The 57,671-nt window shown below is 71.3% G+C and carries 48 protein-coding genes (2 of these 48 cut by a window edge); 20 read left to right on the top strand and 28 right to left on the bottom strand.

The genetic code is table 11. The features are described 5' to 3' along the window. The 7 genes in view from AC07DO_RS29540 to AC07DO_RS29510 are tightly spaced (at most 51 nt apart) and all read right to left on the bottom strand, a layout consistent with a single transcriptional unit that may run on beyond the window. Positions 1-1,575, bottom strand: the 5' portion of a protein-coding gene (locus tag AC07DO_RS29540; RefSeq protein WP_479064183.1) for a prolyl oligopeptidase family serine peptidase. Its footprint begins 411 nt before the window's first position; 1,575 of the gene's 1,986 nt are visible here — the first part of the coding sequence; the start codon lies at positions 1,573-1,575; its stop codon lies off the left edge, out of view. A gap of 26 nt (positions 1,576-1,601) precedes the next feature. After that, positions 1,602-2,963: a M20/M25/M40 family metallo-hydrolase gene (locus AC07DO_RS29535; RefSeq protein WP_479063771.1), complete on the bottom strand. Its 1,362-nt coding sequence runs from the start codon at positions 2,961-2,963 to the stop codon at positions 1,602-1,604. Beyond that, positions 2,956-3,789, bottom strand: a complete 834-nt coding sequence (locus AC07DO_RS29530) for a M55 family metallopeptidase (RefSeq protein WP_479063770.1) — start codon at positions 3,787-3,789, stop codon at positions 2,956-2,958. The genes AC07DO_RS29535 and AC07DO_RS29530 overlap by 8 nt, the downstream gene beginning before the upstream one ends. 51 nt (positions 3,790-3,840) lie before the next feature. Further along, positions 3,841-4,524: an SMI1/KNR4 family protein gene (locus AC07DO_RS29525; RefSeq protein ID WP_479063769.1), complete on the bottom strand. Its 684-nt coding sequence runs from the start codon at positions 4,522-4,524 to the stop codon at positions 3,841-3,843. Positions 4,525-4,572: 48 nt separating this feature from the next. Then, positions 4,573-5,103: a copper chaperone PCu(A)C gene (locus tag AC07DO_RS29520; RefSeq protein WP_479063768.1), complete on the bottom strand. Its 531-nt coding sequence runs from the start codon at positions 5,101-5,103 to the stop codon at positions 4,573-4,575. Beyond that, a complete protein-coding gene (locus AC07DO_RS29515; protein ID WP_479063767.1) occupies positions 5,100-7,478 on the bottom strand; it encodes a heavy metal translocating P-type ATPase in 2,379 nt (792 codons plus the stop codon). The genes AC07DO_RS29520 and AC07DO_RS29515 overlap by 4 nt, the downstream gene beginning before the upstream one ends. Beyond that, positions 7,478-7,723 (bottom strand): hypothetical protein, encoded by a 246-nt coding sequence (locus AC07DO_RS29510; protein ID WP_479063766.1) that lies wholly within the window; start codon positions 7,721-7,723, stop codon positions 7,478-7,480. The genes AC07DO_RS29515 and AC07DO_RS29510 overlap by 1 nt, the downstream gene beginning before the upstream one ends. 179 nt (positions 7,724-7,902) lie before the next feature. Between AC07DO_RS29510 and AC07DO_RS29505 the strand changes: the two genes are divergently transcribed. Beyond that, the gene (locus tag AC07DO_RS29505) at positions 7,903-8,667 is read left to right on the top strand and encodes an NAD(P)H-dependent oxidoreductase (RefSeq protein ID WP_479063765.1); all 765 of its coding nucleotides are present in this window, start codon (positions 7,903-7,905) and stop codon (positions 8,665-8,667) included. On the opposite strand, the gene AC07DO_RS29500 is transcribed toward AC07DO_RS29505, so the two are convergent. Both AC07DO_RS29500 and AC07DO_RS29495 read right to left on the bottom strand, forming a co-directional pair. Further along, positions 8,598-9,065, bottom strand: a complete 468-nt coding sequence (locus AC07DO_RS29500; protein ID WP_479063764.1) for a transcriptional repressor — start codon at positions 9,063-9,065, stop codon at positions 8,598-8,600. The two genes, AC07DO_RS29505 and AC07DO_RS29500, sit on opposite strands and share 70 nt — an antisense overlap. Continuing rightward, a complete protein-coding gene (locus tag AC07DO_RS29495) occupies positions 9,062-10,054 on the bottom strand; it encodes a GHMP family kinase ATP-binding protein (RefSeq protein WP_479064181.1) in 993 nt (330 codons plus the stop codon). Before AC07DO_RS29495 ends, AC07DO_RS29500 begins: the two co-directional genes overlap by 4 nt. A gap of 208 nt (positions 10,055-10,262) precedes the next feature. Between AC07DO_RS29495 and AC07DO_RS29490 the strand changes: the two genes are divergently transcribed. The 6 genes from AC07DO_RS29490 to AC07DO_RS29465 all read left to right on the top strand — a co-directional run bounded on the left by AC07DO_RS29490 (position 10,263) and on the right by AC07DO_RS29465 (position 16,405). Further along, positions 10,263-11,255, top strand: a complete 993-nt coding sequence (locus AC07DO_RS29490; RefSeq protein ID WP_479063763.1) for a pyridoxal-phosphate dependent enzyme — start codon at positions 10,263-10,265, stop codon at positions 11,253-11,255. 66 nt (positions 11,256-11,321) lie between these two features. Further along, positions 11,322-12,161, top strand: coding sequence for a Rossmann-like domain-containing protein (locus AC07DO_RS29485; RefSeq protein ID WP_479063762.1), 840 nt, complete (start codon positions 11,322-11,324; stop codon positions 12,159-12,161). Further along, the gene (locus tag AC07DO_RS29480; RefSeq protein ID WP_479063761.1) at positions 12,158-13,477 is read left to right on the top strand and encodes an MFS transporter; all 1,320 of its coding nucleotides are present in this window, start codon (positions 12,158-12,160) and stop codon (positions 13,475-13,477) included. The genes AC07DO_RS29485 and AC07DO_RS29480 overlap by 4 nt, the downstream gene beginning before the upstream one ends. Before the next feature lie 86 nt (positions 13,478-13,563). Further along, the gene (locus tag AC07DO_RS29475; protein WP_479064179.1) at positions 13,564-14,583 is read left to right on the top strand and encodes a FecCD family ABC transporter permease; all 1,020 of its coding nucleotides are present in this window, start codon (positions 13,564-13,566) and stop codon (positions 14,581-14,583) included. A 1-nt stretch (position 14,584) separates the two neighbouring features. Beyond that, on the top strand, positions 14,585-15,358 hold the full coding sequence (locus tag AC07DO_RS29470) for an ABC transporter ATP-binding protein (RefSeq protein WP_479063760.1): 774 nt from the start codon (positions 14,585-14,587) through the stop codon (positions 15,356-15,358). 39 nt (positions 15,359-15,397) lie between these two features. Further along, positions 15,398-16,405, top strand: a complete 1,008-nt coding sequence (locus AC07DO_RS29465; RefSeq protein WP_479063759.1) for an ABC transporter substrate-binding protein — start codon at positions 15,398-15,400, stop codon at positions 16,403-16,405. 2 nt (positions 16,406-16,407) lie between these two features. Here the strand turns inward: AC07DO_RS29465 and AC07DO_RS29460 are convergent, their stop codons facing one another. Further along, entirely contained in the window at positions 16,408-17,259 is an 852-nt protein-coding gene (locus AC07DO_RS29460; RefSeq protein ID WP_479063758.1) for an SMP-30/gluconolactonase/LRE family protein, read from the bottom strand. After that, positions 17,256-18,026 (bottom strand): IclR family transcriptional regulator, encoded by a 771-nt coding sequence (locus tag AC07DO_RS29455; protein ID WP_479063757.1) that lies wholly within the window; start codon positions 18,024-18,026, stop codon positions 17,256-17,258. Before AC07DO_RS29455 ends, AC07DO_RS29460 begins: the two co-directional genes overlap by 4 nt. Before the next feature lie 237 nt (positions 18,027-18,263). On the opposite strand from AC07DO_RS29455, the gene AC07DO_RS29450 reads away from it, so the two are divergent. The 7 genes from AC07DO_RS29450 (at position 18,264) to AC07DO_RS29420 (ending at position 26,701) form a co-directional block, all read left to right on the top strand. Then, complete coding sequence (locus AC07DO_RS29450; protein ID WP_479063756.1) at positions 18,264-19,430, top strand: mandelate racemase/muconate lactonizing enzyme family protein; 1,167 nt, start codon at positions 18,264-18,266, stop codon at positions 19,428-19,430. Then, a complete protein-coding gene (locus AC07DO_RS29445) occupies positions 19,427-20,440 on the top strand; it encodes a zinc-dependent alcohol dehydrogenase (protein WP_479063755.1) in 1,014 nt (337 codons plus the stop codon). Before AC07DO_RS29450 ends, AC07DO_RS29445 begins: the two co-directional genes overlap by 4 nt. Positions 20,441-20,630: 190 nt before the next feature. After that, the gene (locus tag AC07DO_RS29440; RefSeq protein WP_479063754.1) at positions 20,631-21,599 is read left to right on the top strand and encodes a hypothetical protein; all 969 of its coding nucleotides are present in this window, start codon (positions 20,631-20,633) and stop codon (positions 21,597-21,599) included. A 9-nt stretch (positions 21,600-21,608) separates the two neighbouring features. Next, a complete protein-coding gene (gene chvE / locus AC07DO_RS29435; protein WP_479064177.1) occupies positions 21,609-22,721 on the top strand; it encodes a multiple monosaccharide ABC transporter substrate-binding protein in 1,113 nt (370 codons plus the stop codon). Continuing rightward, positions 22,718-24,277 carry a multiple monosaccharide ABC transporter ATP-binding protein gene (gene mmsA, locus AC07DO_RS29430; RefSeq protein WP_479063753.1) on the top strand — a complete coding sequence of 520 codons (1,560 nt, stop codon included), beginning with the start codon at positions 22,718-22,720 and terminating at the stop codon, positions 24,275-24,277. The genes chvE and mmsA overlap by 4 nt, the downstream gene beginning before the upstream one ends. Positions 24,278-24,287: 10 nt before the next feature. Next, positions 24,288-25,517 (top strand): multiple monosaccharide ABC transporter permease, encoded by a 1,230-nt coding sequence (gene mmsB, locus AC07DO_RS29425; RefSeq protein WP_479063752.1) that lies wholly within the window; start codon positions 24,288-24,290, stop codon positions 25,515-25,517. A 32-nt stretch (positions 25,518-25,549) separates the two neighbouring features. After that, entirely contained in the window at positions 25,550-26,701 is a 1,152-nt protein-coding gene (locus AC07DO_RS29420) for an aldose epimerase family protein (RefSeq protein WP_479063751.1), read from the top strand. A gap of 5 nt (positions 26,702-26,706) precedes the next feature. Here AC07DO_RS29420 and AC07DO_RS29415 read toward each other — a convergent pair whose 3' ends face one another. The 7 genes from AC07DO_RS29415 to AC07DO_RS29385 form a co-directional block, all read right to left on the bottom strand. Next, on the bottom strand, positions 26,707-27,765 hold the full coding sequence (locus AC07DO_RS29415; protein WP_479063750.1) for a glycoside hydrolase family 43 protein: 1,059 nt from the start codon (positions 27,763-27,765) through the stop codon (positions 26,707-26,709). A gap of 30 nt (positions 27,766-27,795) precedes the next feature. Next, positions 27,796-30,300: an alpha-L-arabinofuranosidase C-terminal domain-containing protein gene (locus AC07DO_RS29410; protein WP_479063749.1), complete on the bottom strand. Its 2,505-nt coding sequence runs from the start codon at positions 30,298-30,300 to the stop codon at positions 27,796-27,798. Between the two features lie 121 nt (positions 30,301-30,421). Further along, positions 30,422-31,252 carry a pectate lyase gene (locus tag AC07DO_RS29405; RefSeq protein ID WP_479063748.1) on the bottom strand — a complete coding sequence of 277 codons (831 nt, stop codon included), beginning with the start codon at positions 31,250-31,252 and terminating at the stop codon, positions 30,422-30,424. Positions 31,253-31,380: 128 nt separating this feature from the next. Then, entirely contained in the window at positions 31,381-32,271 is an 891-nt protein-coding gene (locus tag AC07DO_RS29400; protein WP_479063747.1) for a hypothetical protein, read from the bottom strand. Next, positions 32,268-32,849, bottom strand: coding sequence for a SigE family RNA polymerase sigma factor (locus AC07DO_RS29395; protein ID WP_479063746.1), 582 nt, complete (start codon positions 32,847-32,849; stop codon positions 32,268-32,270). The genes AC07DO_RS29400 and AC07DO_RS29395 overlap by 4 nt, the downstream gene beginning before the upstream one ends. Continuing rightward, positions 32,821-35,130 carry an alpha-xylosidase gene (gene yicI, locus AC07DO_RS29390; protein WP_479063745.1) on the bottom strand — a complete coding sequence of 770 codons (2,310 nt, stop codon included), beginning with the start codon at positions 35,128-35,130 and terminating at the stop codon, positions 32,821-32,823. Before yicI ends, AC07DO_RS29395 begins: the two co-directional genes overlap by 29 nt. Next, positions 35,127-38,042 carry a glycoside hydrolase family 3 C-terminal domain-containing protein gene (locus AC07DO_RS29385; protein ID WP_479063744.1) on the bottom strand — a complete coding sequence of 972 codons (2,916 nt, stop codon included), beginning with the start codon at positions 38,040-38,042 and terminating at the stop codon, positions 35,127-35,129. Before AC07DO_RS29385 ends, yicI begins: the two co-directional genes overlap by 4 nt. 274 nt (positions 38,043-38,316) lie before the next feature. On the opposite strand from AC07DO_RS29385, the gene AC07DO_RS29380 reads away from it, so the two are divergent. From AC07DO_RS29380 to AC07DO_RS29355, 6 genes are all read left to right on the top strand, one after another. Then, a complete protein-coding gene (locus tag AC07DO_RS29380) occupies positions 38,317-39,993 on the top strand; it encodes an extracellular solute-binding protein (protein ID WP_479063743.1) in 1,677 nt (558 codons plus the stop codon). After that, the gene (locus AC07DO_RS29375; protein WP_479063742.1) at positions 39,980-41,059 is read left to right on the top strand and encodes an ABC transporter permease; all 1,080 of its coding nucleotides are present in this window, start codon (positions 39,980-39,982) and stop codon (positions 41,057-41,059) included. Before AC07DO_RS29380 ends, AC07DO_RS29375 begins: the two co-directional genes overlap by 14 nt. After that, positions 41,056-41,991 carry a carbohydrate ABC transporter permease gene (locus tag AC07DO_RS29370; protein WP_479063741.1) on the top strand — a complete coding sequence of 312 codons (936 nt, stop codon included), beginning with the start codon at positions 41,056-41,058 and terminating at the stop codon, positions 41,989-41,991. Before AC07DO_RS29375 ends, AC07DO_RS29370 begins: the two co-directional genes overlap by 4 nt. A gap of 8 nt (positions 41,992-41,999) precedes the next feature. Beyond that, on the top strand, positions 42,000-43,994 hold the full coding sequence (locus tag AC07DO_RS29365) for a beta-galactosidase (RefSeq protein ID WP_479063740.1): 1,995 nt from the start codon (positions 42,000-42,002) through the stop codon (positions 43,992-43,994). Positions 43,995-44,030: 36 nt separating this feature from the next. Continuing rightward, entirely contained in the window at positions 44,031-44,750 is a 720-nt protein-coding gene (locus AC07DO_RS29360) for a glycoside hydrolase family 12 protein (protein WP_479063739.1), read from the top strand. 81 nt (positions 44,751-44,831) lie between these two features. Beyond that, a complete protein-coding gene (locus AC07DO_RS29355; protein WP_479063738.1) occupies positions 44,832-46,580 on the top strand; it encodes a chitinase in 1,749 nt (582 codons plus the stop codon). 82 nt (positions 46,581-46,662) lie between these two features. Here AC07DO_RS29355 and AC07DO_RS29350 read toward each other — a convergent pair whose 3' ends face one another. The 10 genes from AC07DO_RS29350 to AC07DO_RS29305 all read right to left on the bottom strand — a co-directional run. After that, complete coding sequence (locus tag AC07DO_RS29350; protein WP_479063737.1) at positions 46,663-47,685, bottom strand: LacI family DNA-binding transcriptional regulator; 1,023 nt, start codon at positions 47,683-47,685, stop codon at positions 46,663-46,665. A gap of 369 nt (positions 47,686-48,054) precedes the next feature. Then, positions 48,055-49,386 carry an ABC transporter substrate-binding protein gene (locus AC07DO_RS29345; protein ID WP_479063736.1) on the bottom strand — a complete coding sequence of 444 codons (1,332 nt, stop codon included), beginning with the start codon at positions 49,384-49,386 and terminating at the stop codon, positions 48,055-48,057. After that, entirely contained in the window at positions 49,383-50,927 is a 1,545-nt protein-coding gene (locus AC07DO_RS29340; RefSeq protein ID WP_479063735.1) for a glycoside hydrolase family 43 protein, read from the bottom strand. Before AC07DO_RS29340 ends, AC07DO_RS29345 begins: the two co-directional genes overlap by 4 nt. Beyond that, on the bottom strand, positions 50,924-51,799 hold the full coding sequence (locus AC07DO_RS29335) for a DUF6807 domain-containing protein (protein ID WP_479063734.1): 876 nt from the start codon (positions 51,797-51,799) through the stop codon (positions 50,924-50,926). The genes AC07DO_RS29340 and AC07DO_RS29335 overlap by 4 nt, the downstream gene beginning before the upstream one ends. A 7-nt stretch (positions 51,800-51,806) precedes the next feature. Continuing rightward, positions 51,807-53,039: a Gfo/Idh/MocA family protein gene (locus AC07DO_RS29330; protein WP_479063733.1), complete on the bottom strand. Its 1,233-nt coding sequence runs from the start codon at positions 53,037-53,039 to the stop codon at positions 51,807-51,809. Further along, positions 53,036-53,854 (bottom strand): carbohydrate ABC transporter permease, encoded by an 819-nt coding sequence (locus AC07DO_RS29325; protein ID WP_479063732.1) that lies wholly within the window; start codon positions 53,852-53,854, stop codon positions 53,036-53,038. Before AC07DO_RS29325 ends, AC07DO_RS29330 begins: the two co-directional genes overlap by 4 nt. Next, entirely contained in the window at positions 53,851-54,816 is a 966-nt protein-coding gene (locus AC07DO_RS29320; RefSeq protein ID WP_479063731.1) for a carbohydrate ABC transporter permease, read from the bottom strand. Before AC07DO_RS29320 ends, AC07DO_RS29325 begins: the two co-directional genes overlap by 4 nt. Positions 54,817-54,936: 120 nt before the next feature. After that, a complete protein-coding gene (gene araD / locus AC07DO_RS29315; protein WP_479063730.1) occupies positions 54,937-56,670 on the bottom strand; it encodes an L-arabinonate dehydratase in 1,734 nt (577 codons plus the stop codon). Next, on the bottom strand, positions 56,667-57,587 hold the full coding sequence (locus tag AC07DO_RS29310; RefSeq protein ID WP_479063729.1) for a dihydrodipicolinate synthase family protein: 921 nt from the start codon (positions 57,585-57,587) through the stop codon (positions 56,667-56,669). Before AC07DO_RS29310 ends, araD begins: the two co-directional genes overlap by 4 nt. After that, positions 57,584-57,671, bottom strand: partial view of a GntR family transcriptional regulator gene (locus tag AC07DO_RS29305; RefSeq protein WP_479063728.1) — the end only. Its footprint extends 560 nt past the window's final position; the window shows 88 of its 648 coding nt (coding positions 561-648); its start codon lies off the right edge, out of view — the gene reads right to left on this strand; it ends in the stop codon at positions 57,584-57,586. The genes AC07DO_RS29310 and AC07DO_RS29305 overlap by 4 nt, the downstream gene beginning before the upstream one ends.

The following is a 57,671-nucleotide window of genomic DNA, read 5'->3' as shown; positions in this document are numbered from 1 at the left end:
GTAGACGTCCGTGCAGGTCAGGGAGGCGGCGGTGGTCCAGCCGCCCGCGCTGCCGCCGCGGACGGCGAGGCGGGCGCGGTCGGCGGTCCCCTCGTCGGCGAGGGCGAGGGCGACGGCGGCGCAGTCGTCGACGTCGGCGATGCCCCACTGTTCGCGCAGCCGGTTGCGGTAGGCGCGGCCGTATCCGGTGGAGCCGCTGTAGTTGACCTCGGCGACGCCGATGCCGCGCGAGGTGAAGTAGGCGATGGCCAGGTCGAGCACGAGGGGCGCGCGGCCGGTGGGCCCGCCGTGCGCCCACACCACGTACGGCGGGAGTTCGTCGTCGGGTGCGACGTGGCCGGGGTGGTGCGGCGGGTAGACGTGCGCGTGGATCTCGCGTCCGGCGGGTCCGTAGAAGGTGCGGATGTGCGGTTCCGGGTAGTACGCGGGGTCCACCGGGTCGTCGTGGGCGGCGCCGACGACGCGGGCGCGGCCGGTGCAGGTGTCCAGCTCCACGACCTCGTACGCGCTGCGGGGGCTCGCGGCGATGCCGGTGACGCGCGATCCGTGCGCGGCGACCGTCGAGGCCCACTCCGTCCAGGGTCCCGCGGCGTCGACGACCTCGCCCGTCTCGGGGTCGAGTATGCCGAGCGCGGTGGCGCCCTTGCCGTGCACGACGGCGATCAGTCCGCTCTCCAGCGGGGCGAACCAGTTCCAGCCGACCTGCCACAGGGGGCCCGCGAACTCCTCCTGGCGCGGACAGAGCGACTGGACGTCGGCGGTGTCGCGCGGGTCGGCCCGGTACAGGTTCCACCAGCCGGTGCGGTCGCTGGCGAACAGCAGCCGCCCGTCGTGGGCCCATTCGACCTGCGCGACCGACTCCTCGGGGCCGCCCGCGAACGTACGGGCCGTGCCGAACGTGCCGTCGTCGCGCACCTCGGCGAGCGTCAGCTCCGTGCCGTCCCACGGCATGCGCGGGTGGTCCCAGCCGATCCAGGCGGCGTGGGCGCCGTCGGGCGACAGGCGAGGGCCGGTGACGAACCGGTGCCTGCCGTCGGACAGTTCGCGCACGGCGCCGCGGTCCCCGGCCGCCGTTCCGTCGAGCGGTACCGCGGCGATGACGCGCCGCACGTCGGTCGGTGCCTCGCCGGTGAACTCCTCGAGGACGCACCAGACTTCGCCCCGGTCCAGGCGCAGGACGGGGTCGACCCAGCGCAGTCCGCCGCCGGTGCCGGAGACCGGGGTCAGGGGTCTCGGTCCGTCGCCGGGGGTGTCGGGCTCGTACGCGTACAGGCGCTGGTCGGCGAAGTCGACGAAGACCACGAGCGGACCCTCGGGGCGCTCGGCCCCGGCCCAGGGGCGGCCCCCGTACTCGACGACGCGGCTGCGCACGTTCCACGGCGCGGGCAGCACCGTGCGCTCCTCGCCGTCGGGCATGCGCCGCACGAGCGCGCGCCGGCCCGCCTCGGTGGGGCGGGGCTCGGTCCACCAGGTCTCGGCGCCCACGAAGCCCACGAACCCCGGGGCGCCGTCGTGGGTCGCGGCGAGCTCGGCGTCGATCGGCGACGGCCATGATCCGTACGCCAGGGTCTGCATCATGTCCTTCTCTTCCCCCATTTTTCCTAGGCCGTACGCAGAAAGCGGTCGAGGACACGGACGCCGAAGTGCAGCGCGTCGACCGGGACGCACTCGTCGACTCCGTGGAAGAGCGCCTGGTAGTCGAAGCCCTCCGGTGTCCTCAGCGGCGAGAAGCCGTAGCCGGTGATGCCCAGCCGCGAGAACTGCTTGGCGTCCGTACCGCCCGACATGCAGTACGGCACGACGTGGCCCTCCGGCGCGAACTCCTCGACGGCCGCCCTCATGCGCGCGTACGTCGGCGAGTCGACCGGCGCCTGCAGCGCCACCTCGCGGTGGTGGAACTCCCAGTCGACGTCAGGCCCCGTGAGTCGGTCAAGCGTTCGTTGGAACTCTTCCTCGCCGCCCGGCAGAAAGCGGCCGTCCACGTACGCCACTGCCTCCCCAGGGATCACATTGACCTTGTAACCCGACTGCAGCATCGTCGGATTCGCGCTGTTGCGGACGGTCGGCGCGACGAGGTCGGCGGTCGGGCCGAGCTTCTCCATGAAGGCGTCCACGTCGTAGCCCGGCGCGTCGGGGTCGGTCTCCAGGCCGTAGAGCGCGGCCAGTTCGACGAGCGAGGCGCGCACGGTCGGGGAGAGCCGGACCGGCCAGCGGTGCTCGCCGATGCGGGCGATGGCGCCGGCCAGCCTGCTGACCGCGTTGGCGCGGTTGACCTTCGAGCCGTGGCCCGCCTTGCCGCGCGCGGTGAGCTTGAGCCAACCCGTGCCGCGCTCCCCCGCCGCGATGGGGTAGATCTGGTTGCCGCGGCCGTCGTGGAAGGTGAAGGCACCCGACTCGCTGATGCCCTCCGTGCAGCCCTCGAAGAGCGCGGCGTGCCGGTCGGCGAGGAAGCCGGACCCGTCGGCGGCGCTGGCCTCCTCGTCGGCGGTGAAGGCGATCACGAGGTCGCGCCGGGGCCGCACCCCCGCGCGGGCCCACTGCCGGACCACGGACAGGATCATCGCGTCCATGTTCTTCATGTCGATGGCGCCGCGGCCCCAGACGACGCCGTCGCGGACCTCGCCGGAGAACGGGTCGACGCTCCAGTCGGCGGCCTCCGCGGGCACGACGTCCAGGTGCCCGTGGACGAGCAGGGCGTCGGCACCCGGGTCCGTGCCCTCGATGCGGGCGACGACGTTGGTGCGGCCCGGAGTGCGCTCCAGGAGGGTGGGTTCGAGGCCCGCGTCGGCGAGGCGCTCGGCCGCGTACTCGGCGGCGGGCCGCTCGCGGCAGTCGCCGCCGCCGCGGTTGGTGGTGTCGATGCGGATGAGGTCGGAGGTGAACGTCACGACCTCGTCGAGCGCCCGCGCGTCCACGTGATCGCCGGGCTTCTGCTGCACGTCCCGCACTTGCTGGTCAGCCATACTGCTCCTCCACGGCGGCAGAGGCGATCGTCGTAACCGCCTTGAAGGTACGGATCCCCTCGTACATCGTCTCGCTGTCGTACGCGACCTTGCGCTCCCCCGTACGGCGCACCCCCGGCACGACGGTCGACGCCATGGCGAGGTGCTCGGCGTCGAACTCGACCTCGACGGTGAACGGCCCGTCGTGCACCGGTTCGTGGCGCACGGCCAGCGCGGCGGCCTCCTTCGCTGCGGCGCGGATGTCCGCGGCGGTGCGGGCCGGGGTGCGGCAGACAGCGGCGTACCGCGAGACGTGGTCCTTGACCGCGACCTTGAGCGCGCCGGGCGCGTAGCCGAGGGCGTCCTCGCAGGCCAGGTCGTCGCCGGTGACGAGCACGACGGGGACGCCGTACTCGGCCACGACGTGCGAGTTGAGCAGGCCCTCGCTGGCCCGGACGCCGTTGACCCACACGCCGGTGATCTGGTTGGCGAGGTAGGTGTGTGCGAGGACGCCCTCCATGCCGGCGCCCGCGTGGTAGCCGATGAACGCGATGCCGTCGACGTCGTCGTGCTGCACGCCCTCCACCATGGAGAGCGACTTGTGGCGGCCGGTGAGCATCTCCACCCGGTCGTCCAGCTGCTCAAGGAGCAGGTTGCGCATCGTCCAGTGCGCCTCGTTGATGAGCACGTCGTCGGCGCCGCCGTCGAAGAACCCGAGCACGGCGGCGTTGACGTCCGAGGTGAACATCGCCCGGCACCGCTCCCACTGCGGGGTGCCGGGCAGCACGTCGGCCGGCCAGGTCACGCCGGTGGCGCCCTCCATGTCGGCGCTGATCAGGATCTTCACAAGCTTCTCCCACTCCCCCGGGGTCGGATGACCGGACAGCCCACACTCACATCAGTTGGCGCCACCAGTTTCGCAACCACGCCGGGCGCTGTGGTGAAGGGGCGTCCAGTGCGGCTGGGCGTCGTCCAGGCGCGGGTCGCGCGGGTCGTCCCAGACGAGGCAGCCCCACACGATGCCGGGGACGTCGGGGCCATACTGATCGCCGGGTCCCTCGACCAGCGTGCGGTGGACGGCTTCGAGGTAGTCGGCCGCCGACGGATGGTCCGGTGCGGACACGTCGGGCCCCGACATCGTGGACCAGCGGCCGACGCCGTCCTCGGACACGTACCGGCCGTACTCGGGCCCGGCCTCGTCGCCCGTGAGCCACGGGACGACCCGCGCTCCGTCCCAGTAGTCCCGTCGCTCGATTCCCGGCAGGCGCGGACGCAGCGCGTCGGCGGGCCCGAGCAGCACGCCGTCCGGCAGGAACGCCCCGGAGCCGACCTCGCCCTCGTCCTCGTTCGCCTCGATGTACTGGTGCGCCACCCCGCCGCACAGCCGCCACACGGCGACCAGCTCCGCGGGCAGCCCGTACCCGAGTGCGTCCGTCAACCGGGCATCGGCCGCGCGGATCTCGTCCTCCGCGGCGGGCGGGAGCAGGGAGGCGTACGACGTCGGGGCGTGCGCCTTCAGCCAGTCGGTCAGCCGCTGCCATGCGGCGGTGACCCGGACGACCTGATCGTTTCGCTCGGACATCCGCACAGAGTAGACAGTGTGATGTTCGGAGGAGTGACCATCCCGCCCTTAGAGGCGCCGTTCCTCGCTGCCGTAGGACGGACGGATCACGACCGCTTCGGTTCTGACGGTCCCGCCTTCACGGAAGGTGAGGACGAAGGGGATGCGTTCGCCGAGGCGCAGCGGCTCGCGCAGGCGCACCATGACGTCCAGGCCGTACGGCGACATGGTGAGGACCTCGCCCGCGGGGACGGCGGCGGAGTCCACCATGCGCATGCCGGCGGCCCCACGTCCCCTGGGCACGTACCGGCCGAGCATCACGTCGTCGAAAGCGGGCGAGGACACGGAGGTCAACCGGTCGTCGGAGCCGCCGGAGTTGGTGATCCGGAAGAACGCGGCACTGTCCCGCGTGTTGCCGTACGGCAGGAAGACCGTCCCGTCAGCGACCTCGACGCGCGCCGGGCTGCCCGCGGCGCCGGTCCCCGTCCACACCGTGAGCAGCCCCAGCGCGAGGGCACACGCGGCGACGGGTGCGAGCGCGCCGCCGAGTCCGTCGCGGATCCTGCGGCGGGAGGGCTGCCAGGAGTGTGTGTCGCTCATCGGTGACCTCCACGGGTTCCCCGGCGGTCGCGGTGCGGGCGCGGGGCCGGGCCGCGCGTCGGGCGCGGGGCCGGGCCGCGGGTCGGGCGCGGGGCCGGGCCGCGGGTCGGGTGCCAGGTGCGCAGGCGCAGGCTGTTGCCGACGACCAGCAGGGAGCTCGCCGACATCGCCGCGGCGGCGACCATCGGGTTCAGCAGGCCCACCGCGGCGAGCGGCACCGTGGCGGCGTTGTAGCCGAAGGCCCACAGGAGGTTGACGCGGATGGTGCGCAGGGTGCGGCGGGCGAGGCGGACCGCGTCCGCGACGGCCTCGATGTCGCCGCGGACGAGCGTCACGTCGGCGGCCCCGATCGCGACATCGGTGCCACTTCCCATGGCGATGCCGAGGTCGGCGCCCGCGAGCGCCGCGGCGTCGTTCACGCCGTCGCCGATGACCGCCACACGGCGGCCCCCCTCTCGCAACTCCCTCACGAGTGCTGCTTTTCCCTCGGGTGTGCAGCGCGCGTGCACCTCGTCGATGCCGAGATCCCCGGCGACGGCGCGGGCGGTGGCCTCGCGGTCGCCGGTGGCGAGAACGGGGCGTACGCCGAGGCGCCGCAGCCGGTCCACGGCGCGGTAGCTGCCGGGGCGCACCAGGTCTCCCACGGCGACGAGCGCCTCGGGCCTGCCGTCCACCAGGACCAGGACCGGGGTGTGCGCGGCGTCCTCGGCCTCCGTCAGCGCGCGGGCCAGCGTCCCCGCCAACTCGTCGCCGGGGGCGCGTACTTCGACGTCATGCCCGTCGACCTCGCCCCGGACGCCGCGCCCCGCCTCGGCCGCGAACTCTCGGACCGCGGGCAGCCGTTCCTGGGGCGCGGATCTGCTCGCGTACGAGGTGATCGCTCGGCCCAGCGGGTGTTCCGAGCCCTGCTCCACGGCTCCGGCGAGCCGTAGCGCCGCCTCCTCGCCGATGCCGTCGGGCGCCGCCGTGAAGGCGGTGACGCTCATGTGTCCCGAGGTCAGGGTGCCGGTCTTGTCGAGGACGACGGTGTCGATGTGCTTCAGCGCTTCGAGGGCACGCGGCCCGGTGACCAGGACACCGAGCTGGGCGCCCCGGCCCGTCGCGGCCATCAGGGCGGTGGGGGTGGCCAGGCCCAGAGCGCACGGGCAGGCGACGACGAGCACGGCCACGCAGGCGGTGACGGCGGCCTGCGGGTCGGCTCCGGCGCCGAGCCAGAAGCCGAGCACCGTGGCAGCGAGCGAGAGCACGACCGGCACGAACACGCCCGCCACCTCGTCCGCGAGCCGCTGCGCGTTCGCCTTGCCCGCCTGGGCGTCGGTCACCATGCGGGTGATGCGGGCCAGTTGGGTGTCGGCCCCGACGGCCGTGGCACGGACGAGGAGCAGCCCGCCCGCGTTGACGGCACCGCCGGTCAGGCCGGACCCGGGCCCGACCTCGATGGGTTCGCTCTCCCCGGTGACGAGTGACAGATCGACGGCGGAGCTGCCCTCGACCACGACACCGTCGGTCGCGGCCCGTTCACCGGGACGCACCACGAAGACCTGTCCCACCCGCAACCGCGCCACAGGGACGACCCGTTCGGCGCCCGAGTCCTCCCTTACGGCGACGTCCTTGACCGCGAGCCCCGCGAGGGACCGCAGTGCCTGCCCGGTGCCGTGCCGGGCCCGGGCCTCCAGGAACCGTCCGGCGAGGACGAACAGCGGAACACCGACGGCCGCCTCGAGATAGACGTGCGCGACGCCGTCGTCGGCGGCGGGCAGCAGGGTGAACGGCATCGTCATGCCGGGGGCGCCCGCACCGCCGAGGAAGAGCGCGTAAGCCGACCAGCCGAAGGACGCCGCGACGCCCAGCGAGACCAGCGTGTCCATGGTCGCCGCCGCGTGCCGGAGGCCGCGCAGCGCGCGCAGGTGGAACGGCCACGCGCCCCAGGTGGCGACCGGCGCGGCGAGCGCGAAGCACAGCCACTGCCAGTTGCGGAACTGGAGGGCGGGCACCATGGAGAGGACGAGCACGGGGAGCGCGAGCAGCGCGGTGACCAGGAGTTGCTGCCGCTGTTGCTGTTGCCGGCGCCCCTGAGGTTCCTGCTCCCGAGGGTCCTGCTCCTGCGGGTGCGCCTGTTGGTCCCGTTCCCGCCGCCGTGGCGGTTCCGGCAGCTCCGCCGTGTATCCGGCCTGCTCCACAGTGGTGACGAGTTCGGCCGGAGTGACGGACGGCGGGTGGCTCACGCGGGCGCGGCCGGTGGCGAGGTTGACCGTCGCGCTCACCCCGTCCAGCCTGCCGAGCCGCTTCTCGACCCGTTTCACGCAGGCCGCGCAGGTCATACCGCCGATGGCCAGGTCGGTGGTCACCACGGCGTCCGCCGCGTCGACGCCCATCAGTGGCCTCCGCCGTGCATGCCGCCCATGCCACCGCCGCCGGTGTCGGTACCGGTATCCGTATCGCTGTCACTGTCGGGCCGGGTGCCGGACCCCGGGTCCGTCCGCGAGTCGTGCATGCCCGGCGCGACCGGCCCCACCGCGCTGCCGACGGCGTACGACCCGGCGAAGATCAGCACCAACAGCAACAGAAAGCCGCAGAGTGCGGGCGGCGGCACGAATCTCCGCCGTCTGTCCTCAGCCATCACCGCTCCCGGGTCGTGCGACGGTGCGGACCGGCCGGTCCGCACCGCTCAAGGAGTCGGATGCGAAGGGGCCCGAGTTCCCTGACGGTCGCCACTCGGCCAGATCTTGGCCAGATCCTTGCGGGCCATGGCCATGTGGCCACTCGTTGCCGCCCGGAAGCGCGGCACAAGATCGAAGCATGAAGATTCTCTGGGTATTCGCACATCCCGACCGGCGCTCGCTGGGCGGCTCCTTGATGACGGAGGGGCTGCGCACGCTGGAGTCACTCGGGCACGAGCACCGCACGTCGGATCTGTACGGCATGGGGTGGAAGGCGGTGGTGGACGCCGACGACTTCGGGGACGCGCCGCGCGACCGGCGGCTCTTCGTGGGCCCCGAGCAGGAACGCGCGTACAAGGACCGGACGTTGAGCGAGGACGTGCGCCGCGAGCAGGAGAAGATCGCCTGGGCGGACACGCTCGTCTTCCAGTTCCCCCTCTGGTGGTTCGGTCCGCCCGCGATCCTCAAGGGATGGTTCGACCGGGTGCTCGTCCAGGGCTTCGGCTTCGGCATCAAGGGGCCCGACGGCCGGACCCTGCGGTACGGCGACGGGGGCCTCGCCGGCAAGCGCGCCCTCGTCGTCACGTCGGTCGGCGCCCGCGCATCGGGCTTCGGGCCGCGCGGGATCCACGGCCAGCTGGACCAGGTGCTGTTCCCGCTGCTGCACGGCACGTTCTGGTACACGGGCATGGCCGCGCTGCCGCCGTTCGTCGTGTACGGGGCCGACCGACTCACGGACACCGGATACGCGCGCGACGCGGCCCGGCTGCGCGAGCGCCTGCGCGCCCTGCCCGACACGGAACCGCTGCCCTTCCACGAGGAGAACGGCGGTGCCTACGACGAGGACCTGGTGCTGCGCCCGGAGCTGGCGCCGGGCATGTCCGGCCTGGGCGTGCACAGTTGAGCGGAGCGGCGGGGCCCGCGGACGCCGCTGAGTTCGCGTGTGTGCGCCGGCTCGGCGAAGCCCGTCGACTCCGCCGGGCGGTCCGCCCACGCCTCGACGGCGCCCGCGTCCACCGCGCGGCTCCGGCCGCAGTCGCGGCAGGTGAGGTAGTGGCGGTGTTCGTCGGTGGGCCGCCGCAGGTGGAGACGTTCGCCGCTCTCGTCGCGTACGACGACGAGGCCGGCGTGGTCCGGTTCCCGCAGCGCGCGGTGGACGGTGGTGCGGCCGACCGCCCGGCCGGACCCCGCGAGCCGGGCGTGCGGTTCCTGCGCGGAGACGAACTCGGCGCGGCTGCCGAGGGTTTCGAGGACGGCGGCGCGCCGGCGGGTCCCGCGCATCCCTTCCGTGCCGCCGGTCACGGAACCTTCCCGAGGGCGGACGCCACGCGAAGGGGAGGCCGCGCGGGCACCGTGCCGAAGCTCAGCGTCCGGTAGACCGACACCCCGCCCGGCCCCCCGCCCGTCAGCTCCCCGCACGCCTCCGCCGCCGCCGTCACACGGCGCGTGTACGCGGGGTCCGTGGCGTCGAGCAGGATTCCCGACGTCGTACCGCTGTGCCCGACCGCCACGCCGAGGCCGCCGACCTCGCGGCAGATGTCCAGCATCCGTTCCAACGACGCCTTGTGGCGCAGGGTCTGGTTCATCAGGGCGCTGCGCGTGGCGACGCGCCCCACCTCCGCCAGGTCGTGGCCGCGCACCGCGACGGTGAGGCGTTCGAGCAGCCCGGCATAGGCGTGCCGGTCGGCGGTCGTGAACGGTTTGGGGATGCGGTTGAAGTCCACCGTGTCCACCGAGCCCCCCTCGTCGATGCCGACGACGCCCATGGCGGGCAGTGAGCCGAGGACCGCGCGGAGCCGGACGCTGCGGTGGTGGTAGGCGACGATCGCCGGGTAGAGGACGCCGTCGGTGGGTTCGATGCGGGCCAGGAGCCGTTCGATCCTGGCGGGCGGCATGGGGACGCCGAGGGCCCGGCCGACCGCGCGCGCCGTGGCGACGAGGTCGGCGGAGGAGCTGGCGAGCCCCTTGCCCTCCGGGATGACGCTGCTGAGGGTGAGCACTCCGCCGGGCGGGCGCCCGGGCGGCCCCGCGGGGGCCGACTCGACGATCATGCGCGCCAGTCGCAGCGCCTTCGTCTTGTGTCCCGGCCGGACTTCGAGCTCGCCCGACGCGGACCCCTGCCGGTATGTGGCCATCGTCCAGCGGGCGACGGGCAGCGTCACGAGGAAGTCGCCGCCCTCCTCGGGAAGCACCCCCTGGAGCAGCTCGCCGAAGGTGCCGAAGGCGGTGCCGACCCCGGTCGCGGGCGCGCCACGGCGCGGCGGACGAGACCGGGTTGCGGCCTCCTGGATCAGCTTCACGCGACTCCTCTCGACATGGCGGCGCACGGCACGGCGCTCCGCGCGGACCAGTGTGCCGAACTTACCCGCTCTTGACAATCATTTTCATCTAGTGTGATGCTCTCGGCGTTCCGGGGTCCACCCCGGAGCCGCTCCGGGGGCCGACGGCGCTCCCCCGGCACCCCTCCCTGCCCTCTCGTCCCTACGGGGGATCTCCGTCATGCACGCACACATCGCCGAAGCGGTGAAGAAGCCCGATCTCATATCCCTCGCACCGGATCTGGCCTGCCTCCGCTTCGAGACCATGAAGATCTACTCGGCCCTCGGTGCCGTACGGCACCTGCTCGCCTCGGGCACCGTCCGCCCCGGCAACACCCTCGTCGACAGCTCGAGCGGCATCTACGCCCAGGCCCTCGCGCTCGCCTGCCACCGGTACGGCATGAAGTGCCACATCGTCGGCTCCACCACCGTCGACCGCTCGACGCGCGTGCAGCTGGAGATACTCGGCGCCACGCTGGAGCAGGTCGCGCCCTCCCGGAACCTGCGCCTGGACCAGGAGTTGAGGGTGCGGCGCATCGCCGAGATCCTGGCGGACAACCCCTCGTACCACTGGATGCGGCAGTACCACGACGACATCCACTACCTCGGCTACGAGGACGTCGCCGCGGAGATGGACAAGGAGCTGCCGACCGGGCCCCTCGCGCTGGTCGGCGGCGTGGGCTCGGGTGCCTCCACCGGGGCCCTCGCCACGTATCTGCGCGAGGCCGGCCGCGACGTGTCGCTCGTCGGCGTGCAGCCCTTCGGCAGCGTCACCTTCGGCTCCGAGCACGTCGCGGACCCCGACATGATCATCGCGGGGATCGGCAGCGCCATCGAGTTCCGCAACGTCCGGCACGAACTGTACGACCGCGTGCACTGGGTGAACTTCGACAGCGCCGTGTCGGGCGCCGTCTCCCTGCTGCGCACCAGCGGCATCTTCGCCGGGCTCTCGGCCGGCGCCGCCTACCTCACGACGCTGTGGGAGCGGCGCAGGGACGACACACGGACGTACGTCTTCATCGCCGCCGACACCGGCCACCGCTACGTCGACAGCGCCTTCGCCCGGCACGAACAGGCCCTGGACATCGACACGTTGAAGCCGCACGAGATCACCTCGCTCGACGAGCTCGAACTCCCCTGGTCCACGACGGCCTGGCCCGCCGCCGCATCGTGACCACCCCACCGGCCGCGTAGTCCCCGCGACCGCGTCATCCCCGACCCAGAGGAAAACCCCGCCCCCATGTCGCAGACCCCACCCCAGACCGTCGCCGAGCTCACCGAAGCCGTCCTCGCGGGCGCCCACGGCCCCGACCCGGCCGACCTCACCGTCACCAGCGCGTTCTGGCTCTACAACACGACGCGGCTAGCCGGCGGCGACGTCACGTACCACAACCACTACCTGCTGCTCCGCGTCGGTGACTCCTTCGGCGCCTGCTCCTTCGAGGCGGGCGAACTCGCCCCCGGCTTCTGCGAGCACGCCTCGGGCCATTCCCTGGAGAAGCTCCTGCGGGACGAGGCCGCGCCCGTGCGGACCGCCGCGCTCGACGCCTACCTCGCCCGGGTGCGCCCGCACCGCGACGCCGACGACGCCGAGCGTGTCATGCTCCCGACCGGCACGCCCGAGGAGCGCGCCGGGGCCCGCGACGCCGCCATCGCCGGGCTCCTCGACATCGAACCCGGCGCGCGGGTCGCCCTGATCGGTGTGGTCAACCCACTCGTCGCGGCGATACGCGAGCGGGGCGGCGTCTGCCTGCCCTGCGACCTGAACCTGCGCACCACGGCGTGGGGCGACCCCGTCTCCGACGACATGACCGAGGTGCTCGCGCGGGCCGACGCCGTGGTCGCCACCGGCATGACGCTCAGCAACGGCACGTTCGACCTGATCCTGCGGCACTGCGTCGAGCACGGCGTGCCGCTCGTCGTCTACGCGCAGAGCGGCAGCGCCGTCGCCCGCGCCTTCCTCGGCGCGGGCGTCACCGGCCTGAACGCCGAGCCGTTCACGTTCTCCCAGTTCAGCGCGGACGCCACCCCCATGTACCGGTACCGCGCCGCCCTCGCGTCGGACGGAGCGGCCGCGTGAGCACCGATGCCACCGAGGACCGCGCCAAGGGCAGCTCCGACCGGAGCGACGCGGACGTGCCGCCGGGTGATCTGCGCATGGCGCGCACGCTCTGGCCGGTGCTGCTCGCCTCGGCTGTCGGCCTGCTGCCGTTCACCGTCTTCAGCACGTACCTCGTGCCCATCGCCGACGAGGCGGGCAGCAGCGTCGCGGCGATGGGCGGCCTGCGCGGGCTCGGCGGACTCGCCGCCCTGCTCGTCGGCGCCGCGCTCGCCCCGGTCATCGACCGGGTCCCCAAGGAGTGGGCCGCCGCGGGCGCGCTCGTCGTGCTCGGCGGCTCGGCCGCGCTCGGCGCGGGCGGTAACTTCCTGCTGCTCGCCGTGTTCTGTCTGCTCGTCGGCGCCAGTACGGCCGTACTGAACCCGGCGCTCACCGCCGCGGCCGCCGACCGCTTCGGCACCGGCAGGGCCGCCGGGCGAGCGGCCACCCTCGTCACGGCCACCACCTCCATGACCGCCATGCTCGCCGCACCGGTCATCGCGCTGCCCGCGCTGTTCTGGGGCTGGCAGGGCGACCTGCTCGCGGTGACCGTGGTGTCGCTGCTGCTCGCGGCGGTCTTCGTGGCGCGGCGCGGGCGGCACGCGGACCCGGACGGCCAAGCCGCCGCGGGCGGGCCGCGCCTCGGCTATCTCGCCTCGTTCAGAGCGCTTGCCGCCGTGCGCGGCGTGGTGCCGCTGCTGCTTATCGGGTTCCTGCGCACCGCGGTGTTCATGGGCTACCTGTCGTATCTCGCGGCTTTCTACGAGGAGCGGTTCGACCTCGACGCCGGGCTCTTCGCGTTCGTGTGGACGCTGAGCGGCGCGTCGTTCTTCGTCAGCAACCTCCTCACCGGCCGGCTCACCAACTCCGCCGAGCCGCGCGTCGGCACGGAGCGCATGCTCGCCGCCGGGCTCGTCGCCGCGCTCGTCTCGGTCGTGGGCTTCTACTTCACGCACTGGCTGCCGCTCGCCCTCGCCATGACCGCGCTGCACGCGGCGAGCCACGCCGTCGTCGCCGCGTGCGTGGTCAGTCTCATCGTGCGGCGCTGCGGGACGACGCTGCGCGGCTCGGCGCTGAGCCTCAACGCGGCGGGCCAGAGCCTCGGCGTGTTCGCCGGCGCGGCGCTCGGCGGCGCGGGCCTCGGCCTCGCGGGTTACCCCGGCACCGCCGCGGTCTTCGGCGCGCTGGTCGTGGCGGCGCTCGGGGCCGCGGTGCTCGTGGTGCGCGGCGCCCCGGAGGCGGGTACCCCGAAGGCGGGCACCACGAAGGCCGTCGCCTCGAAGGAGCGTGACGCGTGAGCTCCGTCGTCGAGTCGCCTCCCGAGAACGGCTCTCCGGAGCCGCGGGTCACGTTCCGGGACCGGCTCACCTCTCCCAAGGCGCTGGTGCTGACCTGCGTCGCGCTCTTCCTCGTCCTGCTGGTCTCCGTCGTCGTGGCCATCGGCCTCGGTGCCGCGGCGGTATCGCCCGCCGACACCGCCCGACTCCTGTGGGCCGCCCTCACCGGCGGCCGCGTCGACGCCCACGAGACGACGACGTACCAGATCATCTGGCAGATCCGCACGCCCCGCGTGCTCCTCGCCGCCCTGGTGGGTGCCGGTCTGAGCGCCGTCGGCGTGGCCATCCAGGCGATGGTGCGCAACGCGCTCGCCGACCCCTTCGTGCTCGGGGTCTCCTCGGGCGCGTCGGTCGGCGCGGTCGGTGTCACGGTCACCGGGGGTCTCGCCGCGCTCGGCGTGTACGCCGTGTCCGCGGGGGCGTTCCTCGGCGCGCTCGTCGCCTCGTTCCTCGTGTACGTCGCCTCGTCCAGCCGAGGTGCGCTCTCACCGCTGCGACTCGTCCTGACGGGCGTGGCGATGTCCCTCGGGTTCCAGGCCGTGATGAGCGTGATCATCTACTTCGCGCCGGACAGCGAGGCGACGTCGATGGTCCTGTACTGGACGATGGGCAGCTTCGGCGCCGCGAGCTGGGGCGCGCTGCCCGTCGTCGCGGCGGCCGTCCTCCTCGGCCTCGCCGTGCTGTACCGGCACAGCAGGGCGCTCGACGTCCTCGCGCTGGGCGACGAGACGGCGTCCAGCCTCGGCGTCAGCCCCGACCGGCACCGCACGTCACTGCTCGTCGTCGTGTCCCTGGTGACCGGTGTGATGGTGGCCGTCAGCGGCGCCATCAGTTTCGTGGGACTCGTCATGCCGCACCTGGTGCGGATGGTGGTCGGCGCCCCCCATGCCCGCGTGCTCGCCGTCGCCCCGCTGGCCGGCGCGGTCTTCATGGTCTGGGTGGACCTGCTGTCGCGGACCGTGGTCGCTCCGCGCGAGCTGCCGCTCGGTGTCCTCACGGCGCTCGTCGGGGTACCGGTGTTCATCGGCCTGATGCGCCGCAAGGGCTATACGTTCGGGGGCCGTTGAGATGGATCTGCGACTCGACGGGCTCTCCGTGACCATCGACGGCAAGAGCCTCGTCCATGACCTCTCCCTCGACGTGGGGTCCGGCGACGTCGTCGGTCTGGTCGGCCCTAACGGCAGCGGCAAGTCGACCGCGCTGCGCTGCGTGTACCGGGCGCTGCGCCCGACCTCGGGCGCCGTCCTCGTGGGCGGCGACGACATGTCCCGGCTCACGATGCGGCGCGGCGCGCAGCTCGTCGCCGCCATGACGCAGGACGGCGCCGTCGACATGGACTTCACGGTCGAGGAGGTCGTCGCGCTCGGACGCGCCCCGCACCAGCGCGGCAACCAGGCGCTCACCGCCCGCGAACGCGAGCTGTGCGCCCGCGCGATGGAGCGGCTCGACGTCGGTCACCTCGCCGGGCGCGGTGTCCTCACCCTGTCGGGCGGCGAGCGCCAGCGCGTGCTGCTGGCCCGCGCCCTCGTCCAGGAACCGCACGTCCTGGTCCTCGACGAGCCGACCAACCACCTCGACGTACGCCATCAGATCGAGATCCTGTCGCATCTGCGCGGCGCCGGGCCCACCGTCCTCGTCGTGCTGCACGACCTCAACCTCGCGGCGGCGGCCTGCGACCGGATCGGGGTGCTCTCCCAGGGACGCCTCGTGACGTCGGGGAGCCCCGAGGACGTGCTCACCGAATCCCTGATGGCCGACGTGTTCGGGGTGAAGGCCACCGTCGTCCCGCATCCGCTGACGGGCGACCCCCAGCTCCTGTACGCGCTCCACCCCTCCCTCTGAACCTTCGCAACGCATCACCTCGAAAGGCGTCACCACCTCATGCGTCACACCAGATCCCTCGCCCTGGCCTCCGCGCTCGCGGCAACACTGGCCCTGAGCGGCTGCGGCGCCGACCTCGACTCGTCCGACGGAGCAGGGACGGCCGAGAAGAAGACCGTCGTCAAGCGCTGCGGCGAGCCCGTCCCCTACAAGGTCCCCCAGCGTGCGGTCGCGTACGAGGGCGGGAGCGCCGACAAACTCTTCAGCCTCGGCCTGACCGAGCACGTCCGCGGCTATGTGCTGCCGCCCGCCAATCCGCCGGTCAGCGAGTCCCCCTGGGCGTCGGAGTACGCCAAGGTGAAGATGCTCAGCGACGATCTGCTCAACAAGGAGGTGGTCGTCGAGGCGGATTCCGACTTCGTTGTCGCCGGCTGGAACTCCGGCTTCAGCGACCAGCGCGGCATCACCCCGAAGATCCTGGACAAGCTCGGCATCCAGAGCTTCATGCACACGGAGAGCTGCTTCAACTACCCCGGCCACCCACAGAAGGTCACCCCGTTCAAGGCGCTCTACAGCGACCTGGAGCGGCTCGGGAAGATCTTCCGGGTCGAGGAGAGGGCGGACCGGGTCGTCGGCGGCCTGAAGAAGCGCGTGGCGGCCGTGGAGGCGAAAGCCCCCAAGGCGAAGGACGGCAAGCGGGTCCCTGTCTTCCTCTACGACTCCGGCACCGACCAGCCGTTCACGGCCGGCAGCCAGGTGCCGCCGAACGACATCATCAAGAGCGCGGGCGGCAGGAACATCTTCGACGGCCTCGACGAGCGCTGGACGCAGGTCAACTGGGAGGCCGTGACCAAGGCGGAGCCGGAGGTCGTCATCATCTTCGACTACGGCGACCAGTCCGCGAAGAAGAAGATCGAGTTCCTGAAGAACTCCCCGCACACCCGGGAGCTGCCCGCCGTCAAGAAGAACAACTTCTTCGTCCTCGACTACAACGAGGGCATCAGCGGGCCGCGCGACATCGACGGTCTGGAGAAGTTCGGCAACTACCTCAGGGAGCTCAAGGGCTGAGCTCAGCCGCCGAAGGCGGTTCCCGGCAGGCCCTGGCCCGCATCCGGCACGACGAGCACCGAACCCGAGAGGGGGTGCGGGCGGTCGAGGCCGGTGCGGGCCGTCGTGATGTACAGGTCGCGCAGGCCGGGGCCGCCGAAGGCGCAGGCGGTGGGGCGGCGCACCGGGAGTTCCACGGTCAGGTCGAGCCGTCCGTCCGGTGTGTAGCGGCGGACGGCCGCGCCGTCCCAGAGCGCGACCCACACACATCCTTCGGCGTCGACGGTGAGTCCGTCGGGGAAGCCCGCCCGTTCCTCGATGTGCGCGAACGGCCGACGGTTCAGGGCGTGTTCGCCGTCAAAGTCCAGTACGTCGACGCGTCGCGTCGGGCTGTCCACGTAGTACATGAGCCGCCCGTCGGGGCTCCAGCCGGTGCCGTTGCTGACGGCCACGTCGTCGGCCACTTCGGTGACGGTGCCGTCGGGGGCGATCCGGGCGAGTCCGCCGCCGCCGGGCGCCTCGTCGTAGCGCATCGTGCCCGCAAAGAGCGCTCCGTCGGGCGCGACGGCCGCGTCGTTTCCGCGGCGGCCCGGCACGGGATCGCGCACCAGCCAGCTGAAGGGCGCGCCGCCCGGGCCGTAGAGGCCGATGCCGTCGCGGAGGTTGACGACCAGGCCGCCGCCCGCGCGGGGGTTGGCCGCGCCGACGTGCTGTTCGGTGGCCATGACCGTGCGACGGCCGTCCCCGGGGGCGTACGTGTGGACGCGGGCACCGAGGATGTCGACCCAGATGAGGCGGCCGGTCGCGACGTCCCAGGTGGGGCCCTCGCCGAGCGACGCCTCCGCGCGCACCGCCACGTCGAACGCTCGGCTCACCGCGCGCCCCGGTGGCCGAGCCGGACCGACAGGTCGCCCGCGCCCTTGGCGGCCAGCTCGGCCAGCTCGCGCTCGCGCTCCTCGGACCAGCGGATCATCGGTACGGAGATGGAGAGGGCCGCGACGACCTGTCCCGCGCTGTCGCGGACCGGCGCGGCCACGCAGCTCACGTCCGGGTTGGACTCTCGGTGCTCGACCGCGACACCCTGCTCACGGACATCGGCGAGTGCGGCGAGGAGCTCGTCCGGGTCGGTGATGCTGTCGGGGGTCATGGCGGTGAACTCCCGCCCCCGGACGCGGGTTTCGAGCTCGTCCTGCGGCAGGGAGGCCAGCAGCATCTTGCCGACCGAGGTGCAGTGCGCGGGCAGCCGGCGGCCCGCCGCGGAGACCATGCGCACGGCGTGCGTGGAGTCGACCTTGGCGATGTAGATGACGTCGGTGTCCTCGAGGATGGCGACGTGGACGGTCTCGTCGCAGGTCTCGGCGACCTGCTGGGCCACCTGCCGGCCCTCGGCGGCGAGGTCGAGCTGTTCGGCGTACCGGCTGCCGAGCTGGTAGGTGCGCACGCCGAGCCGGTAGCGTCCCGGCTGGTCCGGGATCTGGACGAGATACGAGCGGGCCGCCAAGGTGGTCAGGAGCTCGTGCACGGTGGTGCGCGGCAGCTGGAGTCTGCGGGTGACCTCGGGCGCCGAGAACGTGCCGTCGCCCTCCAGGAACAGTTCGAGTATGTCCAGCGACCTGGTCACCGCGGGCACCAGTCGTCCCATGAGTTCGGCCTCCCACCCTGCGCGTCCGAAACTTCGGTCGCTGATCGGTATGACGAACACAGGTTAGGCACGGCGCAGTTCGCGGCGCAATGGCCGTCGGATGCCGGACGCCACGCGCCCAGGGCCTCCCAAGACCGTTCCGCGCGACCCATTGACACCTTCAGGCCACCGTGAATACCGTCACGCCAACATTTCGAACGTGTGACGAAATACCGAACAAGTCAAGGGGCAACTGCCTTGCGCATTACGGGAATCAGCACGCATGTGGTCGGAACGCCCTGGCGGAATCTCACCTACGTCCAGGTCCACACCGACGAGGGCCTGACCGGTGTCGGAGAGACCCGCATGCTCGGGCACACCGACGCACTCATCGGCTACCTCCGCGAGGCGGCGGCCAACCACATCGAGGGGTCCGACCCGTTCGCGGTCGAGGATCTCGTGCGCCGGATGAAGTACGGCGACTACGGCAGGGCCGGCGAGATCGTGATGTCGGGCATCGCCGTCATCGAGATGGCGTGCTGGGACATCAAGGGCAAGGCCCTCGGCGTCCCGGTGTGGCAACTGCTCGGCGGGAAGGTCACCGACCGCGTCAAGGCGTACGCGAACGGCTGGTACACCACAGAACGCACCCCGGAGGCGTACCACAAGGCCGCCCAGGGCGTCATGGAGCGCGGCTACCGCGCCCTGAAGATCGACCCGTTCGGGACCGGGCACTACGAACTGGACCACGAACAGAGCCTGTACGCCGTCTCGTTGATCGAGGCCGTCCGCGACGCGATCGGACCCGACGCCGAGCTGATGCTGGAGATGCACGGCCGGTTCTCGCCCGCAACGGCGATCCGGCTCGCCCGCGACCTCGCGCCGTTCCGGCCCGCGTGGCTGGAGGAGCCGGTACCGCCGGAGAACCTGAAGGCACTGGAGAAGGTCGCCGCGAAGGTGGACATGCCGGTCGCGACCGGTGAGCGCATCCACGACCGGATCGAGTTCCGCGAGCTGTTCGAGAGCCAGGCCGCCGACATCCTCCAGCCCGACGTCGGCCACATCGGCGGCATCTGGGAGACCCGCAAGCTCGCCGCCACGGCCGAGACGCACTACATGCTGGTCGCCCCGCACAACGTGGGCGGCCCCGTACTGACCGCGGCGTCCCTCCAAATCGGCTTCACCGCACCGAACTTCAAGATCCTGGAACACTTCAACGACTTCGCGGACGCCGACATCAAGAAGGTCGTCAAGGGCGCCCCGCGGGTCGACCCGGAGACGGGCTGCTTCGAGCTGTCGCACGCACCGGGACTCGGCGTCGAGCTGGACGTCGACGCGGCGGCGGAGTTCCCGCAGCAGCAGGCGCGGTTCGACCTGTGGGCCGAGGGCTGGGAGAAGCGGGCGCCCGGCGGGGCCGACGCGTGACGTCACGCGCGATCGTCGTCGACCGCCCAGGATCCCACCGGCTCACCACCGGCCCGCGCCCGGAGCCGGGCCCCGGCGAGGTCCTCGTCGAGGTGGCCGCCGCCGGGATCTGCATGAGCGACCGCGAGGTGTACGACGGACACCGCGACGCCGCGTACGTGCGCTACCCGGTGATCCCGGGCCATGAGTGGTCTGGCACCGTGGTGGCCGTCGGCGGCGGCGTCGACCCCGGCCTCGTCGGGCGGAAGACCGTCGCCGAGGGCTTCCGCACGTGCGGCGTCTGCGAGCGCTGCCGGTACGGCGAGACGAGCCTGTGCGGCGGCGGCTACGCGGAGACCGGGTTCACCGAACCCGGTGCCTTCGCCGACCACGTCGCGGTGCCCGCGCGGCTGCTGCATCCGCTCGGTGACGATGCCGATCTCCGCGCCGCCGCGCTGCTCGAACCGTCCGCGGTGATCGCGGCGGCCGTGCGGGTGGGCCGGGCGCGGCCCGGCGAGCGGATCGCGGTGGTCGGGGCGGGGACGCTGGGGCTGCTCGCGGTGCAGTGGCTCGCGGCGGGCGGCCCCGCGGAGCTGGCCGTCGTCGATCCGCGCGAGGCCCGTGGGGAGCTCGCGCTGGGGTTCGGGGCGACCCGTGCGCTGTCGCCCGCCGAGGCGGCGGCCGTGAACGGGTCCTTCGATCTCGTCGTCGAGACGGCGGGTGCGGCCACCACCGCCGCTTCGTCGTGTCTGCTCGCCCGCAGGGGCGGGCGGGTGGTGCTCACCGGGATGTTCACGGAGGGGGCCGTGGGCATCGATCCCGTGCATCTGTCCCTCAGCCAGTTGGAGGTGCGGTCCGTGTTCGGGGCGTCGTCCGGGGCCTGGTCGGACGCGGTGCGCGCGTTCGACCTCGGGCTGCTGGATCCGGCTCCCCTCATCACCCACGAGTTTCCGCTGGAGCGGTTCGGGGAGGCGGTTGCCCTTGTCGGGGGCGGTGATCCCGAGACCGGGAAGGTCTTGCTGGTGCCCTGAGCTCTTCTCTTCGTCCGCGGGCCGTGTATGGCTGGTCGCGCCCACGCGGCGGAGCCGCACATGTGACAGCCCCCGCGCGCCCCTGAGTACGACACCGTGCCGCCCCACGTCATGCGCGGCGATACCGATGCATACCCCATGAAGCGAACACCGTTCGACATTTCGAACGACCTGATCAAGAAGGACAGCCGTGACCGACACATCCCCCTCCCGCCCCCGAAAGCCCGGCGAACCCGCCCTCGCCGCCCTCGGGCTCTCCGCCCCCTCCCCCGATCCCGCCGACGCCTCCCCGCACGCCTTCCCGGACGGGGGCACCTGGCGGGTCGAGATTCCCTCGGTCGAAGGGCCCGAGGCGCTCGGCGTCGTGCTCAAGGAGTCCGCGCGGCTCGACGTGCCGATCCACCGCATCAGCCAGGGCAGCGGCGTGTGGATGCTGTCCGACGCCGAGATCACCGAGATGGTGGAGACGGCCGCCGAGCGCGACATCGAGCTCTGTCTGTTCACCGGACCGCGCGGCACCTGGGACACCGGTGCCTCCGTGCGCACCGACTCGCACGGTGCCGGGCTGCGCGCCCGGGGCCACGACGCCGTCGCCGGATGCGTCGAAGACGCCGTGCGCGCCACGCAGTTGGGTGTGAAGTGCCTGCTCGTCGCCGACGAGGGCGTGCTGTGGACGCTGCACCGGGCCAGGACCGCGGGCATCATCCCGGCCGGCACGACGTTGAAGGTGTCGGCGCTGATCGGCCCGGTCAACCCTGCCGCGTACGCGGTGTACGAGCGGCTCGGCGCGGACTCGCTGAACGTGCCGAGCGACCTGACGCTCGCTCACCTCACGGAGATCCGGCGGGTGTCGGCGGCTCCGATGGACATGTACGTCGAGGCGCCGGACGACCTCGGCGGCTACATCCGCATGTACGAGATCGCCGAGCTGATACGGCGCGGCGCGCCCCTCTACCTGAAGTTCGGGCTCGCGAAGGCGCCCGCCATCTATCCCTACGGCGCCCACCTGCGCGACGTCACTCTCGACACCGCCCGTGAGCGCGTGCGCCGCGGGCGGCTCGCCCTGGACCTGCTCGCCCGGCACGGCGCCGGCGCGGGCATGTCGCCGCTCGGCTCCCGGCTGCCCGGCGACCTGAACCGCTTCCCCGAAGGGAGCTGACCCGTGACCATCCGCGGACGTACCCGCCTTACCGCCGTGGTGACCGCCGCCGTCCTGCTCGGCGCGCTCACCGCCTGCGGCCAGGAGGCGAAGGGCGGCAGCCGCTACAAGCCGGATGCCGGAGAGGGCGCCACGATCGGCCTCGCGATGCCCACCAAGTCGTCGGAGCGGTGGATAGCCGACGGCGAGAACATGGCGAAGCAGTTCCAGAAGGCCGGTTACAAGACCGATCTGCAGTACGGCGACGACAAGGTCGAGAACCAGGTCGCCCAGCTGGAGAACATGATCACCAAGGGGCGCAGTCTTCTGGTGGTCGCCGCGATCGACGGCTCCGCGCTGACCGACGTCCTGGGGCGGGCGCACGACGCGGGCATCCCCGTGATCTCGTACGACCGGCTCATCCTCGGCACGGAGAACGTCGACTACTACGCGTCGTTCGACAACGAGCGCGTCGGCCGCCTGGAGGCGCAGTACATCGTCGACAAGCTCAAGCTGGGGAAGCCGGAGGACCAGTCCGGCGACACGTACAACATCGAGCTGTTCGCGGGGTCGCCGGACGACAACAACACGAAGTACTTCTGGAGCGGCGCCATGAAGGTGCTGAAGCCGTACTTCGAGAGCGGCAGGCTCACCGTCCGCAGCAAGCAGACGAAGATGAACCAGGCCACCACCCTGCGCTGGGACGGCGGCACCGCGCAGAAGCGCATGGACGACCTGATCAGCAAGAACTACGGCACGCAGAAGGTCGACGCGGTCCTCTCGCCGTACGACGGGATCTCACTCGGCATCATCTCGGCGCTGAAGAGCGCGGGGTACGGCTCAAAGAGCAGGCCGCTGCCGGTGATCACCGGGCAGGACGCGGAGCTCGCGTCGGTGAAGTCCATCATCCGCGGCGAGCAGACGCAGACGGTGTTCAAGGACACCCGCAAACTGGCCGCGCAGACGGTGGCCATGGGCGACGCCGTCCTGCACGACAGGAAGCCCAAGGTCAACAACACCACGGGCTACCACAACGGCAAGAAGACCGTGCCGTCCTATCTGCTCGACCCCGTCAGCGTCGACAAGTCGAACACGGACCTCCTCGTCGAAGAGGGGTACTTCACCGCCGGGCAGCTCAAGTGAGCCGCCCGGTCCTGGAGATGCGCGGGATCACCAAGACGTTCCCCGGCGTCAAGGCGCTCTCCGACGTGAACCTGACCGTGCGGCCCGGGGAGATCCACGCGATCTGCGGCGAGAACGGCGCGGGCAAGTCCACGCTGATGAAGGTCCTCAGCGGCGTCCACTCCCACGGCAGCTACGACGGCGAGATCCACTTCGAGGGCGAGCGGATGGCCTTCAAGGACATCCGGGCCAGTGAGCGCCGCGGCATCGTCATCATCCACCAGGAACTCGCCCTCGTCCCTCATCTGTCCATCGCCGAGAACATCTTCCTCGGCAACGAGCAGGGCAGCCGTGGCTTCGTCGACTGGCACGGCACGCTGCGCAGGGCGAGCGCGCTCCTGAAGCGGGTGGGTCTGGACGAGAAGCCGCAGACGCCGGTCGCCGACATCGGGGTGGGCAAGCAGCAGCTGGTGGAGATCGCGAAGGCGCTGTCCAAGGAGGTGAAACTGCTGATCCTGGACGAGCCGACCGCCGCGCTCAACGACGAGGACAGCGCGAAGCTCCTGGGCCTCATCGTGGAGCTGCGCGAGCAGGGCATCGCCAGCATCATCATCTCCCACAAGCTGAACGAGATCCGGGCCATCACGGACTCGGTCACGATCCTGCGCGACGGGCGGACCATCGAGACGCTCACGGTCCGCGAACGCCCGGACAGCGAGCCGCAGTTGTCGGAGGACCGCATCATCCGCGGCATGGTCGGCCGCGACCTCGACCACCGCTTCCCCGACCGCACGCCCTACGAGGGCGAGGACGCGGGGTCGCTCGCCCTCTCCGTCGAGAACTGGACGGTGCGGCACCCGGTCGACCATCAGCGCAAGGTCGTCGACGACGTGTCGCTGACCGTGCGGCGCGGCGAGATCGTCGGCGTCGCGGGTCTGATGGGCGCGGGCCGCACGGAACTCGCGATGTCGGTCTTCGGGCGCTCCTACGGCCAGTACGTCACCGGCACGGTGTCGGTCGGGGGCCGCAGGGTCGTGACGAAGACGGTACCCGCGGCGGTCGACGCCGGTATCGCGTACGTCACCGAGGACCGCAAGCAGTACGGCCTGAACCTCATCGACAACATCAACCGCAACATCTCCCTGGCCTCGCTGCCCGGCATGCGGCGCAAGGACGGTTTCGTGGACGGGCACCACGAGCGCTCCGTCGCCGAGCGCTACCGGAAGTCGATGAACATCAAGGCACCCACCGTGTTCGAGCAGGTGGGGCGGCTCTCCGGCGGCAATCAGCAGAAGGTCGTGCTCAGCAAGTGGATCCACGCCGACCCGGAGGTGCTGATCCTCGACGAGCCGACGCGCGGCATCGACGTCGGCGCGAAGTACGAGATCTACACCGTCATCGACCGGCTCGCCGCGGCCGGCAAGGCGGTGCTCTTCATCTCCTCCGAACTGCCCGAGCTGCTCGGGATGTGCGACCGGATCTACACGATGGCCGAGGGCCGGCTGACCGGTGAGGTCGACCGTGCGGACGCCACCCAGGAACTCCTGATGCGCCACATGACCAAGAACAGAAGCTGAGGCCTCCGCCATGACCACCACGACCAAGCCCGCGCGCGACACCGCGTCCGCGCCACCCGCCCGGCAGTCCGTCGGCGAGCTGCTGCTGCGGAGCGTGCGCTCCAACATGCGCCAGTACGGCATGCTCATCGCCCTGGCCTTCATCGTCATCCTCTTCCAGATCTGGTCGGACGGCGTCCTGCTGCTGCCGAGCAACGTGTCCAACCTGATCCAGCAGAACGGCTACATCCTGATCCTGGCCATCGGCATGATGATCGTCATCATCGCGGGCCACATCGACCTGTCCGTCGGCTCGCTGGTCGCCTTCGTGGGCGCCATGTCGGCGGTGATGATGGTCAAGCACGACATGCCGTGGGTGCTCGCGCTCGTCCTTTCGCTGCTGATCGGCGCGGTCGCGGGCGCGTGGCAGGGCTTCTTCATCGCGTACGTCGGCATCCCGTCGTTCATCGTGACGCTCGCCGGCATGCTGCTGTTCCGCGGTCTGACCCAGATCGTGCTCGAGGGCCAGTCGCTGTCGCCGTTCCCCGACGGCTTCCAGAACATCGCCAAGGGCTTCATCCCGGAGATGGGCCCGTACACGCAGTACCACAACCCGACGCTGGTGATCGGCTTCGCGACGATCGTGTTCCTGGTCTTCCGCGAGTGGCGCAGCCGCAAGCAGCAGCTGGCGTACGACCTGGACGTCACGCCGACGAGCCTGTGGGTGGCCAAGCTGGTGGCGATCACCGCGGCCGTCGTCGCCTTCACCCTGACCCTCGCGAGCTTCCGCGGTGTGCCCGTGGTGCTGCTCATCATGTGCGGTCTGCTGATCGGGCTCGGCTATGTGATGCGCAACGCGGTCATCGGCCGGCACGTGTACGCGCTCGGCGGCAACAAGGCGGCGGCGAAGCTGTCCGGCGTCAAGGACAAGCGCGTCACCTTCCTGATCTTCGTCAACATGGGCGTGCTCGCCGCCCTCGCGGGCTGCGTCTACGCGGCACGCCTGAACGCGGGCACGCCGCAGGCGGGCCTGAACTTCGAGCTCGAGGCGATCGCGGCCTCGTTCATCGGCGGCGCGTCGATGAGCGGCGGCGTGGGCACGGTCATGGGCGCCGTGATCGGCGGTCTGGTCCTCGGCGTGCTCAACCAGGGCATGTCCCTGGTCAACATCGGCACGGACTACCAGCAGGTCATCAAGGGCCTCGTGCTGCTGGCGGCGGTCGGTTTCGACGTCTGGAACAAGCGCAAGGTCGGCCGCTAGCCCTTCCCCGACTCCCCTCTCTGGAGACGCACATGGAAACGAGCAGACGCACCGTGCTGGCGGCGGCAGCCGCGGCCGGCATCACCGCGACCGTCGCGGGCGGCACGTCGTACGCGACGGACGGCGCCCGCCCCACGAAGGAGCTCTTCGGCAGACTCGCCGACGGCACCAAGGTGTACCGCTGGTCGCTGGCGAACGGCGGCACACGGATGAAGGTCCTGTCGTACGGCGGCATCGTCCAGTCCCTCGAACTGCCGGACCGGCGCGGCCGGTACACGAACGTCTCCCTCGGCTATGACACCGTCGAGGCGTACGTCGCCGGGGACACGTTCTTCGGCGCGCTCATCGGCCGCTACGGCAACCGCATCGCGCGCGGCCGTTTCACCCTGGACGGCACCACGCACCAGCTCTCCGTCAACGACGGCGAGAACAGCCTGCACGGTGGCGCCAAGGGCTTCAACACGCGGGTGTGGGACGTGGAGCCGTTCACCGGCCCGTCGGGGGTCGGTCTCGTCCTGCGGTACGTGAGTGTCGACGGCGAGATGGGATACCCCGGCACACTCCGCGTGAAGGTGACGTACACCCTCACGCCGCACGGCGACTGGCGCGTCGATTACGCGGCGACGACCGACAGGGCGACCGTCGTGAACCTCACCAACCACGCGTACTACAACCTGGCGGGCGAGGGCAGCGGCGGCATCTACGACCACGAACTCCTCCTGGCCGCAAGCCGTTTCACCCCGACGGACGCGGGTCTGATCCCGACGGGTGAGCTGGCAGCCGTGGCGGGCACGCCCTTCGACTTCCGGCGCGCGAAGACCGTCGGCGAGGACATCCGCGTCGCGCATCCGCAGCTGGTGACCGCCAAGGGGTACGACCACAACTGGGTCCTGGACAAGGGCATCACCCGCCGCCCGGAACACTTCGCGACCCTGCGGGACCCGGACTCCGGCCGTACGATGAAGATCGCCACGACCGAGCCCGGCGTCCAGTTCTACTCCGGCAACTTCCTCGACGGCACCCTGACGGGTCCCTCGGGCCGCACGTACCGCCAGGGCGACGGCCTCTGCCTGGAGACCCAGCACTTCCCGGACTCCCCGAACCACCCGTCGTTCCCTTCGACGGTGCTGCGGCCCGGGGAGACCTACCGGTCGAGCACGGTGCACGCCTTCTCGGCGCGCTGAGAGGTTCAGCCGCCTGCGACTCTTCCGTCCGCGACCGGGACGCCGAAGTCCGGCGTCCCGTCCGGCTTCCAGCCCAGGCGTTGGACGCGGGTGTGCCGGTTGGGGTCGTTCAGGGGGTCGCCGGTGATGTCCTTGTACTGACGGGCGTGGTAGACGAGGACGTCGGTGCGGCCGTCCTCGGCGACGGTGAACGAGTTGTGGCCGGGGCCGTACTGCCCGGTCCTCTCGTCGCTGGTGAAGACCGGCCTCGGGGACTTCCTCCACGACGCGGCGTCGAGGAGGTCGCTGCCCGCGTCCGCGGTGAGCAGACCCAGGCAGTAGTTGGCGTCGGTGGCGCTCGCGGAGTACGTCATGAAGACGCGCCCGTTGCGCTGGACGACCGACGCGCCCTCGTTCACCTTGAATCCGACGCACTCCCAGTCGTACTCGGGCGTGGTGAGCCGTACTTGATGGCCCGTCAGCGTCCATGGGTTGGCCATGCGCGACAGGAACACGGCCGTGTTGTTGTCCATGCCGGGCTCGTACTGCGCCCAGGCGAGGTAGCGGGATCCGCGGTGGGTGAACGTGGTCGCGTCCAGGGAGAACGTGTCCCAGGCGGTGACGATGCGCCCCTTCTCCGTCCAGGTCCCCTTGAACGGGTCGCGGTGGGAGTTCTCCAGGACCCACATGCGGATCTTCCACACGTCGTCGGCGGGCGCGGCGGCGAAGTAGAGGTACCACTTGCCGTCGATGTGATGGATCTCCGGCGCCCAGATGTGCGCGCCCATGTCGCCGCTCGCGTGCTTGCGCCAGACGACGGCCTCCTCGGCGGTGGCGAGGCCGCGCAGGGTACGGGAGCGGCGCAGGATGATGCGGTCGTACTCGGGGGCAGTGGCGGTGAAGTAGTAGCGGCCGTCGGTGTGGCGGTGGATGTGCGGGTCGGCGCGCTGCCGCACCAGGGGGTTGGCGTAGGGGGCCGGACGGGCGGCGCCGGGCGTCGTGGCGCGGGCCGTGGCGGGGGTGGCGGCGAGGGCGCCGGCGGCGAGGGCCGCGCTCTTCAGGAGGAGTCTGCGGTCGGGGTTCATGTGGTCGGGCGCCTTTCGAGGAGGGAGGGGCTACTTCGTCTTGATCCGCAGGAACGTCACCGAGTGCGCGGGGAAGGTGTACGAGAAGGTGCCGTCCACGCCCTTGAAGGTGGACGTCTTCGGTGCGACGGGCCGGGCGTCCTTCGTGTTCTCGGCGGCCGGGTCGGCCGTCAGCGTGGTCACCCGCGCCTCGGGCGCGACGCGCGCGCCCTCGCCGAGGCCGATCTGCGTGCGGGCCTCCGCCGCCTGGGCGTTGACGACCTTGACGATCAGTTCACCCGTGGCCTTGTCGCGGGTGACGACCTGGCGGAAGGGCTCGGCGGGCTTGTCGTCGGTGAAGGAGCCCCACTTCTTGCCGTCGAGGTAGAACGTCACCTGGCGGCCGCGCACCTCGACGCGCAGGTCGTAGCTGCGGCCCGTCTCGACGGTCGTGCCGTCCTCGACCATCGTCTGCTTGGCGCCGTCGGTGGTCTTCTCCACCGCCGACCGGGTGTTGTTCCAGCCGCCGACGTTCCACCAGTAGTGGTTGCCGGTGTCCTTGACGCCGAAGGCGACCATGAAGCCTTCCTTGCCCGCCTTCTTGGTGGCCTTCACGTTCAGGTCGTAGTTCTGCCAGCCCGTGTCGCCGGCCGTGACCAGGGTGTTCTCGGCGGCCTCGTCGGACTGGACGTACGCGCCGTCCCGTACGGCCCAACTACCCTTTTCCGACGCCTTTTTCCACTGGCTGTCACCGGCCGAGAAGTCATCGGTCAGGAGAGTCCTGCCGTCTGCCCCCGTCACCTTCACGTCGTCGTACGCGGCGCTGGTCGCCCAGGTGGAGAGGCCGACGGAGCCGGTGATCGGTCCTGAGGTGGCCGGGGTGCCGGTGGCGGTGGAGGGCACGACCTCGTCGCCGACGTTGCGCATGAAGAGCTTCTGCGTCTCGTAGTTGGCCGAGCCCCAGGACTGGTCGTTGTCGAACCAGATCATGTTCGGCTTCCACTGCACGTAGTCCTCGTTGGCGAGCAGCGGCGCGTACGAGGCGAGCTTCACGACGTCGGCGTTGCGCTCCAGGCCGGTCATGAACGCGGCTTCGGAGAGCGCGTTGGAGAACCGGTTGCCCTGGGAGGCGTACTCGCCGAGGAAGACCTTCGGGCCCTGGCGGTCGTAGGAGTCGTAGCGGTCGTTGTTCTCCAGGAACCACTGGGGGCTGTTGTAGTAGTGCTCGTCGACCATGTCGACGTTCGCTTCGCGGTTGAGCTTCCAGGCGGTGTCGAAGATCGCGCCGCTGTCGTCGGGGCCGGAGTTGGAGACGACGCTGATGTCCGGGTGCTCGGCCTCGACGGCCGCTCGGAACTGCTTGAAGCGGGCGAAGTACTCGTGGGGCAGGTTCTCCTCGTTGCCGACCGCCAGGTGCGTGAGGTGGAAGGGCTTGGGGTGGCCCAGCTCGGCGCGCTTCTTGCCCCACTGGCTCGTCACGGGTCCGTTGGCGAACTCGATGAGGTCCAGGGTGTCCTGGATGTGCCGCTTCAGGAGTGCGTCGTCGTCGGTGGCCTTGTTCTGGCCGCAGCCGGTGACCAGGGCGGGCACGACGGGCAGCGGCATGGCGCCGGTGTCCTCGGCGAACTGGAAGTACTCGTAGTAGCCGAGTCCGTAACTCTGGTTGTATCCCCAGAAGTTGCTGTTCGTGGCGCGTTCCTCGACCGGCCCTATGGTGTCCTTCCACTGGTAGGAACGCTTGCGCTGCCAGCCCGACTTCTCGTCGTACGCCTCGTGGCTCCCGGTGTTGACCAGGCAGCCGCCGGGGAAGCGCAGGAAGCCGGGACGCAGGTCGGCGATCTTCTGGGCGAGGTCCTTGCGCAGGCCGTTCGGGCGTCCCTTGTACGTGTCGCGGGGGAAGAGGGAGATCATGTCGAGGGCGACGGGGGCGTCTGCCCGCACGGTGAGGCGGCCGTTGGCGGAGGTGCGGGTGGCGGTGAACGAGGCCTCGTACTTCGCCCAGCCGCCGCGCGCGGTGACGCGACGGGCCGTGGCCAGGTCGCCGGCGGAGTCCCTGAGGCCGATGGTCAGCGGTGCGCGCGTCGGCACGTCGGTGCGGGCCCAGGCCGAGAAGTCGTACCGCTTGCCCCGGGTGACCGCGATGCCGGAGTTGTAACCGGAGTTGGTGACGGATGAACCGGCGCCCAAGGAGAGGTAGGTGCGGTTGCGGGCGTTGAGGCGCTCGCCGTCGTTCAGGACCCGCGCGGTGCCGTCCACGTCCCACGAGGTGAGCGGGGTGTAGGACGTGTTGTCGTCCGTGCTGTACTCGAAGGACCTGTTCTGCACGAGCTCCGCGTAGAGCCCGCCGTCGGCCGCACGGTTGATGTCCTCGTAGAAGACGCCGTACATCGAGTCGTCGATCTTCGCGCCGGTGCGGGTCGTATCGACGTCGATCGTGTAGTCCGTGGGACCGCCGGGGCCGGCCCCCGCCGCGCCGGGGCTCGCGGCGAGCGCCCCCGCGAGCAGGGCGCCCACCGCCCCCACGGTGAACCCGAATCTCCGCCGCGTGCACGCCATCGCCATCTCTACCGCCTCTATATCGTTCGATATTTCGGACAATGGTCAGGATTACGAACGGAAACTTAGGCAGTAGTTCTGAGCACGTCAACGTCTCGCGCAGAATCGGGCGCGCGGGCCTCTACTCGTAACTGAAGTCCGAGGCCGTGAACTTGCAGTACGTGCCGTCGGGGCCCGAGCCCGTCTTGGTCGGCTCGTCACCGGTGTTGTTGCCGGTGAACCGGTCGCACGTGGCGATCTTCTTGTTGCTGTCGCCGTGCATGCGGATGCCGCGCAGCGCCGCCGTGTCGCCGTAGTTCGTGTTGATGCCGACGATCGACTTGCCCGGCGCGGTGACGTCCACGTCGTTCACGGTGATCGTCCGCCGGTACTGCTTGGAGCAGTTGCCGCAGGAGCGCACCAGCTTGCCGAAGTCGGAGACCTGGAACTTGGTCACGACCAGCTTGCCCGCGCCGTTGAACTGGAAGACCTTGTCGTCGGCCTTCCGCGCGCCCCCGCCGTACACGGTGTACGTCGCGTTCGCCGACGTCCCCTTGAAGGTGGCCGCGTCCTCGCCGACGTCCTCCCACCACACGTTCTGCAGCGTGCAGCTGCCCTGGCAGTGGATGCCGTCGGCGGCAGGGGCGCCGATGATGACGTTCTTGAGGACCGCGCCGTCCTTCAGCTTGAAGATCGGGTCCTGGCCCTCGTCCTGGCCGTCGCCGCCGAGGTCGCCGGTGCCGTAGTAACGCTTGAGGCCTCCGTCGCGGGTGCCGGAGACCTCGATGGTCTTCGACGTGGGCGCCTCGCCCCTGGCCTCGGGCCAGGCGGTGGCCGCGCCCGCGGGCGACAGCATGCTGTTCGTCGCGATCCCCGCGCCGGTCAGTGCCAGCGCGGCGGTCGCCGCGCCGATGGCCCGGCGCGTGGTCAGGCGCCGCTTGCGGCCCTTGCGCAGTTCAGCTCGTGATGTCATGAGTCCCATTCCTCGTGCTCGGGGGGAGCCCGTCTCCGCTGTGTGGTCTCCGCCGACCGGGAAGGGGTTGCCGCCGGGCGGGAATTATTTTCCGGACTCACGACCTCACGGCTCAAGGCGTCACGGTGTCACGCGAAGTCCCCCCGCCAGACCGTCCGTTCGCCGGAGGTGCCCGCTCGGATCTCGTACGTGTCGTCGCCCGCGTCCCGCTTGCCCGCCGGGTGGTTGAACTGCCCCGCGAAGACGTGCTCACCGGCCGGCACCGTGCGGCCCCGCCTGAGCGTCCACCGGTAGACGAGGTCACCGTCCCGCTCCGTCACCGACACGTCGAAGTCCTCTTCGGGCAGCGACCGCCAGTCGCCGGTGGCGTCGGCCTTCCCGCTCCCGGCGACGCGCACCTCCACGGTGAGCGCGGTCAGCGGCTTCTTCGCCTTGACGGTGATGTCGCTCTGCGACCAGTACGCACTGGAGCCGGGGTCGATCGACCCGTCCGCCCACAGGAGCCGGTCGGCCGGCACCCTTTTCGCGGACGCCGCGGGGTCGTCGGGCGCCGCGGGCTTGCCGCTGCCCTTCGGGGGCCCCGAACTCCCCGACGGCCCGCGGGACGAGGACCCCGACGGCTCCCCGCCCTCGTCCGCGCCCGGCGACTTCGCAGGCGGCACGCTCGGGCGGCGCGTCGGCGGCGCGAGCGTGCCGGTCGGCTCCGGTGACGCGGCCGCCGGCCCGGACGACGTGCTGGTGGCCACGGACTGCGGTGACCCGCCGTCGCGCAGCGCGACCGCCACCCCGTACCCGACGACCGCGCAGACCCCGGCCACGGCCGCCGTCGCGCTCACCACCCGCAGCCAGGACGCGCCGCCCGCCCGGGAGCGGGTGGTCCTCGAGCGGCCATCGGCCCGCTCGCCCTCGGCCATGCCGCGCTCGATGCGCGCCAGCATCCGCTCGCGGTCGGGCCGGTGCGCCCGGGCCGCGCCGCGCAGCTTCTCGCGCACGCCGTCGTCGTGTCCGTCGTCCCTCATGTGCTTCCCCCCGTGTCCGCCACGACCGCGCGCACCCGGGCGAGCGCGGGGTACGGGCCGAGGCGTCGTTGCAGCTCAGCCATGCCCTTCGACGTCTGGCTCTTCACCGTACCCACCGAGACCCCGAGGGCCTGTGCGGTGTCCTTCTCCGACAGGTCGAAGGCGTGCCGCAGGACCACGCAGGCCCGCTTGCGGAAGGGCAGCGCGCGCAGCGCTTCCCGCACGTCGACGACCGCAGGTACGTCGGGGTCCGCGACGCCCTCGTCGCGGCCCGACCAGAACAGCGTGATGCGGCGCCGCTCGCGCACGGCGCTGCGGATGCGACTGCGCGCCATGTTCGCGACGACGCCCCTGGCGTACGCGGCCGGATGGTCGGCGGCCCGCACCCGGTCCCAGCGGTGCCAGAGCGCGAGGAGCGCGTCGGCCGCCAGGTCGTCCGCGCCGTCGGCCTCGCCGGTCAGCAGGTGGGCGAGGCGGGCGAGCTCGGCGTAGTGCCGTTCGAAGAACGCGTGGAACTCGGCCTCCGCGTCCGCGTCCGTCCCCGTCGCGCTAGCGGGTCTCTCCGTCCGTGCGGGCATCGGTCAGCGTCACCTCCCCCACGCCGTGGGCCGTGGCTCGGCCGTCCACCGTCCGCACCCCGAAGGGCCGCCGGGTGCCGGATGCGAGGACGCGGACGCCGGTGCCCTGCCGCGTGGCGCGGAAGACCGCCGCGGGCCGCCCTTCGTGGTCGGGAACGGTGACGGCGGCCTCCGTGCGGCCGGGTGCCTCCGGCGTCACCAGCAGGGTCAGGCCGTCGAGCCAGTCGCCGTCCGGACGGCACTCGTCGGCGCCGAGCGGCAGCAGGGCGCCGGGCCGTACGTACAGCGGCAGGCTGTCGAAGCCGTGGGTCTCGCGCCGCCAGCCGGAGCCCTGGACGGTCTCGCCGGTCAGGAGGTGTGTCCAGGTGCCTTCGGGGAGGTAGAACTCGACGTCGCCCTCCACGCTGAAGACGGGCGCGACCAGCAGGTCGGGGCCGAGCATGTACTGCCGGTCGAGCGTGCGGCACGCCGGGTCGTCGGGGAACTCCAGGAGCATGGGCCGCATGACGGGCACGCCGTCGAGGTGGGCCTCGGCGGCCGCCCCGTACAGGTAGGGCATCAGCCGGTGCTTCAGGCGCGTGAACCTCCGTGCCACGTCGACCGCCTCCTCGCCGAAGGCCCACGGCACCCGGTAGGAGACGTTGCCGTGCAGGCGGCTGTGCGAGGAGAGCAGGCCGAAGGCGAGCCAGCGCTTGAAGACCGCCGGGTCCGGGGTCCCCTCGAAGCCGCCGATGTCGTGGCTCCAGAACCCGAAGCCGCTCAGGGAGAGGGACAGGCCGCCGCGCAGCGACTCGGCCATGGCGCCGAGCGAGGCGAAGCAGTCGCCGCCCCAGTGCACCGGGAACTGCTGGCCGCCGGCGGTCGCGGAGCGGGCGAAGAGGACCGCGTCGCCAGTGCCGCGCTCCTTCTCCAGGAGCTCGAAGACGGTGCTGTTGTAGAGCTGCGTGTAGTAGTTGTGCATGCGGTGCGGGTCGGAGCCGTCGTGCCAGACGACGTCCGTGGGGACGCGTTCGCCGAAGTCGGTCTTGAAGCAGTCGACGCCCTGGTCGAGCAGGGCGCGCAGCTTCGCCGCGTACCAGGCGCGGGCGCCGGGGTGGGTGAAGTCGACGAGCGCCATGCCGGGCTGCCAGAGGTCCCACTGCCAGATGTCGCCGTTCGGGCGCCGGACGAGGAAGCCCTCGGCGGCGGCCTCGGCGAACAGCGGCGACTTCTGCGCGATGTAGGGGTTGATCCAGACGCTGACCTTGAGTCCGCGCTCGCGGAGTCTGCGCAGCATGCCCTCCGGGTCGGGGAAGACGTCGGGGTCCCACCGGAAGTCGGTCCACTGGTGCTCGCGCATCCAGAAGCAGTCGAAGTGGAAGACGCTGAGCGGGATGCCGCGCTCCGCCATGCCGTCGACGAAGCCGGTGACGGTGGCCTCGTCGTACGGGGTGCAGAAGGAGGTGGTGAGCCAGAGCCCGAACGACCAGGCGGGCGGCAGGGCGGGGCGGCCGGTGAGGGCGGTGTAGCGGCGCAGGACGTCCTTCGGGGTGGGTCCCGCGATGACGTAGAACTCCAGCGACTGGTCCTCGACGCTGAACTGCAGTCGGCCGACGGACTCGGAGCCGATCTCGTAGGACACCTTGCCGGGGTGGTTGACGAAGACGCCGTAGCCGCGCGAGGAGAGGTGGAAGGGGATGTTCTTGTAGGCCTGCTCGCTGCTGGTGCCGCCGTCCGCCTGCCAGATGTCGACGCTCTGGCCGTTCTTGACGTACGGGGTGAAGCGCTCACCGAGGCCGTAAATCAACTCGCCCACACCGAGGCTTAGTTGCCCGATCATGTGATGGACGCCGTCCGGGGTGGTGGCGAATCCCGTGCCGCGCCGCCCGACCCCGGTCAGGACGTGCCCGTCGCCGTCGAGGAACTCCAGACCCCAGGGGGCCGCGCTGTCCAGGCGGACGGTGAGTGGGCCGCTGGTCAGCTCGGTGACGGTGCCCCCGCGGCGGATGCGGGGGACGTCGGCGGTGGTCGCGGCCCCCTCGCTCGCGAGGAGGGTGAAGTCCGGCCCGTGGTGGGCCCTCCCTGCGTGGTGCGTCGCCCGGACACCGATCACGCCTTCCGCGGGCGAGAAGCAATCAACCGTGATCAGCGGCGAGTTGAGGGTGTCGCCGCGCTCCCGCACCCTCTTGACGGCTGCGTACGCGGTGAACCCCGCCTCACTCTCCCGCACTTCGCGCACGTCGGTCGCGTACGAGGCCCGCACCCCGTCGCGCATCAGCCAGAATCCGTCGGTGAATTTCATGCCACGCCCTCGCTCCGGCCTTCGTCGTCCGCCATGAAGGTGATGCGGGCCAGCCGGACGGGACCGCGCAGGCGGACGCACAGGTCCTCTGTGCCGGAGGCGGCGAAGACGGCACCGTGGTGGGCGTACTCGTACGTCCCGCCGGTCGGTGGGACCGTGACGGTCGTGGCGGTGCTGCCCGCGATGAGGTCGACGGCGCCCTCGCCCGCGACCTCGACGGACACGGCATCCACTCCGGTGCCGAAATCGCAGTCGTGGAAGCGCAGTTCGCCCGCTCCGTCGCCCAGGGCACGTACCGCGTCGCCCGACGTCTTCGTGCGGTCGACGATCTCGGTGCCCTGCTGCGTGTCGTAGCCGTTGGCCGCCAGGCCGTCCCTCCGTACCGGCCTGGCGGCGATCGGCTCCCCGTCGACCTCGACGGACGCGGTGAGCCGCACATCCTCGCTGGAGGCGCCGACCAGTGCCTCGTACGGTCCCGGTGCCACGGCCCAACGGTCGTGCCGCACGTCCCAGAACGCCAGCTCGGCCACCGGCAGTTCGAAGGCCGTACGCTCCGCCGCCCCTGCCGCGAGACGCATGCGGCGGTGCGCGACGAGGCGTCGGCGCGGCAGCACGAGGCCCGCCCCGGCGTCCCGGGGTGCCCGTACGTAGAGCTGGGCCACCTCGTCCGCGGCGACGGCCCCCGTGTTGGTGACGGTGAAGGCGACCCGGATCAGCTCACCCTCCCGTGCGGTCTCCAGGTCCCCGTAGGCGAAGGCGGCGTAGCTCAGGCCGTGCCCGAACGGGTACAGCGGGCGGTCCTCGCTGTACAGGTAGGTCTGGCGTGAGCCGATGATGTCGTAGTCCAGCAGGTCGGGAAGGTCGGCGTCGGCCGCGTACCAGGTCTGCGGGAGCCGGCCGCCCGGCGAGACGTCACCGGCGAGTGTCCGGGCGAGCGCGGTGCCCGCGGCCTGTCCTCCGTGTGCCGTCCACAGGAGGGCGGGGAGTTCCGCGTCGGCCTCGGCGACGGCGTAGGGGTAGGAGGAGGTCAGGACGAGGACGGTGCGCGGGTTGGCCAGGTGGGCGGCCCGCCGGAGCCGCTCCTGGTGCGGCGGCGGGGCGAGGGTCGTCCGGTCCTGGGTCTCGCGCCCGTTGATGTGCGGATCGTTTCCCGCGACGACGACCACGACGTCCGCGTCGGCGGCGACCCGCGCCACGGCGTCCTCGCCGCGCTCCAGGACCTCGACGGTGAAGACGCTCCCGGCGGCGAAGACGCTCCCGTCGCCCTCCGGAAGAAGTTCCTCTCGCGCGGCAACCTTCACCGCACCGGCGGCGACAGAGACGTACCCACCCGTCCCCGCGTGCTCGACGAGGTACCCGTCCCCGTGCTCCACAAGACCGAACGTCTCCTGCACGACCCAGCCGCCCGGCCGGTCCGCCGAGGCGCGCACGAAGCCGTCCTCGGCGACCGAGAGGTAACAGCCGTCGCTCGCCCGCAGCGTCAGCACACCGCCGCCCCAGTCGGCGAGCGCGAACTCCGCGGCGTCCGACGGGTCCTGGCAGACGGTCAGCGGCGGCAGGTCCGTGCGGCCCGCGACCAGCGCGGGATCGAGGGCGCCGACCGCTTCCCCGGTCCGTTCCCCCGCGTCGGACCGCGGCACGCGCAGCCAGCCCGCCCCGCACCGCAGCCGCACCCGGTCCACGCCCTCCGCGAAGGTCACGCGGTCGGCGCCGAAGCGGTCGCGGAGCCCGTCGAGGACGCTGCTGCGGCGGATCAGGGTTCCGCTGTACCAGTCGGTCTTGCAGGCGTCCGCGAGCAGGCCGACGACCGCGATCCGGGTGTCCTCGGCGAGCGGGAGCAGACCGTCGTCGTTCTTGAGCAGCACGACGGCCTGCTCGGCGGCCTCGCGGGCGAGTTCCTGGTGTGCCGGGGTGTCGATGTCGTCCGGGGAGGCGTCCGCGTACGGTCCGCCGTCCGGATCGAACTCACCGAGTCGCAGCCGCAGGGACAGGTGCCTGCGCACGGCCGCGTCGATGTCCGACATCGACACCAACCCTGCCGCCAGGGCGCGTTGAAGACGTCCGACGACGACCGTCGCGTCGGTGCCGTGGTCGGTGAAGCTGTCGACACCAGCGAGGAGCGCGGCGGCGGTCGCTTCCTCGTGTGTGTCGAAGTACTCCTCGGAGTCCACGAGGTTGCTGGGCGCGCCCGCGTCGGAGCAGACGAGGAGCTCCTCGTCGGTCCAGCGGCGCAACTGCTCGCGCAGGTGCGGCGATACGTGGTTGGGGCGGCCGTTGACCAGGTTGTAGGCGGGCATCACACCCGCGACCGACCCCGCCTCGACCGCGGCGCGGAAGGCGCGCAGGTCGTACTCGTGCAGGACGCGCGGACGCACGGAGGAGTTCGACGTGTCCCTGTCCGTCTCGTTGTTGTGGGCCAGCCAGTGCTTGAGCACGGGGGCGGTGCGCCACCGCGTGGGGTGGTCGCCGCGCAGGCCGAGCGTGTAGGCGACGGCGAGGGCCGATGTGAGGTGCGGGTCCTCCGCGTACCCCTCCTCGTTCCTGCCCCACAGCGGGTGGCGCAGGAGGTTCACGGTGGGGGCCCAGAGGTTCAGGCCGACGCGGTCGTCGCGCGTGCGCATCGCCCGCGCCTCGGTGCCGACGGCTTCGCCCACACGCCGTACCAGTTCGTCGTTCCAGGTCGCGCCGAGCCCGACGGCCTGCGGGAAGACGGTGGCGGGGCCCATCCAGGCGACACCGTGCAGGGCTTCCTGACCGGTGCGGAACGCGGCGACGCCGAGCCGCTCGACGGCGGGCGCGAACTGGTGCAGGAGCGCGACGCGTTCGTCGGCGGTGAGCCGTGCGAGGAGATCGTCCACGCGCTCGTCCGGAGGCAGTCCGGGGTCGCGGAACGGTGGCGGGTTCTCGGTCACGTGGGGGTCCCCTCGGCGGGCGGCGGGCACATCGGAAGGTGCGGGAGCATCCTTCGAAGCGCTTCGATGCTCGGTGTTCGATGGCGTCCATGTCAAGGTGAGGACCACCACGTAGCAGACGTTCCACGTCGGCGACGACAACGGCAAAACCCGCCCAGCGTAAGGCGATTCGTGTCCGCAGCCTTGTCCCGGACCGAGCCTTCACCTACTCTCGCTCGGCATCGAAGCGCTTCGAAACGCTTCGCATATCCGCGTCCCACGAAGGGTTGACGCAATGACGCCGAACTTCCCCTCCCCCGGGCCCGGTCCGAGCCGCAGAGGTTTCCTCGCCTCGTCGGGGCTCGCCGCGCTGGCCCTGGCGGGCGGTGCCCCGCTGCTGACGGCGTGCGGGGGCAGCGGTTCGAACAACGAGGGCACCACGACCGGGAAGAAGCTGAAGGACCTGCTGCCCGCGTACGTCGCGTCGGACGTCGGCACGCCGGACATCCCCGCCGAGAACGGTTCGGCGGCGGGCTACACCAAGGCGCTGCCCGCGGACCGGCTGAAGGTGTCGGTGCCGGAGCGGCTCGGCAAGGGCGGCCGCTTCACCGTCATGGCCCCCATCTGGGGCAACGTCCCCAAGCAGGGCAACCCGTACTGGACGGCCATGGACAAGGCCGCCGGTGTGCACGTCACATGGCGGAACCAGCAGGGCGACACGTACGGCCAGAAGCTGGGCGCCGTCCTCGCCTCGAGCCGCGTCCCGGACGCCGTCGTGGTGCCGGGCTGGGAGCTCACCGGCAAGATACCGAGCGCCATCGCCAACAAGTTCGCCGATCTCGGGCCCTACCTGAGCGGCGACAAGGTCAAGAAGTATCCGAACCTCGCGGCGATCCCGACCGGCGCCTGGCAGCGCTCCGTCTTCGGCGGCAAGCTCCGCGGCCTGCCGATGCCGGCCGCCACCACGACCAACATCGCCCCCTTCTACCGAACCGACCTCTTCGAGAAGGAGGGTCTCGAAGCGCCCACGAGCGCCCAGGGGTTCTACGACCTGTGCAAGGAGCTCAACGCCCCGAGGAGCAGGGTGTGGGCGTGCGGCGACATGACGTGGGCGGCCTGGAACGTCTTCGGGGTGCTGCCCGAGAAGCCGTACTACTGGAAGCTCGTCGGCGGCAAGCTGGTCAACCGCTACGAGACCGACGAGTACCTCGAAGCCCTGGAGTGGTCGCGCAAGCTCTACGCGGCGGGCTTTGTGCACCCCGACGCGAAGGCCGAGACCGGCAGCATCGGCGACCTGTGCGCCGCCGGCAAGGTGTGGATGTACTGCCAGGACCTGTCCGACTGGTACGGCAAGGCCGCCGTGCAGCGCGTCGACGACGAGAAGTTCCGGATGGAGGCGTTCGACTACTTCGCCTCCGACGGCGGAGCCCCCACCCTGTACGCGCGCCCGCCCGCCGACATCTGGACGTTCATCAGCGAGAAGGCCGACGAGAGGACGGTCCGCGACATTCTCGCCCTCGCCAACTTCACGGCCGCGCCCTACGGTTCGAAGGAGCAGCGGCTTCGCATGTACGGCGTCGAAGGCGTCCACCACACGTTCGAGGACGGCGTCCTCACCAAGAACGGCAAGGGCAACGACGAGGTCTTCTCGACGTACGAGTACCTCGCGTCGCCCGCGCCCTTCGTCGCCTACGCCGACCTGCCCGACGTCACGAAGGGCATGGTCGGGTGGCAGCAGCGGCAGGGCGCGCACACGAAGAAGCCTCTGTTCCACGGCATGATGATCATCGAGCCGAACCGGTACACCGAGCTGAACGCCGAGTTCGAGGATCTGGAGAAGGACGTCGTGCGGGGCCGCAAGAAGGTCTCCGACGTGCGGCGGGCGGTGGCGGACTGGAGGTCGGGCGGCGGCGACAAGCTGCGTGACTGGTACAAGAAGCTGCTCGACACGTCCGGCGATGCGGCGTCCTGACATGACGGCGCACGGCACGGCGGACACTCGCCCCGTTCGCCCGGACGTCGCGACGGCCCCGGCAGCACCCCCGCCGCACACGGCACGAGCGCGCACGGCGGGACCGCGCACCGCGAAACCGCGCAAGGCACCCGCGCCGCGCGTCCCGCTCCGCCACCGGCTGCGCCGGGACCGCGTGCTCCTCCTCATGGTGCTGCCCGCGCTGTTCCTGCTCCTCGTCTTCACGTACGTGCCGCTGCTCGGCAACGTCGTCGCCTTCCAGGACTACGACCCGTACATCGCGGACAACGCGTTCCAGGCGATGTCGCGGAGCCCGTGGATCGGCTTCGAGCACTTCCGGCACATGATGGACGACCGGCTGTTCTGGCAGGCGGTCAGGAACACCCTGGCGATCTTCGCGATCCAGCTGGCCCTGTTCTTCCCGGTGCCGATCGCGCTCGCGCTGTTCGTGCACAGCTTCGTGCGGCCGCGCGTGCGGGCCGTGGCGCAGGCGATCCTGTACCTGCCGCACTTCTTCTCCTGGGTCCTCGTCATCACCGTCTTCCAGCAGATGTTCGGCGGGGCGGGCCTGGTCGCGCAGGTGCTGCGGGACCGCGGGCACGAGGGCTTCGACCTGATGACCGACCCGGGCCTGTTCAAGTTCCTGGTCACCTTCGAGATGATCTGGAAGGACGCGGGCTGGGGCGTCATCGTCTTCCTCGCCGCGCTCGCCGCCGTCAGCCCCGATCTGTACGAGGCAGCGGCGATGGACGGCGCGAACCGCTGGCGCCGCATCTGGCACATCCAGCTGCCCGCGCTGCGCCCCGTGGTGGCCCTGCTCCTGGTCCTCCAGGTCGGCAACGCGCTCACGGTCGGCTTCGAGCAGATCCTCCTCCAGCGGGCCGCGGTGGGGGCAGCCGCCTCCGAGGTGCTCGACACGTACGTCTGGAACACCGGCCTGGACAACGGCAACTTCGGCTACGGCGCGGCGATCGGCATCGTGAAGGGCGTCCTCGGCCTCCTGCTCGTGCTCGGCGCCAACAAGGCCGCCCATCTCATGGGCGAGCAGGGGGTGTACCAGCGGTGAGTGCTCTGAACGTGCTGAACTTCGGCATCAGGCCCGGCAGCCGGACCGGTCTGCGCCCGGTGTGGGAGGAGCCGCCGACCCGGGCGGGACTCGCCGCCAAGGGTGTGACGCTGGCGCTGGTCTGTCTGGCCGTGCTCTTCCCGGTGTGGGTGGTCGTCGTCACCAGCCTCTCCTCGGTGCGGACCATCACCGATGCGGGCGGCCTCGTGGTGGTCCCCCGCGGCGTCACGTTCATCCACTACCAGGAACTGCTCAGCGGCGGCCAGGTGTCACGGGCCGCGCTGGTCAGCGTCGGCGTCACGGTCTTCGGGACGCTGTTCAGCATGGTCGTGTCGGTGCTGTGCGCGTACGGCCTCTCGCGGCCCGGTTCCGTGCTGCACCGCCCGATCCTGCTGCTGATCGTCGCCACGATGTTCTTCGGCGCGGGGCTGATCCCCACGTACCTGGTGGTGCAGGGCCTCGGCCTGACCGACACGTACCTCTCCCTGGTCCTGCCGAGCGCCGTGAACGTGTTCAACATCCTCGTCCTCCGCGCGTTCTTCATGGGCACGGCGCAGGAGCTGGTCGAGAGCGCCCGCATCGACGGGGCCGGGGACCTGCGCATCCTGTGGCGGATCGTGATGCCGCTCTCGCGCGCTGTGCTCGCCGTGATCACCCTCTTCTACGCGGTGGGTTACTGGAGTGCCTGGTTCAACGCCTCGATCTACCTGAGTGACCCGGACATGCTGCCGCTGCAGAACGTCATGCAGCAGCTGGTCCTGAAGCAGCAGAAACCGACCGGCCTCGGCCAGGCCATCACCACGGGCCATCTGTCGCCGCTCGCCATCCAGATGGCCGTGATGGTCCTCGCGCTCATCCCGGTGGCCGCTCTCGCGCCGTTCGTGCAGCGGCATTTCAAGCAGGGCATGCTGACCGGCGCGGTGAAGGGATGACCTCGCCGATGCCTACCCTCCGGGACGTCACCCGTGGCCGCGTGCTCTTCGGCGGCGACTACAACCCGGAGCAGTGGCCCGAGGAGGTCTGGCACGACGACGTACGCCTGATGGAGCAGGCCGGTGTCACCACCGTCACGCTCGGCGTGTTCTCGTGGGCGAAGATCGAACCTCGGCCGGGTGCACGGGAGTTCGACTGGCTCGACCGTGTGATGGACCTGATGCACAAGCACGGCATCGGCGTCGTCCTCGCCACCCCGACCGCCTCTCCCCCGCCGTGGCTGGGCAGGCTGCACCCCGAGACGCTGCCGCGCGACGAGGACGGACACGTCGAACGGTGGGGCTCGCGCCAGCACTTCGCGCACTCCAGCGCCGTCTACCGCCGCCACGCGGCCGCCATCACCGAGGCGCTGGCAGCCCGGTACGCGCACCATCCCGCGCTCACCATGTGGCACATCAACAACGAGTACTGCACCTACGACTGGGGTGACGAGGCGGCAGCCGCGTTCCGCCGCTGGCTGCGGAGGCGGTACGGAGGCCTCGACTCCCTCAACTCCGCCTGGGGCACTGCCTTCTGGGGTCAGGTGTACGACACCTGGGAGGGAGTCCTGCCGCCCCGCCGGACGCACTACACGAAGAACCCCGCCCAGGTTCTCGACTTCAAGCGCTTCACGTCCGACGCGCTCATGGAGTGCTACGCCGCCGAGCGCGACATCGTCCGCGCCCACACCCCGCACCTCCCGGTCACCACCAACTTCATGCCGCTGTGGCAGGGACAGGACGGGTGGAAGTGGGCGGCGGAGGAGGACGTGGTGTCGGTCGACCTGTACCCCGACCCGAAGGACGCGGAGGCGGGCCAGTACGGGGCGATGGTGCAGGACCTGACGCGCTCCCAGGCGGGCGGCGGCCCCTGGATGCTGATGGAACAGGCGGCGGGGCCGGTCAGCTGGCGGGGCGTGAACCACCCCAAGCCCGCCGGGCTGAACCGCCTCTGGACCTGGCAGGCCGTGGCCCGCGGCGCCGACGCCGTCTGCTACTTCCAGTGGCGCCAGTCCCGGCAGGGCGCGGAGAAGTTCCACTCAGGGATGGTGGGTCACGCGGGCGAGGACGGCCGCACCTTTAAGGAGGTCCGGCAGATCGGTGCGGAGCTCGCCGGGGTCGGCCCGCGGATCGCGGGCGCGCGGGTGCCCGCCGACATCGCGCTCCTGCACGACTGGGAGTCGTGGTGGGCCGGGCAGCAGGACGGCCGTCCCTCCTCCCTGCTCGACCACGCGGAGCTCCTGCGCGCCTGGCACCGCGCCCTGTGGGAGGCGAACCTGCCCGCCGGCTTCGCCCACCCGACGCACGACCTGTCGGCGTACCGCATGGTCGTCCTGCCCCACCTCTACCTCCTCACCGACACCGCGATCGACAACCTCATCGCCTACGTACAGGCAGGTGGCACCGTCGTCTGCGGCTTCTTCACGGGCGTGGGCGACGGCGACGACCGGGTGCGGCCCGACGGAATCGACGCACGGCTGCGCGCGCTGTTCGGCATCCGGACCCTCCACGAGTGGTGGCCGCTGGACGCCGACGAGCGCGTGGACTGCGACGGGTTCACCGGCACGCTCTGGTCGGAGGAGCTGACGGCCGACGACGAGGCGGTGACCGTCGCGGCCTACCGGGGCGGCGAGCTCGACGGGCTGCCCGCGGTGCTGCGCCGCGGTCGCGCCTGGTACGTGTCCACGCTCCCCGCACCCGACGCCCTGCGTGACCTGCTCGAACGCGCCGCCACCGAGGCAGGCGTACGGCCTCCGCCCGCCGGCCTCCCCCGCGGAGTCGAGGCCGTACGCCGCGGCGACCTGCTCTTCCTCCTGCACCACGGCCGCGACGAGGTGACCGTCCCGCTCCCGGGCCGGCACCACGACCTGCTGACCGGCGACACGGCCGACGGCGCGATCACCCTCGGCCGGTACGCGGTGGCCGTACTCCGCGAGGACGCACACCCCGCGTGCTCTCCCTGAGCCCGCGGTCACCTTCCCCCACCCCTGGAGAGAATCATGGGACGACGACACCCCCGCCGCACCGCCCTGACCCGCCTGCTGCTCGCCCCCGCCCTGGCCGCGGGCGTGGCCCTCGGGCTGACGTCCGCCCCGGCCCGGGCCGCCGTCTGGTCGACCTGCGACCAGTGGGGCAACACCACCCTGAACGGCTACACCCTCTACAACAACATCTGGGGCTCGGGCGCCGGCAGCCAGTGCCTCACCGCCGACTCGGGCACCAAGTGGAGCGTGCGCGCGGACCACCCGAACACCAGCGGCATCAAGTCCTACCCCAACGCCAAGAAGGTGGTCGGGAAGCCGGTCGACTCGCTGAAGTCGCTGAAGAGTTCGTACAACGTCACGGTGCCCGCGGCGGGGGACTACAACTCCTCGTACGACATCTGGGACACGGATTACGACTACGAGATCATGCTGTGGGTGAACCGGCACGGCAACGTCGGCCCGCTCGGCACCCCGCAGGGGACCGTCAAGCTCGGCGGTCACACCTGGGAGGTCCACAAGGGGAGCAACGGCAGCAACGAGGTCTTCTCGTTCCTGCGCACCTCCGACTCGTCGGCCGGGACGGTCGACGTCCTGCCGATCCTCAAGTGGATCAAGAACACCAAGGGCTGGATGGGCAACGAGACCATCGGTGACGTGCAGTTCGGCTACGAGATCAGCGGCGCGGCCGGCGGTCTCGACTTCAGGACGAACGCGCTGAGCGTCTTGACAAGTTGAATGGTCTGGACCAACTATGCGCACAGCAGCGGTGGCCACCGTCGTTCACATCCGCCCTTCACCTCTTCCTGGAGGCCCTTCGTGGACCGTGTACGTCAGGGCAGACCCGGCTTTCGCCGGAGATTCGGCGCGGCGCTCGCCGTCGGTGCGGCAAGCGCACTCGCCGTCACCGCGCTCGCCGCGCCCGCGCAGTCGGCGGACGCCGCACAGGCCGGCACCGTGGCGGCGGACGTCCAGGCAGACGTCAACGTCGCCAAGAACGCCGGGTTCGAGTCGGACCTGAGCGACTGGACCTGCGCGGCGAACAGCGGTGCCGCCGTCACCTCCCCCGTGCACGGCGGCACCAAGGCTCTGAAGGCCACCCCGTCGGGCCAGAACCACGCCGAGTGTTCCCAGCTCGTCAAGGTGAAGCCCAACTCGACCTACAAGCTCAGCAGTTGGGTGCAGGGCGGCTACGTCTACCTGGGTGCACGCGGCACCGGCACCACCGACGTGTCGACGTGGACGCCGGGCACCTCGTCCTGGCAGCAGCTCTCCACCAGCTTCACCACCGGCGCGAACACCACGTCGGTCACCGTGTACACGCACGGCTGGTACGGGCAGAGCGCGTACCACGTCGACGACGTGAGCGTCTTCGGGCCCGACGGGGGCGGCGGCACCGACCCGGTGGAGATACCCGCCGTGCCGGCCGGCCTCGCGGCGGGCACGACGACCTCCACGTCGGTCGACCTGTCCTGGTCCCCGGTGTCCACGGCCACCGGCTACACCGTCTACCGCGACGGCACGAAGGTCGCCTCGGTCGGCGGCGCCTCCACGACGGTCACCGGCCTCACCCCCGAGACGACGTACAGCTTCCAGGTGAGCGCGTCGAACGCGGCCGGTGAGTCCGCGAAGTCGACGGCCGTGACCGCACGGACCACCAAGGGCGGCGGCGGGGACGGCGGCACGGTGCCCAAGCACGCGCTGACCGGCTACTGGCAGAACTTCAACAACGGCGCGACCGTGCAGAAGCTGCGCGACGTGTCGTCGCAGTACGACATCATCGCCGTCTCCTTCGCCGACGCGACCAGCACTCCGGGCCAGATCACCTTCAACCTGGACCCGGCCGTCGGCTACTCCTCCACCGCCGACTTCAAGGCGGACATCGCCGCGAAGAAGGCCGCGGGCAAGTCCGTGATCCTCTCGGTCGGCGGCGAGAAGGGCACCATCTCCGTCAACAGCGACGCCTCCGCGACGGCGTTCGCGAACAGTGCGTACGCGCTGATGCAGGAGTACGGGTTCAGCGGCGTCGACATCGATCTGGAGAACGGCCTCAACCCCACCTATATGTCGAAGGCCCTGCGCCAGCTCTCGGCGAAGGCGGGCCCGAAGATGGTGCTGACGATGGCACCGCAGACCATCGACATGCAGTCCACGTCGGGCGGCTACTTCCAGACGGCGCTGAATGTGAAGGACATCCTCACCGTCGTCAACATGCAGTACTACAACAGCGGTTCGATGCTGGGCTGTGACGGCAAGGTCTACAGCCAGGGCAGCGTGGACTTCCTGACCGCGCTCGCCTGCATCCAGCTGGAGGGCGGCCTCGACGCCTCGCAGGTCGGGATCGGCGTCCCGGCGTCGCCGCGCGGCGCGGGCAGCGGTTACGTCTCCCCGACGATCGTCAACAACGCCCTCGACTGCCTCGCCCGCGGCACCGGCTGCGGCTCGTTCAAGCCGTCGAAGACGTACCCGGGGCTGCGCGGCGCCATGACGTGGTCGACGAACTGGGACGCCACGGCGGGCAGCGCGTGGTCGAACGCGGTCGGCCCGAAGGTGCACAGCCTTCCCTAGGTGCACGGCCTTCCCTGAGTGCACGGCCTTCCCTGGGCGCAGAGCCTTACCGGAAGGACGGCAGCGACCGGTGGTCCGGCGGTCACCGTGTCGGGGGCGAGTGCGGGGCAGGCCCCGTGCTCGCCCTCACCGTCAGTTCGGGGGCGAGGAGTTCGACGCCGTCCGTGCCGCGCGCCGCCAGCTTCGCGACGATCCGCTCCACGGCACGGCGCCCCATCTCCTGCGCCGGTATGGAGACCGAGGTGAGCCGCACGGACGCCCCGACGGCGACCTGGTCCGGGCAGATGGCCACCACCGAGACGTCCTCGGGGACCGCGCGGCCCTGCTGGCGCAACAGCGCGAGCAGCGGCTCGACGGCCGACTCGTTCTGTACGACGAAGCCCGTGGTGCCGGGCCGTTCGTCGAAGATGCGGGCCAGGGTCATGGCCATCGCGTCGTAACCGCCGTCACTGGGGCGGTGCAGCAGACGCAGGCCCGACTCGCCCGCCATGGACCTGAGTCCCTCCAGAGTGCGTTCGGCGAAGCCGGTGTGCCGCTCGTACACGGCGGGCGCCTCGCCGATGACGGCGATGTCCCGGTGGCCGAGCCCGGCCAGATGCTCCGCGCACAGGGCGCCCGTCGCCGCGAAGTCGAGGTCCACGCACGCCAGTCCCGCGGTGTCGGCGGGCAGGCCGATCAGGACGGCGGGACGGTCCCCGGCGCGCAGCAACGGCAGCCGCTCGTCGTCGAGTTCGACGTCCATGAGGATCATCGCGTCGGCGATGCCGCTGCCGGTGACGCGGCGGACGGCGGCCGGACCCTCCGCGCCGGTGAGCAGGAGCACGTCGTACCCGTAGGTCCGGGCCGTGGTCGTGACCGCGAGGGCGATCTCCATCATCACCGGTACGTACATATCGGTGCGGAGCGGCATCATCAGGGCGATGACGTTCGACTTGGCGCTGGCGAGCGCGCGGGCGCCCGCGTTCGGGTGGTAGCCCAGCTCCTCGATGGAGCGCTCCACTCGTTCGCGGGTGCCCCGGGAGATCGAGCGCTTGCCGCTGAGCACGTAGCTCACCGTGCTGGCCGAGACCCCGGCGTGCCTGGCTACCTCGGCTAGGGTGACCATGGAGTGCTCCTCCGGCTGAGCGGCTCGGGCGGGGAACCGCTTCGACGCGGATCGCCCACCGACCCTATGGGGGCGGGCATGGCCTGTCCAGAAGCCTGTCGAAGCGCTTCGAAGCCTTCGGGCGTTCGCCGAGACCGGCGCCCGCCTGGTTCGGCGTCGGCCTTGGCCTTCCACTCGGGGTTCACGTTGACCTTGGCGCCCGCGTAGGGGTTGCCGACCCGGGTCGCGGCAGCGGCCTCGGGGGCGGGCGTGCCGTCGCCCGCGAGTGCGACGGCGGTCAACTGACGGAATCGCTTCCACTGTTGAAGGCGGAAGCCATTGGAGAGTTGCCGCTGGGGCCAGCTGGAGCCGGAATCGACGAGGCCGGCGTCAGCGGTTCTGTTTCTGCCACTCCGCCTGCGCCTCATTGAGCTGCTCGGCGAGACTGTCGAGGAAGTCCTCCGCCGACATCTTGCCGAGCAGCACTTTCTGGAATTTCGGCTCGTTCTCCGCCTTACTGATGGTGTTCCAGTCGGGCAGGTAGTAGGGAAGCTGCACGATCTTCGTGGAGCCGCTGTTCAGTGCCGCGGCCGCCAGCTCGGTCGGCTCGGCCTTCTTCACCCACGGATCCTTCGCGGCGCGCGTGTTGGCGGGTATGGCACCCGCCGACTCGTTCCACTTGCTGTTGGAGGCGTGCGAGGCCGCGAACTCGATGAACTTCCAGGCGGCCTTCTTGTTCTTGCTCGACCTGAACAGGGCCAGCCCGTCGACCGGGTTGGACACCTGGACGCGGACGCCCGCGTCGGTCGTCGGGTTCGGCAGGCCCCGGAACTTGTCCTCGCCGAGCGCCTTCACGTGGTCCGCGTAGGACCCGAGGTTGTGGCTGAGCATGCCGATCCGCCCGTTGTCCCATTGGGCGTTCATCTTCGTGAAGTCGTTGTTGAGGTCGGCCGACGGCGTGGCCTTCTTGTAGAGGGCGGCGTACTTCTTCAACGCGGCCACGTTCTTGGGATGGTTGACGGTGGTCCGGTCGCCGTCCCAGAACGAGCCGATGCCCGACTGCCCGTACATCGCGTCGAGCGCCTGCGCGATGGAGCCCTCGCCGCCGCGGATGGTGTAGCCGAAGCGGTTGGCCTTCTGGTCGGTGAGCCGGTCCGCCGCCTCGTAGAACGTGGACCAGGTGGTGGGCGCGTCGAGCCCCGCCGCCTCGAACAGGTCGGTGCGGTAGTAGAGGACGCCGTTGCTGGCGGAGGTCGGCACCGTGTACAGACGGCTGCCGCCGCCGGCCGCCCGCACGCTGTCCACCATCCCCGTGTTCAGCTCGTCGCCCAGCGCGCTGCCGTCGAGACGCTCGTCCAACGGCTCCAGGGCGTCCTGCGCGGCGATCCCGGCGAGCATGGCCGCGCCGACACCCCCGACGTCGGGCAGCCCACCGCCCTGGATGGCGGTGTCGTACTTGGACTGCACGCTCTCCGCGGGCACACCGACGTACTTGACCTTGATGTCGGGGTTGGCCTTCTCGAAGTCCCCGATGATCTCCTTCCAGATGTCGTGCCGGACGGCCGTGTTGTTGTCCCAGAAGGTGATCTCGCCCTTGCCCGAGCCCTCGCCGCCCTTGCCCCCGGCCGTGCCGCTGCCGTCGTCTCCGCAGGCGGTGGCGGTCAGCGCGAGGACCGCGGCCAGCGCGAGCGCGGACGTGCTCGTTCCCGTTCTCGTGTTCATCGTCTGGTCTCTCCTTCAGTGGTGATCCGGAAGTGCGTGAACAGGGCGGCGCCGGCTGGGCCCTTGCCGGTCGGCGCCGCCGCGAAGAGCCCGAACAGCGCGCCGACCCAGTTCCACGGCGTGGCGGCGAACACGGGCCCCGAGGCCCGGAAGCCGCGTCCGTCGCCGGTATCGGCGGAGAAGCGGCACCGCGCGCCCTCGCCGACCTCGACGCGCAGCCGGGCCGTGCCGTCCGGCGCGGGACGCGCGTGCTCGGCATCGCGCTCCGGGCCGCCCCGCTCGGCGAACCGGTGCACGAGCCGGGCGGTGCCCTCGGCGTCCCGTGCCAGGCCGATCCAGGAGTACGCGTCGCCGAGCACCGCGAACCCGGCCCGCGCGCCCGGCGCGTCGGCGGCCAGGCTCAGGCCGACCTCCGCGACGCACGGCCGGAGCGGCAGGCGCTGCGTGAGGACGTGCGGCAGCGTGCGCAGGTCGGGTGCCTGCGCGCTGCGGACGCACGTCAGGCGCAGGCCGTCGCCGGAGTGCGAAGTGGTCCAGCCGCGCCGCGGGTTGGCGGTCCACTGCCACTGGCGCCCGTACCGGCCGCCGGGGAAGGCGTCGTCGGTGGCGGGCGCGGCGGCGGGCTGCCGCGGCAGGTCCGGCTTGCGGTGTACGAGGACGGGGGCGCCGTCGTCGCCGAGCACCGGCCAGCCGTCGGTGTCCCAGCGCATCGGCTGGAGGTGGACGACGCGCCCGTAGGGGCCGCGCCGCTGGAAGTGCAGGAACCAGTCCTCGCCGCGGGCCGTGCGCACCCATCCGCCCTGGTGCGGACCGTTGACGTCGGTGCGGCCCTGCTGGAGCACGACGCGTTCCTCGTACGGCCCGTGGAACGCGCGGGAACGGAAGGCGCCCTGCCACCCGGTCTCCACTCCCCCGGCGGGCGCGAGGATCCAGAACCATCCGTCGTGCCGGTAGATCTTGGGCCCTTCGAGCGTGAACCAGCCGGGGATCAGATCGCCGTCGATCAGCACGGTGCCCTCGTCGAGCAGTTCGCGTCCGTCGGGGCTCATCCGATGGCCCGTGATGCGGTTCTTCACGCCGGAACGCGACGTGGCCCAGGCGTGCACGAGGTGGGCGTGGCCGGACTCCTCGTCCCACAGGGGGCACGCGTCGATGAAGCCCTTGCCTGGCTTGATGAGGTGCGGCCGCGTCCAGGGTCCCCGGATCTCCGCCGCGTTGACCTGGAAGATCCCATGATCGGGGTCGCCCCAGAAGATCCAGAACCGCCCGCCGTGCCGGCGCAGCGACGGCGCCCAGACGCCGCAGTCGTGCCGCGGCACGGCGAAGGCCTCCGCCGGTTCGAGACGTTCGACGGCATGCCCGATCAGCGTCCAGTTGACCAGGTCACGGGAGTGCAGCAGCGGCAGCCCCGGGACGCGGCCGAAGCTGGAGGCGGTGAGATAGAAGTCGTCGCCGTCCCGCAGCACGTCGGGGTCGGACCAGTCGGCGGCGAGCACGGGATTCCGGTACGTGCCGCCATCCGTACCGTCGGACGCGTTCACGCCGTCACCGCCCGGCGTACCAGCGCCGTCGCCTCGTCGCGCTTCAGGGCGCCGTCGGCGACGACCGTCACCACACGGCGTACGACAGTGTCGCCCGGCGCGATCGTCAGCCGGTCCTCCGCCGCGAGGGAGGAGCCGACGCCGGGGTACTCCGCGGCGCGTACGAACCACGGGTCGCGCCGGGTCCGCGCCGTCGCCCCGGCGAACACCAGGGTCCAGCCGTCGCCCGCGAGGGCCAGCCAGTCCGCGCGGGCCCCGTGCACGGACGCCTCGCCCTCCGCGCCCGCGGTGAACACGTGCGGCGCCGCGGACTCCTTCGGGGCACGCCAGAAGAAGCCGCCGTACCCGGCGCCGGGCCGCCCGTTGGTGGCGGGGCTGCCGACGGACACCTCGTCACCGGTGACGTTGGTGAGGGAGAAGGTGAAGTCCAGCGCCCAGGCCGTGGCGTCGAGTTCCGTGGCCGCCACCGTGCGGCACTCCCTGAACAGCACCTCCCCCGCGGCCTGCCCCGCCGCCCGCCGCACCGTTTCCCCCGCCACCGTCCAGGTCAGCTCTTCCACGAACCCGTCGGGATCGTGCAGCTTGAAGTCCTGGTGGCGCTGCACGCCGTGGTTGTCGAGGTGGACGGGCCCCCGGTCCCGTACGAACGTGCGGCCGCCCCAGAAGTTGTGGCCCGCCACGTCCGGCACGGCCACGCCGGCCCCGAGGTGGTGCGGGTGGTCCGCAGGGCCGAGCTCGGTGACGGTCGTACCCGCGAGGGTCGTCACCGGGTGCAGGTAGGGGCGCGGGGACAGGCGCCGGTCGAGGTCGTTCCGGTAGGCGTAGCGGCCGACGGGCCGTCCCGCGCAGCGCAGGACGAGGGAATGCTTCATGACGTACTCACCTCGTTGTGAAGGTCGTCGGGGCGGGCCGGGCCCAGTCGGCGCCCAGCTCGGAGTAGAGGCGGAGGGTGTCGGCGGCGAGCGCCACGAGGCCGTCGATGCCGTGCACGACACGTCGTCCCGCTCCCGCCCGGTCGCCCGGAGCCGTGGTCCAGGCAGCCCGTTCGGGCAGCTCCACGGGGTCGGGGGCGGTCCGCACCGCCTCGACGACGCGCATGAAGGCGCCGGTCCTCGCGGGCGGTACGAGGAGCGGGGCGCGCCCTGTGAGGTGCTCGACGAGGTTCTCCAGGAGGTCGGTCCTGCCGTGGAGGGTGGTCGCACCGAGTACGACGTCGGGCCGCCGTCGGCCCGGCGCCGCGCCCGCGCCCCGCACCTCCACGCGGTCCTGCCGGTACCAGAACGTGATGCGCCCCCGCGTCCCGTGCACGACGACGTACGGCTCCCCGTTCGTGTGGGCGCACAGCGTCGCCGCCACCGTGATCCGGCAGCCGGACGCCGTGCCGACGCGGACGCAGGACGTGTCGTCGGACTCGATGGCGTGGGCCCGGAACAGTTCCGTCTCCACGGCCGTGACGTCCTCGGCCTCCGTCGCGTCGGCCAGCGCGAGGGCGGTGGCGACGGCATGCGCCAGAGGGTTGGTCAGAACGCCGTCGACGACGTCGATTCCGTCGAGGCGGCGGCGTCCCGCCCACGGCGCGCGCCGGAAGTACGCCTCGTCGCGCACCCACGCTCCCGCCCCGCCGACCCCCGTCACGTCGCCGATCGCCCCCTCGGCGACCAGTCGCCGGATCGCGGGGAGGGCGTGCGAACCGAGCGACTGGAAGCCGATCTGGACGGCGGTGCCCGCGGCGGCCGCCCCGCCCGCCATCCGCCGGAACTCCTCGTACGACGGGGCGGGCGGCTTCTCCAGAAGCACATGGACGCCGCGTGCGGCCGCCGTGAGAGCGAGCCCGGTGTGGGTCGGGATGGGCGTGCAGATCACGGCGACGGCCGCGCCGGTCGAGTCGAGCAGCCCCGCGAAGTCCTCGGACTGCGCCACCCCGCCGAACCCCGCGAGCTCCTCCCCCGTGAGCGGCCGCAGCTCGCAGACGCCCACGAGACGTACGAGCCCGGCGTGCTGGAGGCGGCGGATGTTCTCCAGGTGCCGGGCGCCGTGCCCGCGCGCCCCCGCCAGGACGACGGACAGCGGCGGCCGAAGGCTCCCGGCCCCCGCGCCCACCGTGGCCGTCATCCCTTCACCGCCCCGGCGCTGAACCCGGTGACCAGCCACTTCTGGATGAAGGCGAAGACGATCACGACGGGCACCGCGGCGACGACACCGCCCGCGGCGAGCGCGCCGAGGTCGACGCTGTCGGCGCCCATGAGCGTGGCGAGGCCCACCGGGATCGTCTGCTTGCCCTGGTCGCTGAGGAACATCAGGGCGAAGAGGAAGTGGTTCCAGCTGTGCACGAACGCGAACGACCCCACGGCGATGAGTCCGGGCCGCAGCATCGGCAGCACGATGGCGCAGAACGCCCGGAAGCGTCCGCAGCCGTCGACCCAGGCGGCCTCCTCCAAGGCGTACGGGACGTTCTTGATGAAGCCGCTGAGCAAGATCATGGAGAGCGGGAGCTGGAAGACGGTCTCTGCGATGATCACGCTGCCCAGCGAGTTGATCATCTGGAGTTCGGCGAAGATCTGGAAGAGCGGCACGAGCATCAGGGCGCCGGGGATGAACTGCGAGCACAGCAGCGCCAGCATGAAGCCGCGCTTGATCCGGAAGGCGAAGCGGGCCAGGGCGTAGCCGCCGGCGAGGGCGACGAGCGTGGTCATCGCCATGGAGGCGACGCCGACGAGCACGCTGTTCTGGAAGAACGTCGCGAAGCTGCGCTCGGTCCACACCTTGTCGAAGTGCTCGAAGGTGAGGGGCCACGGCACGAGCGAGGTGGATCCGGTGGGGCGCAGGGCGAAGAGCAGGATCCAGTAGAAGGGGATGAGGGTGAAGAGGAGATAGAGGCCGAGGGGCAGGTGGATCTGCCAGCGGGGCGGCTTCCTCGTACTGCTCACTTGTCCTGTCCCCCGAACTTGCTGAGCCGCAGATAGAGCAGCGAGCAGAAGAGAAGAATCACGAAGGCGACGGCGGTCAGCGCGGAGGCGTAGCCGAAGTCGTGGGAGTCCACGGCGATGGACGCGATGCGCAGCGGGAGGGTCGTGGTCTCGCCCGCGGGGCCGCCGCCGGTGAGCGTGTACAGCAGGTCGACGTTGTTGAACTCCCAGACGGCGCGGAGCAGCGTGGAGAGGATGATCGCGTCCTTGAGGTGCGGCAGCGTGATGTGGAAGAACTGCCGGAAGCGGCTCGCGCCGTCCACCTCCGCCGCCTCGTACAGGTCCTTCGACACGGACTGGAGGTCGGCGAGGATGAGGATCGCGAAGAAGGGGACGCCGCGCCAGAGTTCGGCGACGACGACGGCCGGGAAGACGGTGCCGGTGTCGGAGAGCCAGGACGTGCCGTAGGAGCCGACGCCGGCGTCGGCGAGGTAACGGGTGATGCCGGTCTGGGAGTTGAAGATCAGCAGCCAGATGGTGGACGTCAGTACGCCGGAGACGGCCCACGGCGAGAAGACGAGGGCGCGGGCCATCGCGCGGCCGACGAAGGTCTGGTTGACGAGCAGGGCGAGGGCGAGTCCGAGCAGCAGCTGCAGGACGACCTCGACGGCCACCCACTGGAAGCTGAAGCCGAGGGTGTGCCAGAAGTCCGGGTCGTCGGTGAACGCCGTGACGAAGTTGTCCAGGCCCGCGTAGCCGTCGCGCCACGGCTTGGTGGGGTTGTAGTGGCGCAGGCTGTAGTAGAAGACGCTGACCACCGGGTAGGCGATGAAGCCGAGCATCAGCAGGACGGCCGGCGCGATCAGCAGGTACGGCAGCCGGCGCGGGGTCGTCCCGTTCTTGCGCCGCTTCCGTGGCGGGGGCGGTGGCGCTTTCGCGGTGCCGTGCGGCGGCGGCTTCGCCACGGCTGCGGCGTGTGCCATGACACTTCTCCGATCGTGGGGGTACGGGGGATCGTGGGTGTGGGGAAGGGAAGCGCCTCGGTGTGCCAGAGGTGAAGCGCTTCGCGTACGTCGTTCGAAATACCGATCAAGAAGAAGGCGTCAGCCCGCGTACGGATCCGGCACCGCGCCGGGCCTGGCCAGGAACGCGAAGTCGCACCCCGTGTCGGCCTGCGTGATCTGCTCGCTGTAGAGCGCGCCGTAACCCCGCTCGTAACGGGCCGGCGGCGCCACCCACTCACTCCGGCGCCGCACCAACTCGGCCTCGGGGACGTTGAGTTGCAGGCTCCGTGCCGGTACGTCGAGGGTGACGAGGTCGCCCGTGCGGACGAGGGCGAGCGGCCCGCCGACGTACGACTCGGGCGCGACGTGCAGCACGCACGTGCCGTACGACGTGCCGCTCATCCGCGCGTCGGAGATCCGCACCATGTCCCGCACCCCCTGCTTGAGCAGGTGGTCGGGGATCGGCAGCATCCCGTACTCCGGCATGCCGGGCCCGCCCTTGGGGCCCGCGCCCCGCAGCACCAGGACGTGGTCGGGCGTGATGCGGAGCGCCGGGTCGTCGATGGTGCGCTGCATCGTGCGGTAGTCGTCGAACACGACGGCGGGCCCCGTGTGCCGCAGCAGCCGCGGGTCCGCGGTGATGTGCTTGATGACGGCGCCGTCCGGGCAGAGGTTGCCGCGCAGGACAGCGACGCCGCCCTCCGTGGCGACCGGGTTGTCGCGGGTGCGGATGACGTCGTCGTGGTGGACGCGGGCGCCTGCGAGCTGTTCGCGCAGGGTGTCGTGCGCGACGGTGGGGCGGTCCAGGTGGAGCAGGTCCGTGATGCGGGAGAGGAAGCCGGGCAGTCCGCCCGCGAAGTGGAAGTCCTCCATGAGGTAACGCTCGCCGCCGGGGCGGACGTTGGCGAGGACGGGCACGGCGCGGGCGATCCGGTCGAAGTCGTCGAGGGTGAGCTTCACCCCGGCGCGGCCCGCCAGCGCGATGAGGTGGATGACGGCGTTGGTGGAGCCGCCGAGGCCGAGGACGGTGGTGACGGCGTCCTCGAAGGCGTCCGGTGTGAGGATCTGCGACAACGTCCGCCCCTGACGCACGAGTTCGACGATACGGAGGCCGGATGCCGCGGCCATCCGCTCGTGCCCGGAGTCGACGGCGGGGATGGACGAGGCGCCAGGCACCGTCACGCCGAGCGCCTCCGCGGCGGCGGTCAGCGTCGACGCGGTGCCCATGGTCATGCAGTGGCCCGGGGAGCGTGCGAGACCGCTCTCCAGCTCGGTCAGCTCGCAGTCGCCGATGAGCCCGGCGCGCCGGTCGTCCCAGTACTTCCACATGTCCGTGCCGGAACCGAGGACCTCGCCCCGCCAGTGACCCGGCAGCATGGGCCCCGCGGGCACGAACACGGTGGGCAGGTCGACGCTCGCGGCGCCCATGAGCAGCGCGGGCGTCGATTTGTCGCAGCCGCCGAGCAGCACGGCGCCGTCCACGGGGTACGAGCGGAGCAGCTCCTCGGTCTCCATGGCGAGGAGGTTCCGGTAGAGCATGGGCGTCGGCTTCTGGAAGGTCTCGCTCAGTGTCGACACGGGGAACTCCAGCGGGAACCCGCCCGCCTGCCACACCCCCCGCTTGACGGCCTGCGCACGCTCACGCAGGTGGGAGTGGCAGGGGTTGATGTCGGACCAGGTGTTGAGGACCGCGACGACGGGCTTGCCCAGGTGCTCCTCGGGGAGGTAACCGAGCTGCCGGGTGCGGGCGCGGTGGCTGAAGGAGCGCAGGCCGGACGAGATCGTCTCGCCGTACCACCGCTGACTGCGCAACTCGCCTGCCGGGCGCGTCATATGGACCACCCGGCGACGATGTCCGCGACCTCGGCGCGCTCCGCTTCGGGCAGCAGACTGCTCGGAGCGCGTACGTCGCGGCGGCACAGGCCGAGTCCGGCGAGGGCCTCCTTGACGACGGTGACGTTGTGGGCGGAACCGTCGGCGGCACGCAGCTCCTCGAAGCGGCGGATCCGCGCCCAGATGCTCATGGCCGCCGGGTAATCGCCGCGTCGAAGCGCTTCGATCATGCGCAGCGAGAGGCCGGGGGCGACGTTCACAAGCCCGGAGGTGAAGCCGGTGGCGCCCGCCGAGAAGTACGAGGGGGCGTACGGCTCGGCGAGTCCGGCGACCCACACGAACCGTTCGAGCCCGGCGTCCCGCGCGAACCCGGCGAAGCGCGCCGCGTCCGGCACCGCGTACTTGACACCGATGACGTTGGGGCAGGCGTCGGCGAGTTCGGCGAGACGGACGCCGGGCAGCGCGGCGTCGCGCAGGTAGGGGACCACGCCGAGGCGGGGCACGGCCTCGGCGATGGCCCGGTGGTAGTCGACCCAGCCGCTGTCGGAGACGTAGGGGTGGACGGGCTGATGGACCATCACCATGTGGGCGCCCGCCGTCTCGGCGTGCCGGGCCGCGGCGACCGCGGTCGGCACGTCGTGGCCGACACCGACGAGGATCGCCGCCCGCCCCGCCGCTTCCTCGACGGTCGACTCGACGACGGCGCGGCGCTCCTGCGGCGCGAGTGCGTAGAACTCCCCCGTGTTGCCGTTGGGCGTGAGGGTGCGCACCCCGACGTCGAGCTGGCGGCGCAGGATCTTGCGGTGGGCGTCGTGGTCGATCGAGCCGTCCTCGGCGAAGGGCGTCACGGGGATCGCCACCACGTCGGCGAGCGCGACGCGCTGCGCGCCGAACAACTCTCCTTCTGCGTACGTCACTTGTGGTTCCCTTCCGAAGGAAAGGCGCGCTGCACGAACGACGCGATGTGCCGGTGCAGCGCCTCGGCGGCGCCGTCCGCGTCC

This window comes from Streptomyces sp. NPDC045678 (assembly GCF_056432085.1).
Note: the sequence above shows the minus strand (reverse complement) of the source record. Positions and strands in the feature narration are given on the sequence as shown.

Excerpts from the sequence above, each read along its gene's own strand:
- AC07DO_RS29535 (WP_479063771.1), bottom strand. The coding sequence starts at position 2,963 with ATGGCTGACCAGCAAGTGCGGGACGTGCAGCAGAAGCCCGGCGATCAC.
- AC07DO_RS29420 (WP_479063751.1), top strand. The coding sequence starts at position 25,550 with ATGGAAACGAGCAGACGCACCGTGCTGGCGGCGGCAGCCGCGGCCGGC.
- AC07DO_RS29410 (WP_479063749.1), bottom strand. The coding sequence starts at position 30,300 with ATGGCGTGCACGCGGCGGAGATTCGGGTTCACCGTGGGGGCGGTGGGC.
- AC07DO_RS29465 (WP_479063759.1), top strand. The coding sequence starts at position 15,398 with ATGCGTCACACCAGATCCCTCGCCCTGGCCTCCGCGCTCGCGGCAACA.
- AC07DO_RS29470 (WP_479063760.1), top strand. The coding sequence starts at position 14,585 with ATGGATCTGCGACTCGACGGGCTCTCCGTGACCATCGACGGCAAGAGC.
- AC07DO_RS29375 (WP_479063742.1), top strand. The coding sequence starts at position 39,980 with ATGCGGCGTCCTGACATGACGGCGCACGGCACGGCGGACACTCGCCCC.
- AC07DO_RS29360 (WP_479063739.1), top strand. The coding sequence starts at position 44,031 with ATGGGACGACGACACCCCCGCCGCACCGCCCTGACCCGCCTGCTGCTC.
- AC07DO_RS29380 (WP_479063743.1), top strand. The coding sequence starts at position 38,317 with ATGACGCCGAACTTCCCCTCCCCCGGGCCCGGTCCGAGCCGCAGAGGT.
- mmsB (WP_479063752.1), top strand. The coding sequence starts at position 24,288 with ATGACCACCACGACCAAGCCCGCGCGCGACACCGCGTCCGCGCCACCC.
- araD (WP_479063730.1), bottom strand. The coding sequence starts at position 56,670 with ATGACGCGCCCGGCAGGCGAGTTGCGCAGTCAGCGGTGGTACGGCGAG.
- AC07DO_RS29365 (WP_479063740.1), top strand. The coding sequence starts at position 42,000 with ATGCCTACCCTCCGGGACGTCACCCGTGGCCGCGTGCTCTTCGGCGGC.
- AC07DO_RS29415 (WP_479063750.1), bottom strand. The coding sequence starts at position 27,765 with ATGAACCCCGACCGCAGACTCCTCCTGAAGAGCGCGGCCCTCGCCGCC.
- AC07DO_RS29520 (WP_479063768.1), bottom strand. The coding sequence starts at position 5,103 with ATGAGCGACACACACTCCTGGCAGCCCTCCCGCCGCAGGATCCGCGAC.
- AC07DO_RS29485 (WP_479063762.1), top strand. The coding sequence starts at position 11,322 with ATGTCGCAGACCCCACCCCAGACCGTCGCCGAGCTCACCGAAGCCGTC.
- AC07DO_RS29455 (WP_479063757.1), bottom strand. The coding sequence starts at position 18,026 with ATGGGACGACTGGTGCCCGCGGTGACCAGGTCGCTGGACATACTCGAA.
- AC07DO_RS29350 (WP_479063737.1), bottom strand. The coding sequence starts at position 47,685 with ATGGTCACCCTAGCCGAGGTAGCCAGGCACGCCGGGGTCTCGGCCAGC.
- AC07DO_RS29505 (WP_479063765.1), top strand. The coding sequence starts at position 7,903 with ATGAAGATTCTCTGGGTATTCGCACATCCCGACCGGCGCTCGCTGGGC.
- AC07DO_RS29405 (WP_479063748.1), bottom strand. The coding sequence starts at position 31,252 with ATGACATCACGAGCTGAACTGCGCAAGGGCCGCAAGCGGCGCCTGACC.
- AC07DO_RS29320 (WP_479063731.1), bottom strand. The coding sequence starts at position 54,816 with ATGGCACACGCCGCAGCCGTGGCGAAGCCGCCGCCGCACGGCACCGCG.
- AC07DO_RS29400 (WP_479063747.1), bottom strand. The coding sequence starts at position 32,271 with ATGAGGGACGACGGACACGACGACGGCGTGCGCGAGAAGCTGCGCGGC.
- AC07DO_RS29335 (WP_479063734.1), bottom strand. The coding sequence starts at position 51,799 with ATGAAGCATTCCCTCGTCCTGCGCTGCGCGGGACGGCCCGTCGGCCGC.
- AC07DO_RS29345 (WP_479063736.1), bottom strand. The coding sequence starts at position 49,386 with ATGAACACGAGAACGGGAACGAGCACGTCCGCGCTCGCGCTGGCCGCG.
- yicI (WP_479063745.1), bottom strand. The coding sequence starts at position 35,130 with ATGAAATTCACCGACGGATTCTGGCTGATGCGCGACGGGGTGCGGGCC.
- AC07DO_RS29515 (WP_479063767.1), bottom strand. The coding sequence starts at position 7,478 with ATGGGCGTCGACGCGGCGGACGCCGTGGTGACCACCGACCTGGCCATC.
- AC07DO_RS29490 (WP_479063763.1), top strand. The coding sequence starts at position 10,263 with ATGCACGCACACATCGCCGAAGCGGTGAAGAAGCCCGATCTCATATCC.
- AC07DO_RS29395 (WP_479063746.1), bottom strand. The coding sequence starts at position 32,849 with ATGCCCGCACGGACGGAGAGACCCGCTAGCGCGACGGGGACGGACGCG.
- AC07DO_RS29330 (WP_479063733.1), bottom strand. The coding sequence starts at position 53,039 with ATGACGGCCACGGTGGGCGCGGGGGCCGGGAGCCTTCGGCCGCCGCTG.
- AC07DO_RS29510 (WP_479063766.1), bottom strand. The coding sequence starts at position 7,723 with ATGGCTGAGGACAGACGGCGGAGATTCGTGCCGCCGCCCGCACTCTGC.
- AC07DO_RS29525 (WP_479063769.1), bottom strand. The coding sequence starts at position 4,524 with ATGTCCGAGCGAAACGATCAGGTCGTCCGGGTCACCGCCGCATGGCAG.